This window comes from Cryobacterium sp. M25, from assembly GCF_002929635.1.
GTDB lineage: Bacteria > Actinomycetota > Actinomycetes > Actinomycetales > Microbacteriaceae > Cryobacterium > Cryobacterium sandaracinum.
Map to the genome: position 1 here is coordinate 1 of NZ_PJJU01000052.1, position 57671 is coordinate 57671.

The following is a 57671-nucleotide window of genomic DNA, read 5'->3' on the forward strand; positions in this document are numbered from 1 at the left end:
TGTGGTAACCCAATCGATACCGGAGGTCCTCACTTTTTTAGCTCACGCCACGCTCACAACCTGTGTGGGAACAACATCTAGAGGACTACATCGCGGCCTGAAATTCAAGGGGTGTGCTCAGATGACCGTTTTGGGTACACACCGGGCGCTGCCAACGCCTACCTTGGAAGCATGGCCATTCCCCCTCTTGTCGAGCCGATCGCCCGCCTGAGCGGCGCCGAATCCGTTCGCACCGCCCGCCAACGCCGTCTGCCCCAGCTCAACGAGCTCGGCCAGCGTCGCCTCGCCAACGCCCGGGTGCTCGTGCTCGGCGCCGGCGGGCTGGGGTCCCCCGCGCTCATCTACCTGGCCGCGGCCGGCGTGGGAACGATCGGCATCGTCGACGGCGACGACGTCGAACCCAGCAACCTGCAACGCCAGATCGTGCACGGCCAGGCGGATGTCGGACGCCCCAAGGTGGCCAGCGCCGCCGAATCGATCGCCCAGATCGCGCCGGAGGCCGTGGTCGTGCAGCACGCCGAACGGCTCGACGCCGGCAACGCCGCCGCGATCATCGGCGGTTACGACGTGGTCATCGACGGCACCGACAACTTCCCCACCCGTTTCCTGGTCAACGACACCTGCGCGGCCCTGGGCCTGCCACTGGTCTGGGCATCCGTTCTCCGTTTCGACGCCCAGCTGTCGGTGTTCTGGGCCACCCCACCGGCCGAGAGCGGCCTCACCGGGGTGCACTTGCGTGACCTGTTCCCGACCCCGCCCACAGAGGGTGAGGTGCCCAACTGCGCCGAAGCCGGCGTGCTCGGCGCGCTCTGCGGCCAGGTGGGCTCGCTGATGGCCACCGAGGCGATCAAGCTGATCGCCGGTATCGGCGCTCCGCTGATCGGGCGCGTGCTCGTGATCGACGCGCTCTCGGGCCGTTTCACCGAGGTGCCCCTGATCGGCACCGGCATCGCCGCCGCCGACCCGAACCCGGCAGCGACCCTCGCCGCCGCCCGCGGCTCCGCTCAGGCCGCCGCCGCTGGGGCCTGGCCGACGCTCACCCCGGTGGAGCTCGTGGCCCGGCTCACTGCCCGCGCCGAGGGAACCGACCCGTTCGTGCTGGTCGACGTGCGCGAGCCCGACGAGCACGCCGAGAGCGCCATCCCGGATGCCGTCCTGCTGCCTCTCGGCGACCTGCTCACCGAGGCCGGAATGGCCACCCTGCCGCGGGACGTGCCGCTGGTGCTGCACTGCCATCTGGGGCCGCGGGCCGAACGCGCCGCTATGGCCCTGGACGCGGCCGGCTTCACCGGCCTCACCCTGCTCGCCGGCGGGATCGTCGCTTGGGACGTTGCCGTCGCCGCACGCACCGCTCCCGGCCGCGGCAGCAAGTGGGCCGGCGACGCCGTGTCCAACGAATCGACGACCACAGCGGGGAACTGACCATGACGGGGAACACGCACGAGCACACCCACGAGCACGACGCCGACGCTTGCGCCGTACCGGTCTCGGCCCGCAGCGTCGCCGACCAGCTCTCCTTCGTGCTCGCCGCGGTCGCCCCGCTGCCGCCCGTGCTGGTCTCGCTTGACGAGGCGCTGGGCCTGATGCTGGCCGAGGATGTTCGGAGCGCCACGGACACACCTCCCTTCGACAACTCGGCCATGGACGGCTATGCCGTCCGGCGCGCCGACCTGCTGCAGGCCTCCGCCGAGCACCCGGTGACGCTGCCGGTGGTCGCCGACCTCGCGGCCGGAACCAGCCAGAACCCGCACCTGGAGACCGGGCAGGTGGCCCGGATCATGACGGGGGCGCCGCTCCCGGACGGGGCGGATGCCGTGGTTCCGATCGAAGACACCGATCAGGGCATCGACACGGTCACCGTCGTGCGGGCGCCGCAGCCGGCAGCGCACATCCGTCGCGCCGGCGAAGACGCCCACGCCGGCGACACCGTGCTCACCCGCGGCTCGGTGCTCTGGCCGACCCGGGTTGCCGCGGCCGCCAGCGCCGGAACCTCGTCGCTCCGGGCGCACCCGGCTCCGCGCGTGGCCGTGATCTCCACCGGGAGCGAGCTCGTCACCCCCGGCGAACCCACCCGGCGCGGCCAGATCCCCGACTCCAACTCCTACCTCCTCGCGTCGGCCGTCACCGCGGCCGGCGGGGTGCCGATCCGGCTCGGCGCGGTTCCCGACGACGAGAACACGCTCCGCAGCCTGCTGGCCAGCCTCGCCGGCACGGTCGACGCCATCGTGCTCTCCGGCGGGGTGAGCGTCGGCGCCTACGACATCGTCAAGGCCGTGCTCGCCCCGCTCGGCACCGTACGGTTCGGGCCGGTCAAGATGCAGCCGGGCAAGCCTCAGGGTTTCGGCCGCTGGCCGGCCGACGACAATGCAGTCGAGGGACCGCTCATCTTCGCCCTCCCCGGCAACCCGGTCAGCGCCTTCGTGTCGTTCGAGGTGTTCGTGCGGCCGGCCCTGCGCCGCCTCGGCGGGCACATCGAGCTCTTTCGCCCCACGATCTCGGCGACCGCCGGGGAGAGCTGGGACTCCCCACCCGGCCGTGCCCAGTACATGCCGGTGACCCTCGAGGGCGTGGGAATCCGCAGGGTGGTCCGCCGGTCCGCCGCGGGCGGGTCGGGATCCCACCTCGTCGCCGGGCTTGCTCAGGCCGTCGGGCTGGCCATCGTGCCGGAAAACGTGACGCGGATTGCCGAGGGCGACCGCGTCACTGTCATGCTGTTGACATGAGCATCCGCGACCTGTCCGCACACCCCTTCACGCATCTCGACTCTTCCGGCCAGGCCCGCATGGTCGACGTCACCGAGAAGCAGCCCACCGTGCGCAGCGCCACCGCCGCCGGCTTCGTGGCCTGCGGCCCGACGGTCATCGCGGCCCTTCGCGACGGCAGCACCCCCAAGGGCGATGTGCTCGCCGTGGCCCGCATCGCCGGCATCCAGGGTGCCAAGAAGTGCGCCGACCTGCTCCCCCTCGCGCATGTGATCGGGGTGCACGGCGCCGCCGTCGACCTCGTCATCGAAAACACCGGGGTGCGCGTCACGGCCACCGTGCGCACGGCCGACCGCACCGGCGTCGAGATGGAGGCCCTGACCGCCGTGTCGGTCGCCGCCCTCGCCGTGGTCGATATGGTCAAAGGCCTCGACAAGTCCGTTTGGATCGAGAACGTGCGCCTCATCACGAAGACCGGAGGGAAGTCCGGCGACTGGCACCGCCCGAACGAGTAGCGATGACCCGAGCAGCCATGAGCGTCGATCTGATCGTGCTGGCGGGCGGGCGCGCCCGGCGCCTCGACGGCGCGGTCAAGCCCGCGGTCGAGGTGGCCGGGCGCACGCTGCTCTCCCGGGTGCTGGACGCCCGCGGTCTCGCCCGGAACGTTGTCGTGGTCGGGCCGGAGGAGGCTCGTGCGGCCGTCCCGGCCGACGACACGGCCGAGCTGACCTGGACGCTCGAAGATCCCCCGTTCGGCGGCCCGGTCGCCGGCATCGTGGCGGGACTCGCGGCGCTCGAGCACGCGACCGCGTCCGGGCCTGCGGACTGGGTGCTCCTGCTGGCCTGCGACCTGCCGTGGGCAGCGGATGCCGCCCGCCTACTGGTGCCGGCGGCGTCCGACCCGGGGCTGCCGGCATCCGTTCACGGCCTGCACCTGGTCGACGCGGGCGGCCGCGCGCAGTGGCTCGCGGGGATCTACCGTCTGGCGCCGCTGCGGGCGGCCGCGCACCGGATCGGCGCCGACGCCCACGGCGCCAGCGTGCGCGGACTGCTGGCCCCGCTCGAGCTGCGGGGCGTCCGCGACCAGAACGGCGAGGGGAGCGACGTGGACACATGGCAGGATGTGGAGAGGAGTTCCGCACTGCTGACCAGCACCCCACCGCGGAGCACCCCACCGCGGAGCAATCCGACCGCGGAGCAATCCGACCGCGGAGCAATCCGATGAGGAGTGATACTCAATGAGCGCCTCGACCCCGCTTCCCCCTGAGGCTCTCGACGAGTGGCTGGTGGCCCTCGCCGCCGCACTCGGCCTGGATCCGGCCGACATCCCCGTGGGCACGCTGCTCGACGTGGCCCGCGACGTGGCCCACAACGTGGCCCGGCCCGCCGCCCCGCTGAGCACGTTCCTGGTCGGTCTGGCCGCCGCCCGGAACGGCGGCACACCCGCCGCCATCGAGGCCGCCAGTGCGCTGGCCACCCGGCTCGCCCTCACCTGGCCGCCGGACCAGCCGGAGGCGACACGCTGATGGCGACCATCCGTTTCTTCGCCGCGGCAGCCGAATCCGCCGCCGCCGACGCGGCCGCGGTCGATGCCGCCACCATCGGCGACTTGCGCGCCCAGCTCACCAGCCTCTACGGCGACGAGTTCGAGCGCATCCTCGGCCGGTGCTCCCTGCTCGTGAACGGCACACGGGCGACGGATGACACGGTGCCGCTCTCCGGCAGCGACACCGTCGACGTGCTGCCGCCCTTCGCCGGCGGCTGACGCCCGCCGATTTCGGTTCTGTTCGACCGAATCATTTTTCACGGCGTTCACGCGTTGTCGCATTTCCGCTGCACCGCGAGGGTGGAAGCTACGCGGGCCTGGTGCCCGGCAGCAACCAGCCGAGGAAGTCCATGTCAGTCGAAACGTCTCCGCAGTTCGCCTCGAAACTCAAACCGGATCTGTCCAACTGGGACCCGGAGAATGACGAGACCTGGGATCCGGGGCTCGCCTGGCGCACCCTGTGGATCACCACCTTCAGCCTGACTCTGAGCTTCGCGGCCTGGTACCTCGTCAGCGCGATCGCCCCGCGTCTGAACGACATCGGCTACTCCCTCGCACCCAGCCAGCTGTACTGGCTCGTCGCCCTCCCCGGGCTCGCCGGCGGCCTGCTGCGCCTGGTCTTCATGTTCCTGCCGCCGATGATGGGCACCCGCAACCTCGTCGCCATGTCGTCGGCCCTGCTCGTGATCCCGATGCTCGGCTGGACCCTCGCCGCCCGGGACACGTCCACGCCGTACTGGGTGCTGCTCTCCCTGGCGTTCGCGGCCGGCATCGGTGGCGGAACCTTCTCCGGTTTCATGGCATCGACCAGCTACTTCTTCCCCAAACGCCTCGCCGGAACGGCTCTGGGCCTGCAGGCAGGCCTCGGCAACTTCGGCATCGGCCTGATGCAGCTGATCCTGCCCTGGGTCGTAGGATTCGGTCTGCTCGGCACCGCCGCCCTCACCCCCCAGAGCAGTGCCGAAGGTGACCTCGTCTGGCTGCACAACGGTGGGCTGGTGCTCATCCCCTGGGCTCTGCTTGCCATCGTCCTGGCGGTGATGTACCTGCGCCGGGTGCCGATCACGGCGAACTTCCGCCAGCAGATGGACATCTTCGGGGTCAAGCACACCTGGATCATGACCGCCATCTACCTGATGAGCTTCGGCGCCTACAGTGGCCTCGCCGCCCAGATGGGCCTGATCATCCTCGACGTCTACGGCAACTTCCCGGATGCCCCGAACCCGCTGGCCTTCGCATTCATCGGCCCCGTCCTCGGCGCCCTGGTGCGGGCGGCGAGCGGCCCGTTCTGCGACAGGTGGGGCGGCGCGATCTTCACGTTCATCGGTGGCCTCGGCATGGTGGCGGGAACTGCCCTCACCGCCTTCTTCCTCACGCCGACCAGCGTGGACGAGTTCTGGGGCTTCCTCACCGGCATGTTGATCATCTTCTTCTTCGCCGGGCTGGCCAACGCCGGCACGTTCAAGCAGATGCCGATGATCTTCCCGAAGCGTCAGGCCGGCGGAGCCATCGCCTGGACCTCCGCCATCGCGGCCTTCGGACCGTTCGTCGTGGGCATCTCGCTCACCATGATCAGCCCGACCGCGTTCTTCGCCGGCTGCGCCGTGTTCTGCGTGTTCTGCACCTGGCTCGCCTGGTTCTACTACGCCCGCAAGGGTGCTCCCTTCCCCAGCTGATCGATCTGCCGGATCGGAGTACGATCCCCGCATGGAACAGCTGCACTTCACGATTCGGATCGACGCTCCGGTACACACCGTCTGGAGCACGATGCTGGACGCGTCGACCTACCGGGACTGGACCCGGGCGTTCCACGAGGGTTCCCACTACGTCGGAAGCTGGGCGGAGGGCAGCACGATCCGCTTCCTCGCCCCCGGCGAGGATGCTTCCCACAGCGGGCTGGTGGCCACGGTCGTCGAAAACCGGCCGGACGAGTTCATCTCCCTGGAAATCCGCGGTGCTGTCTCCCGGGGCATCGACGACACCACGAGCGCTCACGCGCGGCGGTTCGCGGGCGCGCACGAGGACTACTCCTTCAGCGAGTCCGACGGGGTGACCACACTCGTGGTAACCGTCGACACCGACGAGGAATTCACGGCCATGTTCGCTGCGGATTGGCCCCGCGCCCTCGCGCGGCTCGGGGAGCTCGCCGAGGAACGGGCCGCCACCGCCGACTAGCTGCCCGGGTCCTGCCAGCCGTGGGCGATGAAGGGTCGGACTGGGAGTTCCGAGCCCCGAACGGGGCGAAGCGAGTGGTCGATGCCCGATCCGCACCAGCGCTGCTGCCCACCCGGCGGGGCCTGTGGCCAACTCAGGAGATCCGTCCGGCCGGGCCGAACATCCACACTGGTTCCGCACTGATCCGTGGCGGCCGGTGCATGCCGGGCAACGGATGTCCTGAGTTGGCCGCACACACACACCCGCACACGCGCGCTCGCGCGACCGGGCCTAACCCACGGAAGAGTCAGGAGAGCCAGAATCTCCGCCGAGTGGGCCCGCGAGGTTGCCGCCGGCGTGGGCGCCGACAGCTCCGTGACCGACTGAGTTCAGGCCGGCTCAGTCGTCGTCTTCGCCCCCGGCGGGTGCCGGTGCTCCCCCGACCTCGGACCAGACGGCCGCCGCACCGCTGTGACCGATGAGCACGGCCTGCACGATGGTTCCCGTGGCGGCGACCAGCGCGGCCACGGCCAGCACGATGGCCACCCACTTCGGGGCGCGGGCGACGGATGTCCGGCCGCCGACCTCCCGGTAGTTCCACCAGAGTAGAACGGCGGCGACCACGACCAGGGCGGCAACCCAGGGCAGCAGCCCGTCGGCCAGCTCGGAGTGGGTCTCGACCAGCGCGGTCTCGGTGACCCGCTCTCTCAGCGCCTCCCCGGATTCGCGCGCCAGCGGCACGAGAACGAGTGCGGCCAATGCGAGGATCAGCGGCAGGAACTTCGCCCACCGGCGAAACCGGGGCCAGAGGGCCGCGACGACGACGAGGGCGGCCGTGGGAACGACGACCGCGGTCGCGTGCACCACGAGGGGGTGCACAGGCAAACCGAAGATGGTGTCGAGCAGCGCATCGAACATGTGTCTCCCTCTGGGGCATACTCAGGCACGAAAGTGGACCCGCACTGGCAATGCTAGGCACCGGAGCGGAACCCCGCCATTCAGCGCAGGCTTCGCTTACCACCCCGAGTGCGGCGGGATCAAGACGCCCTCGATCGCCTGCAGGCGGCCTAGCGTGCGCGCGGGCTAGCCCCTCGGGCAGCCCAGGTGCCGGCGGCCTGCATCATCCGTTGCCCCTGCGACCCGCTCCCCCGACTGCATATGGCGGCTGCGGGTCGCGCACCGGCGTCGACGTCCCTGGGATCTTCGGCTAGCGGCGGCCGCCCACCTTTTCGCGGGTGTCCCTCGGTAGTTCGCTCTTCTCCCAGCCACGGCGGGCCTTCTGGGAGCCCGCACCGCGGTGGCCGTCCCGCGAGCGGTAGACGATGTAGGGACGCACGAAGTAGCCGAGCGGCGCCGAGAATACATGCACCAGTCGGGTGAAGGGCCACAGCAGGAAGAGCATCGTGGCGGAGAGCACGTGCAGTTGGAAGAAGAACGGCACGTCGCTCATCAGCGCCGGGTCCGGCTGAAAGGCGTACAGGCTGCGGATCCACGGCGAGATCGACCCACGGTAGTCGTAGCCGGCGCCGAGCACCTGGTAGAGCACGGTCGCCGTCGTGCCGAAGGCGATGGTGCCGGCGAGGAACAGGTACATGACCTTGTCCATCACGGTCGTGACCAGCTTGACCCGGGCGACCAGGCGGCGACGGATCAGCAGGATGGCGAGGCCGGCGATGGTCAGCACCGCGGCGACGCTGCCCAGCCAGGTGGCCCCGAGGTGGTAGATGTGCTCGGTGACGCCAAAGAACTCGAGCCACGGTTTGGGGATGAAGAGTCCGACAATGTGACCGCCGAAGACCATCAGGATGCCGTAGTGGAACATGGGCGAGCCCCAGCGGAGCCACTTGTTCTCATAGGTCTGGCTCGACCGTGAGGTCCAGCCGAACTGGTCGAACCGGTAGCGCAGAAGGTGACCGACGATGAAGACCCCGGCGGCGGCGTAGGGGAACGCCACCCAAAGCAGAATGTCGAGCGGATTCATACCCGTACTTCCTCGCTGTTCGCGCCGGACGGCGAGAACGGTTTGAGATTGCCCAGGAAGGTCATGCCGACCGTCTCGGTCGGCGGACCCTCGTTCACCAGGTTGAGGTAACGCTGACGCGTCTCCTCGTCGATCTTCGGGAGAGACAGGGAGACCGCCTCCACAATGTGCGCGTAGGGGCTCGGCACGGCCTCGAGTGCCATGCGGAGCACCTCGATCCCGTCGCGGTGCGCGGCGAGCAGTTCCTGGGCGATCGGCGAGTCGCTCCGCGCGGAGAATTCGAGCACCATCGGCAGGTAGTCGGGCAGTTCGTCGGCGGCGACCTCCCAGCCCGCGGCACGGTAGGCCTCGACGAAGCGCACGAGCGCCATGCCGCGGCGACGGGTGTCCCCCGCCGCGTAGTAGCTCAGGTACGGGCAGCACTTGCGCTTGAGGTCGAAAGTGGCCGTGAAGTGGATTTCCAACTCCTGCTGCGTCATCGCATCCGCTTTCGTCAGGAACGCCTCGAAGGCGTGGCGGAGCGGATCCGGCAGCAACGCCACCGACGCGGCGACAGCACCGAAACGGGCCCGTCGCTCCTGGCTGGGGTAATCCAGCAGAATGGATGCCGCCATGTGCGCCATCCGGCCGTCCTCCGCGGACAGAGGCAGCGCCGTGACCTTGCGGGTCGGGAGCTTCGCCAGCCTCACGCGGGACTCCCGGAGGCCTTCGGCGGGAACATGCCCTCCGGCACGCCGCCGCCGGTCCAGTTGAGCAGGTTGACCCGGCCGGGCGTGGTGGGCTTCGTGCGTTCGGAGCCCTTGCCGACCATCTCGTTGTAGTTGTCGACGGTCGCGTTCAGCGGCATCCCGGGGGTCTTGCCATAGGGGCCGGCCGCCGTGGCGACGCTGGGGCCACCCATACCGGGGCCGCCGTCGGTGTCGAGCGAGCAGGCGAGTTCCTCAAGCTCACGCGCCGTCTCGACGTGCGCCTTGGGGATGACGTAGCGATCCTCGTACTTGGCGATGGCCAGCAGGCGGTACATGGCCTCGATCTCGGGACCGGTCATGCCGACCGCTTCCGGGATCGACTCGTCGCGGTCGCGGCCCAGGTTGATGTCGCGCATGTACGACCTCATGGCGGCGAGCTTCCGCAGCGAGGACTCGACGGGAACGACGTCTCCGGCCGAGAACAGTCCGGCGAGGTATTCCACCGGGATGCGGAGCTTGTCGATGGCGGCGAACAGGGTGCGGGCATCCTCACCGTCGTTGTTGGTGGTCGAGATGACGTCGACCACCGGGGACAGCGGGGGGATGTACCAGACCATCGGCATGGTGCGGTACTCCGGATGCAGCGGCAGAGCCACCTTGTACTCGGAGATGAGCTTGTAGATCGGGCTATTCTGGGCCGCGAGGATCCAGTCGTCCTCCATGCCTTCGGCCTTCGCCGCGGCGATGACCTCAGGGTCGAACGGGTCGAGGAAGCAGGCGCGCTGGGCATCCAGCAGGTCGTGCTCGTTCTCGACCGAGGCCTGCGCGAGGACCGCGTCGGCGTCGTAGAGCATCAGGCCGAGGTAGCGCAGCCGGCCGACGCAGGTCTCCGAGCAGATCGTGGGCTTGCCCTGCTCGATCAACGGGTAGCAGAGCGTGCACTTCTCGGCCTTACCCGTCTTGTGGTTGAAGTAGACCTTCTTGTACGGGCAGGCGGAGACGCACATGCGCCAGCCGCGGCATCCGTCTTCGTCGACGAGGACGATACCGTCCTCCTCGCGCTTGTACATGGCGCCCGAGGGGCAGGCCGCGACGCAGGCGGGGTTCAGGCAGTGCTCGCAGATGCGCGGCAGGTAGAACATGAAGGTGTTCTCGAACTCCATCTTCACGTGCTCGCTCATGGTGGCGAGGATGGGGTCGTCTGCCGCCGTCTCCTGCGAGCCGCCGAGGTCGTCGTCCCAGTTGCCGGACCACTTGATGTCCATGTTCTGGCCGGTGAGCAGCGACTTGGGCCGGGCGACGGGGCTTTCCGTGCTCAGCGGAGCCTTGGTCAGCATGTCGTAGTCGTAGGTCCACGGCTCGTAGTAGTCGTCGATCACCGGGAGGTCGGGGTTGTTGAAGATGGTGGCGAGACGCTTGATGCGGCCACCGGAGCGCAGTTTCAGGCGTCCGCGCTTGTTGCGCTGCCAGCCGCCCTTCCACTTGTCCTGGTCTTCGTAGCGGCGCGGGTAGCCGACGCCGGGCTTGGTCTCCACGTTGTTGAACCAGACGTATTCGACGCCGGTGCGGTTGGTCCACACCTGCTTACAGGTGACCGAACAGGTGTGGCACCCGATGCACTTGTCGAGATTCATGATCATCGACATCTGAGCCATTACGCGCATTTAGTACTCAACCTCCTGGCTGCGTCGACGGATCACGGTGACCTCGTCGCGTTGGTTCCCGGTCGGGCCGAGGTAATTGAAAGCGAAGGACAGCTGGGCGTAGCCACCGATCAGGTGACTCGGTTTCAGCAGGATTCGGGTGAGCGAGTTGTTCGTGCCGCCGCGCATGCCACTCGTCTCGGCGATCGGCACATTGATGGTGCGGTCCTTCGCGTGGTACATGTACACGGTGCCCTCGGGCATCCGGTGCGAGACGACCGCACGGGCCACGACGACGCCGTTGCGGTTGTAGGACTCGATCCATTCGTTGTCACGCACGCCGATCTTGTCGGCGTCCTGCGGTGACATCCAGATGGTGGGCCCGCCGCGGGACAGCGACAGCATCATCAGGTTGTCCTGGTACTCGGAGTGAATCGACCACTTGGAGTGCGGGGTGAGGTAGCGCACGGCCACCTCGGCCCGTCCCTTCGAGCCGGTCGCGCCGGTGGACGAGGTCGACCCGACGATGGAATCATCGAACAGGCGGTGCATGTCCAGCGGCGGCCGGAAGATCGGCATGGTCTCCCCCAGCTCGATCATCCAGTCGTGGTCGAGGTAGAAGTGTTGCCTCCCGGTGAGGGTGTGCCAGGGCTTGAGGTGCTCCACGTTGATCGTGAACGCGCTGTAGCGTCGGCCGCCGTGCTCGCTGCCGGACCACTCCGGGGAGGTGAGCACCGGGACCGGGGCACCCTGCACATCCGGGTAGGAGAAGCGACGGCCCTCGTTGTCGCTGGCCAGGTGCGCCAACTTCTGGCCGGTGCGCTCCTCCATCCTGCGGAAGCCTTGCGTACCGAGCCGTCCGTTGGTGGTGCCGGAGAGCGCGAGCACCATTTCGCAGGCCTGGATGGCGGTCTTCAGCTGCGGCCGCCCGGCGGCGGGGCCGCTCTCGACGAGCCCGTTCTTCTTCGCCAGGTAGGCCACCTCGACGTCGGGGTTGAACTTGACGCCCTTGGTCATCATGCCGAGCTTCTCGGTCAGCGGGCCGAGGGCACCGAGCCGGGCGGCGAAGGCCGGGTAGTCGCGTTCGACCACGACCAGTTTGGGCATGGTCACGCCGGGCACCAGCACCTGGTCGTATTCGACGATGCCGTGCGGGGCGCTCATCGCATCCGGGGTGTCGTGCAGCAGCGGAACGGCGACCAGGTCCTTCCGCACCCCGAGGTGCTCCACGGACATCTCAGAGATCTTCTCCGCGAGGATGTGGAAGATGTCGAAGTCGGTCTTCGCCTGCCACGGCGGGGCGATCGCCGGGTTGAACGAGTGGATGAAGGGGTGCATGTCGGTGGTCGACAGGTCGTTCTTCTCGTACCAGGTGGCCGGCGGCAGCACCACGTCGCTGAAGATGGTGGTGCTCGTCATGCGGAAGTCGCTGGTGACCATCAGGTCAAGCTTGCCCTCGGGGGCGGTCTCGTGCCACTTCATGGTCTTCGGACGCTTCTCGGGCGGCGATTCGGGGGCGCGCACGGCGTTCTTGGTGCCCAGCAGGTGCTTCAGGAAGTACTCGTTGCCCTTGCCGGACGAGCCGATCACGTTGGCCCGCCACACGTCGAGGATGCGCGGGAAGTTCTCCGGCGCGTCCGGGTCCTCGATGGCGTACTCGAGGGTGCCGTCGCCGAGGGACTCGACCACGTACTGGGCCGGGTCGACGCCCGCCCCGACCGCGTCGTCGACGAGGTCGAGCGAGTTGCGGTTGAAGGTGGGGTAGCCGGGCATCCAGCCGCGCTTGGTCGACTCGACCAGGCAGTCCGCGGTGGTGCGGCCGGCGAAGGTGCCTGCGCCGAGCGGGCTGGACAGGGTGTCGGCGGCGAGGCCGTCGTAGCGCCACTGGTCGGTGGCGAGGTAGAAGAAGCCCGTGCCGATCATCTGGCGGGGCGGGCGCACCCAGTCCAGGCCGAACGCGTACTGGCCGTAGCCGGTGAGCGGGCGCACCTTCTCCTGGCCGACGTAGTGAGCCCAGCCGCCACCGTTGACGCCCTGGCAGCCGGTCATGGTGGTCAGTGCCAGGAAGGCCCGGTAGATGGTGTCGGAATGGAACCAGTGGTTGGTTCCGGCACCCATCAGGATCATCGAGCGTCCATTGGAGTCTTCGGCGTTCTGCGCGAACTCGCGGCCGATGCGTTCGGCGGCCTGCATCGGCACCGAGGTGATGCCCTCCTGCCAGGCAGGGGTACCGGGTGAGGTGGCGTCGTCGTAGCCGGTGGGCCAGACACCGGGCAGGCCGGGCCGGCCGACGCCGTACTGCGCGAGCAGCAGGTCGAACACGGTGGTGACCAGCTGGCCGGCCACCATCCGCACGGGTACGCCGCGACGGATGATGCCCGCACCGCCCGCGTGCTGCTCTCCGATCTCGTCGGTCTCCGGAGCAACGTCGAACCGGGGCATGTCGATGGCGACGGACGCCTGGTCGTAGTCGGGTGCGTCGGAGATGGACAGGAGCGGGTCGACACCCTCGAGGTCGAGGTTCCATTTGCCGACGTCGGTCTCGGAGAAACGGTGCCCGATCGAACCGTTGGGCACGACGACCTCGCCGTCGTGGCCCAGAAGCACCGGCTTGAACGCGGCGCTGGCGACCGTCGGGGCCAGGCCGGGCAGGGCATCCGCGGTCACGAACTTGCCGGGCACGTACGCGTCGCCGCGCCTGGTGAGGCTGATCAGGTAGGCGGAGTCGCTGTAACGCTTCATGTAGTCGACGAAGCGGGGCGTGCGGCGGTCGACCAGGAATTCCTTGAGCACGACGTGGCCCATGGCCAGCGCGAGCGCGCCGTCGGTGCCGGGGTGCACGGCCAGCCACTCGTCGGCGAACTTGGAGTTGTCGGCGTAGTCGGGCGAGACGGTGATGACCTTCTGGCCCTTGTAGCGGGCCTCGACCATGAAGTGCGCGTCGGGCGTGCGGGTGACCGGCACGTTGGAGCCCCACATGATCAGGTAGGAGGAGTTCCACCAGTCTGCCGATTCCGGCACGTCGGTCTGGTCGCCGAACACCTGCGGGGACGCCACGGGCAGGTCGGCGTACCAGTCGTAGAACGAGAGCATGGTGCCGCCGAGCATGGAGATGAACCGGTTGCCCACCCCCTGCGAGACGATCGACATGGCGGGGATCGGCGAGAAGCCGGCGATGCGGTCGGGGCCGTACTTCTTGATGGTGTGCACGTGGGCGGCGGCGACGATCTCGGACGCCTCGTCCCAGCTGGTGCGCACCAGGCCGCCCTTGCCGCGGGCGCTTTTGTAGGCGCGGGCGCTCTCGGGGTCGCCGGTGACCTCGGCCCAGGCGAGCACCGGGTCGCCGGTGCGGGCCTTCGCCGCACGGAACAGGTCAAGCAGCACGCCGCGCACGTAGGGGTACTTGACCCGGGTCGGCGAGTAGGTGTACCAGCTGAAGGCGGCGCCGCGGGGGCAGCCGCGGGGCTCGTATTCGGGTGAGTCGGGGCCGACGGAGGGATAGTCGGTCTGCTGGGTCTCCCAGGTGATGATGCCGTCCTTGACGTACACCTTCCAGGAGCAGGAGCCGGTGCAGTTCACGCCGTGGGTGGACCGCACCTCTTTGTCGTGGGTCCAGCGGTCGCGGTAGAACGAGTCGGCGTCGCGGCCGCCCGTAAGGAACACGGATCGCAGGTCGGGTGAGGCCTTGCCTCGGCGCAGGAACCGCCCGAGCTTCAGGATCGTGTCGTCGATGGGGGCGTCGATGCCGGGCTTGGCCGGCCGGGTCTTAGCCGGCTTCGAGAAAGCCGAATTCTTGAGTGTTTTCACAACGTACCCCTTGCACTGCCCGGGGTCACCATGGTCGGCAACCACCCTCGGACTCCAGTCTCAGGGGTGGCGAAATTCGCTACAAGCCGGAAACGCCGTGATAAATGATTGCCGGCTTGGGCTGTTCCTCGGCGGTGGGTTCGGCGCCTGTTTCGACACCTGGGTCGGCGTCGGACCGGTGCAGGTCGAGGGTGCAGGTGTTCAGTTCGACCAGCGGGTGCAGCGCGTCGGCGCTCAGGGGTCCCTCGGTCCTTTCGAGCAGGGTTTTCAGCAGCCCGAAGTGCACCCGGCAGACCTCGGGGTGCGCCTTGACCATCTCGCTGTACGGGCATTCGTGCAGGTGCACTCGGTTGCCGTCGGCACCGTCGATCTCGAGCCGCGCGTCGAAGCCGGACTCGTCGAGGTGGTCGTCGAGGGCGTCCAGTTGCCGCTGCAGCGGCGAGTGGATGACGGCCTCGACCCGCAGCATCCGTCGCACCTGGTCACCGTGGCGACCGGCGGCTTCGGCCTTCGCGGCCCGGATGGAGCCGACGACGTGGTCCGGGCCGGCGGCGGCGCTGTACAACATCCGAGGCCGGCCCTTGGAGTCTTTGTTTTCCGGGTGACAGGTGACGAAACCGTCCCCGATCAGGCGCTGCAGGTGCTCCCGGGCCGTGTTGTGGTGCAGACCGGTGGCCTCGGCCAGGTCGCCCACCGTCATCGTTCCGCGCTGCTGCAGGAAGTACAGAAGCTGAATCCTGCTGAAGGACGCGAGCGTGCGGTAGCTCGACGAGGGGGAGGACGGCGTCACCTCCTAATCATCTCCTTATTTTCTGATTTCTCTGACTTTTCCGGGGACTGGACATGCGATTCGGACGAAATCCGACGCCGTGCTCTGCGTTCCGCGCGCTGCCCGGACCGGCGCAGCAGGCGCATCGCATTCACGATCACGATCAGTACGGATGCCTCATGCACGAGCATGCCGCCGAACATGCTCACGCCGCCGAACAGCACACCGGCCAGCAACAGCGCCACCGTGACCAGCGCGAGGGCCACGTTCTGGTGCATGACGCGCACCGTGCGGCGGGCCAGGTCGATGGCGGCGGGGAGCATCAGCAGGTTGTCACCCATCAGCGCGATGTCGGCGGTCTCGACCGCGACGGCCGAACCGGCCGCCGCCATCGCGATGCCGATGTCCGCCGTGGCCAGGGCCGGGGCGTCGTTGACGCCGTCTCCCACCATCGCCACGACGTGGCCGTCCCGCCGGAGCCCGGTGACGACGTCGAGCTTGTCCTCCGGCAGCAGCGACGACCGGATCTCGTCGATTCCGACGTGGGCACCCACGGCCTGCGCCACGAGCGGCCCGTCGCCGGTGAGCATGACGACCCGAACGATCCCCGCCTTGTGCAGCGCGTCCACCATGTCGGCGGCGTCGGGACGCACCTCGTCGGCCACGGCAAGGACACCGGCGACGACGCCGTCGAGCACGACGATCAGCGGCGTGCGCCCGTGGGCGGCGAGTTTCTCGGCCAGCGTCGTGGCGGCATCCGTGCCCGCGATCCGGTGGGCGCGGAGCAGGGCCGGATTGCCGATCAGCACGGTGCGGCCGGCCACCGCGGCGACGATGCCCTGCCCGGGCACCGACGTGATGTGTTCCGGCAGGCCGGTCACCTGGGCGCCCTGCGCGGCTTCGCGTGCGGCCTCCCGCGCGGCGGCCTGCACGATCGCCCCGGCCAGCGGATGCTCGGAGCCGGCCTCCGCCCGTGAAGCCCAGTCGAGCACCTCGGCACGGGTCAGAGCGGGGTTCAGCACCAGGACATCCGTCAGGACCGGACGGCCCCGGGTGAGGGTGCCCGTCTTGTCGACCGCGACGACCGTGATCTTCGCGGCGGTCTCGAGGAACTCGCCGCCCTTGATAAGGATTCCGAGCTGCGCGGCGCGGCCGATCCCGGCAACGATCGCGACCGGGATGGAGATGACCAGGGCGCCGGGACACCCGATCACGAGCAGGGTCAGCGCCAGGAACACGTCGCCGGTCACCACGCCGACGATGATCGCGAGCACCAGGATGCCGGGGGTGTACCAGGCCGAGAACCGGTCCATGAAGACCTGGGTCGGGGCCGTGGCCTCCTGGGCCTCCTCGACCCGGTGCACGATGTGGGCCAGGGTGGTAGCCGCGCCGACCTCGGTGGCCAGCACCTGCAAGAAGCCGCCGGTCGAGACCGTGCCTGCGAAGACGCGGTCGCCGGCGCGCTTCTCGGCCGGGGAGGACTCGCCCGTGATGGAGGCCTCGTCGATCGTGCCCGTGCCCTGCTGCACGGTGCCGTCGACGGGCACCCGCGCGCCGTTCTTGACCAGGACGGTCTCCCCGGTCCGCACGGACCCGGCCAAGACCTCGAGCTGCTCGCCGTTCCGCAGCACGAGGGCGACGTCCGGGGCCAGGGCCACGAGCGCGGTCAGGGCGGAGCGGGTGCGGCTGAGGGTGGCCGTTTCGAGGGCATGCCCGATCGCGAACAGGAAGGTCACGGCGGCGGCCTCCCAGTATTCGCCGAGCACGATGGCGCCGACGGAGGCGACCGTGACAAGCAGGTCGATGCCCACGACCCGGGCGAGCAGCGCGCGCCCGGCGGTCCGCATGATCGGGAACCCGGCCACGACCGCGGCCGCCACCATCGCCGCGTCGGAGACAAGCGGCGGCACCGGCAGAAGGCCGAGCAGCCAGGCGGCGCCGATCAACGCGCCGGAAATGAGGGGAATCAGGTGGCGGCGCACGATGGTCATGTCACTCCCCCTGTCCGCCGGTCAGAACGCGGCCAGGTGGGCGGTGTAGCCGGCCTTGCCGACGGCGGCGATGAGGGCATCCGTGCTGACGACGGCCGGGTCGTGGTCGATCTCGATCCGGGCGGTGGCGAAGAACACGGTCACGGCGCTGACTCCGGCGAGGCGGCCGATCTGCTTCTCGATCTTGGCGACGCAGGACGGGCAGGAAAAGCCGTCGGCCCGCAGGATGGTGTGGACGGTGGCCGGGGTGGATGTCGGGGTGGATGTCGGGGTGGGGATGATTGTCGTCATGACTGCGACGTTACGAACTCGAGACGGCGGCGACCATGACGGCCGTCACTTTGCCGCATTCAGGCCGGAACGGTCGAGCACGGCGGTCCACCGCCGTCCGGAATCGATCAACCCGTCCCGGCGCAGGCCGCTCATGGCGCGGGACACCGACTCGGCGCTCGTGCCGGTCATGGCGGCCAGGTCGGCGCGGGTCAGAGGCAGCTGGATCAGGGTGGTACCGGCGCCGTCCCCCGGCACGCCGAAGGTGTCGGCGAGGCGCAGCAGGGTCGCTGCCACCCGCGTTGTGACGGTAACGGAGGCCTGCTCGGCCTCCCTCGACCGGGCCCGGTGAAGACGGTCGACGACGACGTCCAGCACGCGCAGCGCCACCGGCGGATGCGCGAGCAACATCTGCCGGAAGGCGCCGGATTCGAGGCGCAGGGCGCAGGTGGTCACGAGGGCAACGGCCGTCTCGGGGTACCGGCCCGCGTCCAGCGCGGTCAGGCTGCCCAGCACTGCTCCCGGGCCGAGGAAGTCGAGGCTCGTGGACTGCCCGGTCGAGGTCGATCGGAACACCTTCGCCTGGCCGGCCGCGAGCACGAACACGTGCTCGGACGGCTCGCCGGCGGTGAACAGCGTGTCTCCGGGACCCCAGGAGAGCGACAGCATCCGTTCGGCCAGGTTGGCGAGCTCGCCGGCCGACAGGTCCTGGAAGATCGGGATCTGGCCGAGAATGGTGTTTCGCATGGCGGAGGAGCACGGATGCGGCCGCGCGCAGGTGCTGCGCAGCGGTGTGCGCCGGGCCACGCTCACGGCTTCGTCGCCGGGATCTCGAGGTGGGCGAGGCAGACGCCCGGGCGGGCGAACGGCTCGAGGGTGACGCCGACTCCGGGTGAGTGCAGGCGCTCGAGGGCGCCCTCCATCAGGCCGCGGTGCACCGCGCACACGACGTCGCTGTGGTCCTTGGCCACATCGAGGAACGGGCAGCGGTGCAGCTCGATCACGACGTCGACCGGGGCGGCGGCGGCGCCGCCGAAAGCGACGTCATCGGCAGCACCGGCAGCACCGGCAGCACCGGCATCCCCGGCAGCACCGAGGCGCGGCTCGAAGCCGACCTCGTCGAGGATCTGAACGATACGCCCGACCGATGCTGGGGGGACCGCCCCCGGCTGCGCGTCGGAGAGTCCGGCATCCGTCTCGGCCATCTCCCTGCCCCAGCGCCGCCCGGCCTCCGCGGCCGCGGCCGCGCCCGAGGGAACGTCCCTGCCCAGGCCGCCGGCCAGGAGACCGGCGAGAAGCCGGTAGGACTCGGCGGGGACCTCGGCGGCGGGTGACGTGGCGCGAAAGAAAAGCCGGGGCCGCCCGGGACGCACGCGCGCCTCGACGGTCTCGGCGACCAGGCCCACCTCGACCAACCGGTCGAGATGGGACCGAACCGTGTTCGCGTGCAGCCCCACCGCTTGGGCGATGGCCGGCACATCCAGCGCCGCGTCGGCATCGCGCAGGAGCTCGAGAATGGCGACCCGACTGATGCCGGAAAGCACGCGGTGGGTGCGGGCGTCAAGGGGTTGGATAGGCACCCGATTAGTTTTCCCTATATCTATGGTAAAAACAACTGAGGGCCGAAATTCGGCGCTGAGCAAGGACTTGCCCCATGACCGACACGCACGTGCGCCCCATCCGGGTGCTGCACCACGACACCGCCGAACGGCCCTTCATCGTCATCTGGGAGGTGACGCGCGCCTGTCAACTGGTCTGCACCCACTGCCGGGCCGACGCCATCCGCACGCGCAACCCGTTCGAGCTGAGCACGGACCAGGGTCGCAAATTGTTGGACGACCTCGCCGCCTTCGGCACACCGCGCCCGCTGGTCGTGCTCACCGGCGGGGACCCGTTCGAGCGCCCCGACTTGCCGGAGCTCGTCGCCCACGGCACCAGCCTCGGCCTGAGCATGGCCCTCTCCCCCTCGGTCACCCCGCGCCTCACCCGTGAGGTCCTGGTCGAGCTCCACGACGCCGGGGCCAAGGCGGTCTCACTCTCGCTGGACGGCGCCTCAGCGGCCACCCACGACGCCTTCCGCGGCGTCGACGGCGTCTACGACGACACCATGATCGCCGCCCGAATGGTGCGCGAGGTCGGCTACCGACTGCAGATCAACACGACCGTCACCCGCGACACCGTGCACGAGCTGCCCGGCATCCTGAAGACCGTCCTCGATCTCGGCACCACCCTGTGGAGTGTCTTCTTCCTCGTGCCCACCGGCCGCGGCAAGCTCCTGAACGCCCTGACCGCGGCCGAGGAGGAGGAGGTGCTGCACTGGCTGCACGACGTCTCCGACCTGGTCGCCGTCAAGACCACCGAGGCACCCCACTACCGACGCATCGCGCTTCAGCGGGCCGGCGTGGACGACGGGGTCGACCTCGACACCGCGTTCCCAGTCGGCCCGCTGAGAGCCTCGCTGCGGGAGGCCACGGAGCGGTTGCTCACCGGTGACGAGCCGAGGCGGCGGCGTCCGCGGGCCCCCCTCGACGTCAATTCCGGGCGCGGGTTCGCCTTCGTCGACCATGTCGGTCTCGTTTATCCCAGCGGGTTCCTGCCCGTGTCCGTGGGGTCGGTGCACAAGCAGTCCTTCTCCAAGATCTACCGGGAGGCGCAGCTACTCCAGGAGCTGCGCACCCCGGATCTCTTCGGCGGCCGGTGTGGTCACTGCGAATTTCGCACGGTCTGCGGCGGCTCCCGCTCGCACGCCTACGCGGTGACCGGGGACCCGCTCGCCGAGGACCCCAGCTGCGGATACCAGCCCACTACCGACTGAGCAGCCCACAGCGCTGAGCGGTTTACAGCATCTCACCGCACGCAGAAGCGCCCGGCCGATTACTCGGCCGGGCGCTTCTGCGTGCGGGTGGTGCGCGGCAGGTCAGTCCAGGTGGTGCCCGCCCTTGACCCAGCGCAGGGCGCCGAGGATCCCGATGGCCACGCCGAACATCCCGACGATCATGCCCACGAAGAGCCAGACGAAGAGCGGCTCCAGGGCGCCGACCGTCTGGTCGACTCCGACGATCGTGCCGCCGAGGAACCCGGCGATGGGTGCGAAGATGCCGGCGAAGACTCCGATCAGCATCAGACGGATGCTGAGGGCGCGGTCGCGTGAATCGGTGTCGGCCATTAGGAAGAAACCTCCGTTGTCTGTGCTGCGGCAGCCGCGACGGCGGTCGCAACGGCGGCGGCGAAGGCCGCGGCGGCCCCCGCCGGTTCCGGCAGGGGAACCGTGTCCGCACCGGGGGGTGCGGCGCTCGGCTGGGCCACCTGCTGGGTGACCTTGCCGTTGAGGAACGGACCGAGAATGTCCATCGGAAGCGGGAAGACCACGGTCGATTTCTGGTCGGCGCCCAGCTCGAGCAGGGTCTGCAGGTAGCGCAGCTGAAGCGACGCGGGATTGCGGCTCAGGATTTCCGCCGCCTGGCCCAGCTCCTCCGACGCCTGCAGTTCACCGTGGGCGTTGATGATCTTCGCCCGGCGATCCCGCTCGGCTTCGGCTTCACGGGCCATGGCACGCTGCATCGCCTGCGGAATCTCGACATCCTTGATTTCGACGACCTTCACCTGCACGCCCCAGGGTTCGGTTTGCGCGTTGATGTTGCGGGCGAGGTCTTCGTTCAGGTCGGCCCGGTGGGCGAGCAGGGTGTCGAGGTCGGCGCGGCCCACGACCGAGCGCAGCGTTGTTTGCGACATCTGGGAGGTGGCGATGGCGTGGTTCTCGACCGCCATCACCGAACGGACCGGGTCGGTGACCTGGAATAGGACGACGGCGTTGACCCGGGCCGGAACGTTGTCCTTGGTGATGACGTCCTGCGGCGGGATCGTGAGGGTCACGATCCGGAGGTCGACCCGCACCATCTTGTCCAGTCCGGGGAACACCATCTGCACACCCGGGTCCCGCACCGGGCCCAGCCGGCCGAATCGGAACGCCACGCCCCGCTCGTATTCCTGCAGCACCTTGAAGGAAGCTGCCAGCCAGACGAGCAGCAGCGCCACCACGATCAGGGCCGCGATCTGCCAGGCCATCATGAGTTGCCCCTCCGGTTCCAGCCCACGGCGGGGCCGGAACGACCCGGGTCGGCCTCCGTCTCCAGTTCAGCCCAACGGGCTGAGAATGAGGCGCTCACTGTGTTTCCTTTCATCGTTTCCGGATCGGCGTCGGTTTGCTCCGACGCCCGGGCGCTCGCGTACGGTTCGATTTGAACCGGCCGCGGGCCCGTTTTTCTGATGCTGCCGTAGCCGCTGCGCCGCTGCGCCTCGACCGCCGCCGTGGCGGCGCGGGCCGCGACGCTTTCGTCGAGCCCTACGACCTTGAGATGCTCGGGAAAGCGAGCGGGCGTGCGACGCAGGTGCGACCACAACGGCCAACTGCCGGCGGCGATGACGGCCGAGGCCGACCCAAGGATCAGCAATTCCACGCCCGTGCGGTTCTGGAACATGGACGCAAGCGGCCAGATGAGCCCGAGCACGACGACGGAGCAGGCGATCCCGCGATGGAACCGTTCTGCCTCCGAACTGGGCCAGGGGTCGATGTTTCGCGCGAGCTGCCGGCCCGCATCCGAGGTGGTGCAGGTGTCCTTGACCGGGCAGGGGTTGCAGACCGTGGGGCTGGCCTGGTATCGCGTCACCCGGTTATCCGGATCGAAGGAGATCGGCCAGAGCCATTGGTCCTCCGAACACTTCCAGGCATCATGGTCTTCGTGGTAGTCGAACCCGCCGGACCGCATGGCGGTGGATTTCGTCGCGGTGCGTCTCGCCAGGAGGTCCAGCACGTGTGCCACGGCCAGCAGGAAGCCGCCGTAGACAAGCGCGAACCAGACCTCCGGATTGATGGACGCCATCACACGCCGCCGCCCGGGCGGTCCCCACCGATCTCTCCGGTGCCGGTGGAGCGGTAGTCCGAGGAATATCCGGATGTCGGCTCCGCGCCGCCGGTGACCGTCGCGCCGGTGGGGACCGCCTCGACGAACAAAGCCTCCATCGGCACGTCGTGGGTGGTTGCCTTGATGCGGTAGCGAACCCCGAGCCAGGTGATCCAGACGAACGGCATCACGCCTCCGACGATGAAGACGATGTCACCGGGCATCCGCAGCCATTCGAGAACGGCGTTGCCGGGCTCGTTGATGAAGTTGAGGCTGCGGGCTTCGAAGTAGCCGTCGTTGATGGAGTGCCAGAGCTGAATGACGCCGAGCGGCAGCAGCGTTGCGAACGTCATCCAGGCCAGACCGATGTTGAGGCACCAGAACGAGATCTTGGCGAGCTTGTCCGGCCAGCGCTCGGCCGGGATCAGGTAGCGCAGGGCGAAGAGCGACAGACCGACGCCCATCATTCCGTACACGCCCATCATCGCCGCGTGGGCGTGGTTGGCCGTCAGCGCGGTACCGATCTCGTAGTACGAGACGATCGGCAGGTTGATCAGGAATCCGAAGACGCCGGCACCCAGGAAGTTCCAGAAGCCGACCGCGACAAGGAACATCACGGCCCAGCGGTGCGGGAACGGAGCCGAACTGCGCGACTCCTGCCGGGCACCGAGTTGGAGGAAGCTCCAGGCCTCGATCGTCAGGAAGGTCAACGGGATGACTTCCAGGGCGGAGAAGAAGGCTCCCAGCGCCATGTGCTCGACGGGGGTTCCGGAGAAGTACAGGTGGTGCATGGTGCCGAGGATGCCACCGGCGGAATACAGGATGACGTCGAGCAGGATGATCTGCATCGCGATCTTGCGGTGCACGACCCCGAGCATGACGAAGATGTAGGCCACCATCACGGTCGTGAACAGTTCCAGGAAGTCCTCAACCCAGAGGTGCACCACCCAGAAGCGCCAGAACTCGGCGACGCTCAGGTGAACCTCGGTGCCGGCGAGCATTCCGACGGCGTAGAACGCGGGGATCGCGAGACCGGCGTAGAAGAAGAGCCACGGCAGGTTGAAGCGGTGCTCAGACTTCAGACGCGCCCGGATGCCGCGGTAGATGATCGCGATCCACAGGAAGAGTCCGACGACGAGCATGCCCTGCCACACCCTGGGCAGGTCGATGTACTCCCACTGCATGTCCCAGAACGGCGAGCCCTTCGCGGCCTCGACGCCGAAGATGCTCAAGGCTTCACCCACGAACGATCCGACGATGACCAGGGCGAGGGCGCCGAGCAAGCCGTAGGCCAACCAGTGCTGACGTTTGGGTTCACGCCCGGAGATATACGGGGCGAGGAAGATGCCTGCGGCCAGGAACGAGGTGGCCGTCCACAACAGCGAAAGCTGCACATGCCAGGTTCGGGCGAGGTTGAACGGCAGCAGCTGAGCCAGGTCGACTCCGAAGAAGCTCGACAGGTCGACCCGGTAGTGCTCGATGGCGGCACCCAGGAAGGCCTGGGCCAGGAACATCAAAGCCACCACGAAGAAGAACCAGGCCGTGGCGGTCTGGGCGGGTGTCACCGCCACCTCCCCCGGCTGTCGGAAGGACAGTGCCGGGGTTTCTTCCCCGTGCTGCCAGCCCATCCTCTTGCTCCACCGGCCGTAGAGGCCGAAGAGGGCGCCGAGGGCAACCATCAGGGCCACGAGCGAGAGACCGCTCCACACGATGATGTCGGCGGTCGGAACGTTGTCCACGAGCGGCTCGGCCGGCCAGTTGTTCGTGTACGAGTAGTTGTGACCGGGCCGCTCAGCAGAGGCTGCCCAGGACGTCCAGGCGAAGAAGGCGGTCAGGTCGTGGATGTCCGCCGAGTCCGTGATGGCATTCGGGATCAGGCCGTATTGGGTGGTCGGGGAACCGAAGAAATCGGCGTAGTGCTGCTTGAGCGTGTCGAAGGCCTCGATCTGCAGATCGGTGAATTCGAGGTCGCCGGTGGCCTTGTCGTAGCGGTTGGTCCGCATCATCTCGACGAGGGCACCCTGTGGGTCCTGCACACCGGACGCGGTCAGGGCCTCGAGCACCTCGGTCGAGGAGCGCCGCAGGTAGTCGGCCGTGTAGTCCGGTCCGAGGTAGCCGCCGTGACCCAGGATCGAGCCATACTGCTGCAGGCCGCGCCGCACGAAGGTCTGCTGGCCCGCGGTGATGTCGGCCGTCGTGAAGACAACCTCACCCTGCGAGTCGACGACCTGCTTGGGCTGGGGCATCGAGTCCGTATAGGTCCTCAAGGCCAGGAAGCCCATCACGGCGAACCCGAAGACCATTACCAGGGCTACGCCCTGCAACCATCCTTTGGAAACCATCAACTCCGATCGCAGTTTTCCTGCACCGGCTCTCAATCGGACCACGGTGGGCCCCTTTCCATGTTGCGTGATTCAAGGGCGCGGAAGCAGGTGCTGCCAGCTGTCACGGTTCCTCCCCCGGATAGGTCACGCGGGGTGGTTGAAAGCTACCACAGGATTAAAAGTATGAGTGACATTTCTAATAACTTCACCGGACTCGCAGTCACGATATTCCACAATAAAAACCCTGTCCAACGGTGTAATACCCTCACACAGCAGACTGAGGCGACGGGCCGCCCATTTCTTCCACCCGACCGGCGACACGCCGCACACAATCATTTTTGGGGAAACTCGGACAAAGATCACGGACTGACCAGGACGACGCCGCGGGCGCCTTTCTCGGCATCAGACATGATGTGGCTGACGAAGGGGTAGCTGCCGGCCTCCGGGAAGGTCAACTCGACGAAGCCACCCTGGGCCACGGCCAGGTCGAGCACCTGGGAGCCGCCCGTGCCGGTGCTGCCGCCATCACGCAGCAGGTAGTCGCCCTCCGTGAAAACGGTGTCGAACTGGCCGCCCACGACGTGGAAGGAGCTGCCCACGTTGGGGCCGGCGTCCAGCACCCAGATGCGCACCTTCTCGCCGACCTTCGCCGTCAGCGGGCGGGCACCGTACTGGTTGGCGATGCCGTTGAAGACCACCAGGTCGGGGAACTGCGCCGCCACCTTGTCGGCGTCGGCCTCCCCGCCCTGCGCACCGAGGTAGAGCTCGGACTGCACCAGGACGTATTCCCGGTCGACCGCTGAAAGCCCGGGTGGATCAATGATCACGGCGCCGAACATGCCGTTCGCCATATGCACCGACATGGGCATCGTGCCGCAGTGATAGAGCCAGATCCCCGAGCGGGTCGCGGTGAAACGATAGGTCAGGCTCTCCCCCGGATTGATGCTGCGCATGGGCCGATCGGGCGCGAGGGCACCCGCGTGGAAGTCGATGGAGTGCTCGATCGACCCGTCGTTGACGAAGGTGATGTCGAAGACGTCGCCGACCTTGCCGTGCAGGGTCGGGCCGGGGGCTGTGCCGTTGAACGTCCACAGGGTCTGGGTGACGCCGGGAGACACCTCGGTCTCCACGTCTTCCACCCGCATGGTCAACGCGTGCACGGTCTCCGCCTCCGCCGCCCCCAGCGCCGGGTCGCGGGCGACGAAATCGGCGTCGGGCTCACGCATTAAATCGAGATCGTCTGCCGCGCTGGACGCGCCGCCGGCGGACGCAGAGCCGTGGTCCATCGCTGGGGAGTCGTCGCCGGACTGAGGCTCGGCTCCGACGGCCACGACCGTGAGCACCATGCCCAGGACCTTGTGGCCGGCGATGGAGCACCAGCCCTCGACGTCGGCTCCCACGATGCCGGCGTCGACCTGCCGGCTGGTGCCCGGGGCGACGGAACCGGAGACCACGCCGGTGGCGAGCACGAGGTTGTGCACCATCTCGTCGTCGTTGGTCAGGTTGATCACCAGGGTGTCGCCGACGGGCACCTCGATGGTGTCCGGGCTGAAGCGCGTGTTCTTCATGACGACGTCGACCGTGGTCGTGTGGCCGGTCGACACCCTGTCGACGGATGCCCCGCCGCTGGCGATTCCGGCGGCGGCCGGGTCCATGGCGATCCCCAGGGTCACGGCCAGGAGCAGGACGCCGACGGCCGTGACGGTCGCGCCGGTGCGGCTGGGCTGCGCCGCGGCGACCGGTGGAGCCGGCCGGGCCGGCGGAGCCGTCGCATCCGTCGCCCGGCGCAGCCGGCGGTTCTGCCGCAGCGCCCGCGGCATCAGGACCAGAAAGGAGGCGAGCGTGCCGACGACGAGCAGCGAGACCGTGACCTTCACCAGGCTGGGCACCGGCAGCAGATAGAGGACCAGGCCGACGTTGACGACGATGACCCGGAACAGGGCGCCACGATCGAGCAGGGCGGCCGTGGCCTTCGAGACCGAGGGTCCGCCGCCGAGCACGACCGGCACCAGGTAGCTGAGGGCTCCGAGCAGGATCTGCGCGGCGAAACCGACCGCGAACACGGGCACGAGCTGCCCGAGCCGGTCGGTCGCGGCTACCCAGCTCGGTGCGAACGTCACGATCAGGCCGAACCCGAGCACGCAGGCGAAGAACCAGGTGAGGGCGGCACCGATGCTCCAACCGGCGAAGGTGACGGCCGGGGACTGCCTGGCCAGGCGCACGGCCTCAACCAGCACCAGGCCGAGGCCGACCAGGTAGAGCAGAACACCCGCGGCGGCGACCAGGCGCTGGTCGATCAGCAGGCCGATCCCGAGCACAGCGAGACCGGCCAGGAACAGAGGCAGGGTTCCGCGGGCGGAGGCTCGCGTCGTCTGCACCCGGGCGTGCAGCACAGTCGGCCAGAGCAGGGCCACCGTGCTAATCACGGTCAGGCCGACCCAGCCGAGCAGGTTGAACCCGACATGGGCGATGTACATCCGCTCCGCGGACTCACCATCGATATCGGTTCGGGCCATCAGCACGCCCAGGGTCACACCGATGGCCAGGGCGATTCCGGCCGCAATGTAGTAGCGCACGAGCGGTGCGAACCGTCCCGGCAGCGCTCCCCGCGACTGCCGGAACAGCAGCAGGGCGTGGGCGAGGGCATTCGTGCCGACCAGGATGCCGCCGGCAAGCACGACCGGCCACCAGCCGCCGACGATGCCGGTGATCACGAGCACCGCTCCGAGGGTGTGCGCGCCGAGCCTCGCCCCGAGCGAGACGCGGCGGCCGGGGGCCGGATGCCGGAGCAGGGTGTCGGCGAAGTGCTGGCTCCAGACCAGGATCGCGGTGCTCACGGCGCCCAGGAACAGGAGGTGCACCATGAGCCACGGCGCGACCGGGATGAAGCGGTGGATGAGCACGGCGATGAGAGTGAGAAGGAGCCACGCCGGAGTCAGGAGCCCGGTGATGAGGTGCCACAGTCGACGGTTCATGGTGTGACTTTCAGTTTGGTGTTTGGCTGGCGCCGCGGCACGCCGCGCACCACCGAGATCACGGCCAGCAGCACGAACAGGAGCACGGCCACGATGTTGGCCACGCCGCCCCACTGCACCAGTGCCGGCAGGTCGCGCGCGTCACCGAGAAGGATGCGCACCAGCAGGGAGACGTGCAGCAGCAGCACCGGCAGGTAGAGCACCGGCCGGTACGGCAGCGGCCGGCGCAGCACGGCCGGCAGGATGGTCGGGGCGTGCGCCATGATCATCGACATCACGAACCCGAGGAAGACGGCGTGCAGCACGGCGTCATAGCCGGGACCGGAGAAGCTCGAGCCGACGATGATCCAGCTGACGCCCACCACGAGCAGCCAGCCGTAGCCGGCCAGCAGGCACGCGGCCATGTACCGTGGCAGGCCGGTGCTGCGGATGAGCCGGGTCGCCACGTCGTGCCGGAACAGCCAGGCGACGAGACCGAGCAGCCCGAGCCCGAGAACGGGGTAGCCCACCCGGGGCCAGACGAGAGCGACGACCGTGCCGAGGGTCAGGAACAGGCCGGCGGCCAGCATCCGCATTTCGGCGCGGTGGTCGACGGAGGGCGAGATGCGCGCGAGTTCGAGCCGCTCACCGGCGATCGTGAGCACCAGGTAGAGCGTCATCGCGGGCACCAGGACAGGCACGGGCACGCCGCCGAGCCACAGCACGGTGGCCGTGAGACCGAGCAGGGCACCGAGCGCCTGCACCGCGGCGGACGTCGACGGCTGCCGGAGCCAGATCGCCCGGTAGATGGCCAGCAACACGGCCGACCCGGCCACAAGGGCAAGCTGGCCGACCACCAGGGGAAGCGGCGACACGAGTGACAGGCCGCCGAGGCCCAGCAGCCCCGGCGACAGGTAGGCCCAGTTCCGGCGCACGGCGACGGCCCGCTCGAGCACGACGACGGTTCCCACGAACCCGAAGACCATCAGGGGTCCGTGCACATCCGCCAGGCGCGCGGTCACGACCGGCGCCGGGAAACCCAGCAGGAGCAGCGCACCGTCGAGCCCGGCCAGCAGAGAGAGGCCGCCGAGCAGCAGAAACGCCAGTCGCCCGTTGCCGTGCACGGTGGTGTCGAATCCCGGGAGACTAGGCGGCGCGGGTGAAGCGGATGCGCCAGGCGTCCGGGCCACGCTCCACGTACGACACGGTGAACGCTCCCGGGCGTGCCTGCTCGAGCTGCGCCAGCAGGGGCAGCGGGTCGTGCGGGGCGATCAGGTCCAGCGAGAAGCCGAGCTGGATGGCCTCCAGGGCGCCGAAAATGGCCGCGTGGCGAACCGCGTGCGGGATGGTGCGACCGTCGAGCACGATGGTCTCGGCGTCGTCATGGTTGCAGTTGCAGGTGTGTGCGCTGCTCAGGGTGATGGGTTCGGCGGTCATAGGATGCATCCTCCTCGGTGGAACGACCGAGCCGGCCGCTAATAAACAGGATACACGTCCGGTTAATTATTCCGGAATCAGACCAGGTCGGATCACGTCAGGTCACGTCGGGTCCGGTCAGGTCAGGCCCACCCAGGCGGTGGACCCGTCGACCTCGTACTGCTTCTTCCAGATCGGCACCTCGAGCTTGACGGTCTCCACCAGGCGTTCGCAGGCTTCGAATGCGACGGCGCGGTGGGCGCTGGCCGCGGCCGCGACCAGGGCCAGGTCGCCCACGTCGAGGTGGCCGATGCGGTGGCTGACCGACAGGTTCACCTGCGGGTACTCGCGGGAGTACCGGGCGACGATCTCGGACAGGATGCGGCCGGCATCCGGATGCGCGCTGTAATCGAGGCCGGTCACCTGCCCGGCGGCGTCGGGGTCGTGGTCGCGCACCTGGCCGATGAAGGTCACGACGGCCCCGCAGGATCCGGTCGACACGGCCGCAACGTGCGCGGCCAGGTCGAGCGGCGCCGTGGCCACCTGGTTGACGGCACCCTCGCCAGGGTTCGCGTCGTTCTCATTCACGCCGCTTCGGTCAGTCGTTCCTGCTGAATTCACACATCCAGATTACGCGCGGAAGCGGAACGAAAAACGTACTCCACTGTTCCCGGAGCATCGAGGGCTGAAAAATCTGAGGCCGAGGCCCGCTGAGCAGCCTCGGAGTCTTGTTCGGCCCCTCTCGCGGGTCGCATTCTCGTGGTGGCTGCCAGGGGTCTCGAGCTGATCCGCCGCACACGCTGCGTGGCCTGCCTGTCCACGGGCTCTTGCGACCTCGACCGAGGGTCATCCCCGTTCCGCGGCGCGCGGCGGGCACGGCGAGCGACACCACCGAACGGTTACGGCCCACTCAGCTAACCGACGATCTCTGCCACAGTCGGGCAGGCCGCCTCGGCAGCCAGTTCGGCTCGGGTCTGCGCAACCGTCCAGGGCAGCGCAACCGACGGTTCGTTCCCGCGCCCAGCCGGCGCCTCGGCGATGATGGCGGCCAGCTGACGGGCCAGTGTCAGGGCGAACTGGTCACCCGCGCTCGAGTTGTTCAGCATGACCACCACGGTCATGGTCTGGTCCGGATCCGCCAGGGTCGCCGAGATGAATCCGGGGATCGATCCGGTGCGCCCGCGGAGGGGCCCGACCTGCTCCGCGCCGAGGCCGTAGCGCTGCCACGACGGCGTCGTCACGTCTCCGTTCACGGTGTCCCACTGGGCGTTCGCCGACGACTCGGACAAGAGACCACCCGCGGCGAGAGCGCCTGCCCAGGTCCTCATGTCGGCCAGCGTCGAAACGACACCGCCCGCCACGCCGCTCATCGAATTGGAGAGCAGGGTGTTGTCGGTGATGGCCGTGCACACCGGACCGTCGGCGCCCACCGCGGCAGCGTAGCCGTGCGAGTGTGGTGTGGGCAGGTCCACATCGCCGGCGTGAGGATATGAGGTGTCGTGCAGTCCGAGCGGATGGAAGATGTGCTCATCGTAGAGCGCCGACCACTGCCGGCCCGTGGCCCGCTCGAGCGCCATCCCGAGCAGCACGATTCCAGTGTTTGAGGGACCCCACACGCTGCCCGGAGCACCGGTTCGGGGCGTGGCCAGCCCCTGGGAGACGAGTTCCATCGCCGGCCAGGTGCGCAGGGGGTTGTGCACGAACTCCCCGGCCAGAACGGGACTGTAGGACCCAAGCCCCGAAGTGCCCTGGCAGAGCTGGCCGAGCGTCACGCCCGCCACACCGACGAGGCGGGGCAGGTAGGTGGAGACCGGGTCGTCGAGCGTCACGGTTCCCTCGTCGACCAACCGGAGCAGCACCGTGCAGGTCATGGCCGTGGTGTTGGTGCCGATGCGGAAGTGCATCCCGCTGGTCATCGGGGCGGAACCGCCGATTTCCGTCGTGCCGTGCGCGACGGTCCATTCGCCGGCGGCGGACCAAACCCCGACCAGAGCGCCGGAGGAACCCGATAGCGCCATCGCCTCGCCCACGGCCGCGTCCAGCTGCCCGGCGATGTCAGCCGCGATCGGCGTGCTGTTCTGGTCGACGCTGTTCCGGCCCGCGGTGCAGCCGCTCAGCACGACGGCTGCGGCGACGCCGAGTGCGAGCAGCGCACGACGACGGGTGGTGGGCTTGGTGATGGCATCCCCCAATGCTCTCCACCAGTTTGCCCCATCGGGGCTCGGGCGCCTAACCCGTGCGCGAGACAGGCTCCCTACACCCGCTCGAAGATGGCGGCGAGTCCCTGGCCGCCGCCGATGCGCGCCCATGTGACCAGCCGCACCAGTGGGTCAGCCCGACCTCGGCCGCCCGTTCCGGGGTAGTCACGATGCACGCGGCCGCGGCGTCGTTCTGGCCGCTGGCGTTTCCGGCGTTGACGGTGGCGTCGGCGTCCGTCCCTAGCAGGATCGGGCGGAGACCGGCCAGAGCCGTCAGGCTGCTGTCGGCTCGCGGAGTCTCGTCGGCGGAGACCACGACGGGGCCCGTGCGGCCCGGCACCGTGACCGGCACGATTTCGTCGTCGAACCGGCCATCGGCCACGGCGACGGATGCCCGCGCCTGCGACCGGAGAGCCAGGTCGTCCTGTTCGGTGCGGCCGATGCCGTACTCGCGGCGCAGGTTCTCATCGGTTGCGAGCATGCCGCCGGGTACCGGGTGGCGGCGCCCGCCGGCGATCTCGCGCCGCGGCTGAGCGCGTCCCGGAGCAGGATTCCGGCGCCGCCGCCGACCGTCACGGGCAGGCCGGCGTTCAGTGCGGCGACGCGCGCCACGGAGGCGGCCTCCGCGGTGGGATAGCCCTGGCCGAGGATCACGTCGTCGACCACGGCCCCGTCGATTCCGGTGCGTTCGATCAGCGCCGTGATCACGGCCGCGTCAGGTCGGCCGGCGCGACCGCCCTGAAGACGCCGCCGAACCGGCCGATCGGGGTGCGTAGCGGTTCGCAGATGACGACGTCTCTCACGACGCGGCCACCGTGTTCGGAGCGGAGAGGAGCGTGTGGATGACGGTCGGCTTCCCCGGCACGAGCAGCGGCACCTCGGTGGCGGCCTGCACCTCGGCCACGGTGAGTCCCGGCGCGATCTCGCGCAGCAGAAGACCCTCCGGCGTCACGTCGATCACGGCCAGGTCGGTGATGATGCGGGTCACGACGCGCTTGCCGGTCAGCGGCAGGCCGCACTCGTTCACAACCTTGAAGTCGCCGTTCTTCGCGGTGTGCTCCATCACGACGATCACGGTGTCGGCGCCGTGCACGAGGTCCATCGCACCGCCCATACCCTTGATCATCTTGCCGGGCACGGCCCAGTTGGCGATGTCGCCGGTGGCGGAGACCTGCATCGCGCCAAGCACGGCCACATCGATCATTCCGCCGCGGATCATGCCGAAGCTCTGCGCGGAGTCGAAGTAGCTGGCACCGGGGTTGACCGTGATGGTCTCCTTGCCGGCGTTGATCAGCTTCGGGTCCTCCTCGCCCTCCCACGGGTACGGTCCCACCCCGAGCACCCCGTTCTCGGAATGCAGGATGACGTTCACCCCCTCCGGCAGGAAGTTGGGGATCAGCGTGGGCAGCCCGATCCCGAGGTTGACATAGCTGTCGGGGGTGAGCTCCTGCGCGGCGCGCGCGGCCATTTCATTGCGGGTCAACGGCATGATCAGCTGTCCTTTGCGACGGATGCGACGGATACGACGGATGCGACGGGCCGCGGCCGGGTGGTGGTCTTCTCGATCGGCAGGTCGGCGGCCTCGGCGCCGGAGAGCGCCACGATGCGGTGCACGTAGATACCGGCGAGGTGGATGGCATCCGGATCGAGCTCCCCCGGCTCGACCAGCTCGTCGACCTCGGCGATGGTGATGCGACCGGCCATGCCGGCGACCGGGTTGAAATTGCGGGCCGACTTCTCGAACACGAGGTTGCCGTGCCGGTCGCCCTTCGCCGCGCGAACGAGGGCGAAGTCGGTGACGATGGCCTCCTCGAGCACGTACTCCTTCTCCCCGCCGCGGAGCGACGCGAAGGTGCGGGTCTCCTTTAGCGGCGACGACACCGTCACCGACCCATCCGGCCCGTAGCGCCAGGGCAGCCCGCCCTCGGCGACCATGGTGCCGACGCCGCTGGCGGTGTAGAAGGCGGGGATTCCGCTGCCGCCGGCCCGGAGCCGCTCGGCCAGGGTGCCCTGCGGGGTCAGTTCCACCTCGATGTCACCGCCGAGATAGCGGCGGGCGAAGTCCTTGTTCTCGCCGATGTAGGAGGCGATCACCCGGCTGATCCGCCCTTCCCGCAGCAGTTCGCCGAGCCCCCAGCCGTCGACGCCGCAGTTGTTGGATGCGACCCGGAGGTCGGTGGTGCCCTGGGCCAGGAGCGCCCGGATCAGCAGGATCGGGACGCCGACCAGGCCGAAGCCGCCGACGGCGAGGGAGGCCCCATCCGGGATGTCGGCGACGGCAGCCGCGGCGGAGGAGTACGTCTTGTCCATGGAGTGGTCCTTCAGCTTCAGTTCGTGGTGCCGATGTCGATCGTCTTGAAGGTATCGCGTGCCACCGCCAGAGCGGAATTCGCCGCCGGCACCCCCGCGTAGATCGCGGTGTGCAGGATGGCCTCGATGATCTCCGCGCGGGTCAGCCCATGGGTCAGGGCCGCGCGCACGTGCATGCCCGGTTCATGTTCGTGGCCGCCGGTCACCAGGCAGGCCAGGGTCAGGAAGCTGCGGGTGCGCCGATCGAGGCCGGGCCTGGTCCAGATCTCCCCCCAGGCATAGCGGGTGATGAAGTCCTGGAAATCCGCCGTCTCCGGGGTGGTGCAGGGCCAGTTCGAGTCCGACAGCGCCGCCGAACGACACCCCGGCGTAGTGGAAGGCTCCCCCGCCGACCGAGTCGACCAGGGTGATCACCGCGTCGGCGACCTCAGCGACGGTGAACGGTTGCCGGGCGGCGGGGCTGAGGCCGGTGCCGGTGCCGGTGTGACCGTGCCGCGGACAATGGGCTGGGTCATAGTGAGGTCTCCTTGCTCGCGGTGGATTCGAGGTACCGGGCGAGCACCCGGTCGATTCCGGCGTCCGTCTGCCTGAGGCTGAGGTCGTCATCGAACGCGGACCAGGCCCGCGATCGGAGCTCCTCGGGATGTCCCCCGGCGGTGATCAGGGCGGAGAGCACCACCCGCAGCGGGCGGTTGGTGCGGTAGCACTCCTCCGACGCGCGCTGCACGAGGGCGAACGCGGCGGCCTTGCCGAGGGCCTCCGCGAGCAGGGTGGTCACCCGTTCGCTGAACACCAGGCCGTCGGTGAGGTCGAGGTTGCTGCGCATCCGTTCCGGGTCCACGTCGAGCCGGGCCGCCAGCGAGGCCGCGCCCGCGACGTCAACGCGAATGTGCTCACGATCAAACTCGCCATGGCCATCGCCCGGGCCGGCGCGCCGCGGGGACCGTCACCGACGCCGAATTCGACGCCAACAAGGCGGAGCAGCTCGCCCGCTTCTGAGTCGCTGCGGAGTCGCTTCCGAACGATCTGAGTCCGTGCCGGTAGCGTGGGGTCCATGCTCGAGCTCATGGATGACCGGCCGGACATTCTGCTGCGCCGCGACGGGCGGCTCGCCCAGATCATCCTGAACCGCCCGGCGGCCCTGAACGCCCTGACCCACGCGATGATCCGACGGATGTCCGCGGTGCTGACCGACTGGGCCGTCGACGGTCAGGTCGAGACCGTTCTGCTGACCGGTAGCGGCGGCCGGGGCCTCTGCGCCGGGGGCGACATCGTGGCGATCTACCGCAGTGCGGACGCCGGCGCGGACGATCGAGCGGACGCTGACGCCGAGGCCGCCCGGTTCTTCGCCGACGAGTACCATCTGAACGCGCAGATCCACCGGTTCGCCAAACCGTACCTGGCCGTGATGGACGGCGTCGTTCTCGGCGGCGGGGTCGGCGTCTCCGGCCATGCGAACACCCGGATCGTGACCGAGCGCACGCGGCTGGGGATGCCGGAGACCGCGATCGGCTTCGTACCCGACGTCGGCGGAAGCTGGCTGTTGTCCCATGCCCCCGGTGAGCTCGGCACCCACCTCGCCCTGACCGCCGCCCTGGTCTCCGGGTCCGACGCCATCGCACTGGGCCTGGCCGACCACTTCGTGCCGAGCGACCGGCTCCCTGCCCTGGCCCGCACCCTGGCCGAGACCGACGCGGCCGAGGCGGTGCGCGCCCTGGCCGAGACTCCCCCGCCCTCCGTCCTCCTCGCCCAGCGGCACTGGATCGACGAGTGCTACGCGTCCGATGACGTGGGCGAGATCGTCGCCGCCCTGCGGCGTTCCCCGGTGGAAGCCGCCCGCGACGCCGCCGCCCTCATCCTCATGAGGTCGCCGACCGCACTCGCGGTCACCCTGGCCTCGCTGCGCCGGGCCCGGCGGCTCCCGAGCCTCGACGAGGCGCTCGATCAGGAGTACCGGGTGACGCTCCGTTTCCTGCAGCGGAGCGAGCTGCAGGAGGGCATCCGGGCCCAGGTGATCGACAAGGACCGCAGCCCCCGGTGGTCGCCGGCCGGCCTCGGCGAGGTGACGGAGGCATCCGTCGCCGCGTTCTTCGCGCCGCTCGGCGAGCAGGAGCTGGGGCTCGGAGTGGGGCTCGAGCTGGGGCTCGGAATGGGGCTCGGGCTGGGCGAGGTGCCCTACGTCGACGCCGACCTGATCTTCGTCACCGATCTGCTCACCCCGGGTGAGCGCGCGCGGCTGGCCGCGGCGCGATCGTTCTATCAGGCCGAGGTGCGCCCTCTCGCCGTGGACTACTGGAACCGCGCCGCGTTCCCGTTCGAGCTGCTGCCCCGCCTCGCCGCGCAGAACCTCGCCGCGACCGGTGCTGCCGCGACCAGCCATCTGCTCACCGGGCTGCTGCAGATGGAGCTGACCCGGGCCGACACCTCGATCTCCACGTTCTACGGCGTGCACCACGAGCTGTTCGCCGCCGCCATCGACGAGCTCGGCTCACCCGAGCAGCGGAAACGTCTGCTGCCGGGCCTCCTGGCCCTGGATAAGATCGGGGCCTTCGCCCTGACGGAACCGGAACACGGCTCCGACATCTCCCGCATGATGGAGACCACGGCCACCCGCAGCGGCGACGAGTGGGTGCTCAACGGCACCAAACGCTGGATCGGCAACGGCGCCATGGCCGACTACGTGCTGGTCTGGGCCCGGGACACCGCGGACGGGCAGATCAAGGGATTCATCGTCGAGACGGAGCGGCCCGGGTTCACGGCCACCCCGATCGAGAACAAGATCGCGGTGCGGATCGTGCAGAACGCCGACATCACCCTCACGGAGGTGCGGATCCCGTACACAAACTGGCTGCCGGGCAGCCGGAGCTTTCAGGACACGAACGTGCTGCTCCGGAACTCGCGGATCTGGGTGTCGTGGCAGGCGGTCGGCCAGCAGCTCGCCGCCTTCGACGTGGCCCGCGCCTATGCATTGGAGCGGCGCCAGTTCGGCATGCCCATCGCATCCTTCCAGCTGGTGCAGGAGCAGCTCTCCCGCATGATCGGCAACGCCACCCTGTCGCTGTCGCTGATGGTGCAGATGGCGCGACTGCAGGAGAGCGGGCGGCTCACGATGGACCAGGCGGCCCTCGCGAAGGCGACCTGCACGACCCGGATGCGCGAAACGGTGGCCCTGGGCCGCGGTCTGCTCGGCGGCAACGGCATCAGCACCCGGTACGAGATGGCCAAGATCTTCGCCGACGCCGAGGCGATCTACTCCTACGAGGGCAGCTACGAGATCAACGCGCTGTTGGTCGGCCGGGCCGTGACCGGCATCTCCGCCTTCAGCTGATCACCGCTCGCCCGAACGAATTCGACGGAGATTCTGCCCGAATCGGCCCTGAAAACTCCGAAAAGGCAGTTGTGAACGAGAATCTCCGTCGAATTGGTTCAACACCGAACCTGGCGCGCATCGGCTAGGGTTTCGCGCCGGCCGCCCCGAGCGGCGGGGCAGGCGGGGCCGATTCAACCGGTGCGACCGGCGGCACCGGAACCGGCGTTACCGGAACCGGCGGCGTGGGAGCGTTCCAGGCCTTGATGACGGCCCAGCCCACGGCGGCGATCGGCACCGAGATGACCGCGCCGACGATGCCGCCCAGGATCGTGCCGGCCGTCAGTGCCAGCAGGATCACCAGGCCGTGCAGGCGCAGTGACTTGCCGAGCACCACCGGGGACAGGAAGTTGCCCTCGAGCTGGTTGACTGCGACCACGATCGCGACCACGATGATGGCGGTGGTCAGGTCGTTCGTGACGAGGGCCACCAGTGCGGCCAGGATGCCGGCGGCCGTCGCCCCGACGATGGGGATGAAGGCGCCGACGAAGACGATGACGGCGAGCGGCAGCGCCAGCGGAACCTGCAGGATCCACAGTCCGATCCCGATGAACAGGGCGTCGACGAACGCGACGATCGCCGTGCCGCGCACGTAGTTGCCGAATACCTCGACGCTGCTCACGCCGACGCGTACGGCCCGCTCGTGCCGCTTGCCGGCGAGCGGCTGGATGAGGAAGCTCCAAATGCGGGGGCCGTCCTTCAGGAAATAGAAGAGCACGACGAGGCCGAGCACCACGCCGGCCACGATCTCGGCGGCCACGGAGACCCCGACCAGGGCCCCGGACCCGAACTGGCTGCTGGTGGCGAAGTCGATGACCGACTCGCGCACCGAATCGATCTGAGCGGAATCGATCGGCAGCGTGCCGCTGGTGAGCAGTTCCTGCAGGCTGTCGAGGCCCTCGCTGGCCGAGGTGAAGAGGGTGTCCCACTCGCCACGGATGCCTAACACCACGAGGGTGACGACGCCACCGAAGACCGCGACGCTCAAGATCAGGGTGATCGCCGCGGCAAGGGATTCGTTCGCCCCCCGGGCCAGCAGGAACCGCATGAAGGGGCGCAGCGCCGACGCCACGATCAGGGCGATCAGGAGCGGGGTGAAGACCAGCTTGAGCTGCGTGATCCCGTAGATGGCCACCACCAGCAGGGCGAGGACCAGCAGGGCCTGACCGGAGCGGATGGCGGCACGGCCGAGATAGTCCGTCCAGGACGAAGTGGGCGTGGTCATGGGGATCTCCAAACGAGGCGAACGACGGCTGAGCCACCTAGCCTAGCCAGACTGCCGGTAGCGCGTGTCGGCCGTGTGACGTACACTCCCTACATCGAACATTTGTTCTATCTATCACCCATCGACCTGCCCGCCAGAGGAGTACACACATGTTCGCACACCTCCACGTCGCGAGCGCCTACTCCACGCACTTCGGCGTTACTCTCCCCCAGGCGCTGGTGGAGCAGACGCAGGCGCAGAACGGCTCCTTCCTGGCCCTCACCGACCGGGACGGTCTCTACGGCGCGGTCAAGCACGTGCGCGCCTGCGCGGCCGCGGGCATCCGGCCGGGGCTGGGCGCCGACCTCGCGGTGCACGACGACGACGGGCATCCGTTGGGCCGGATCGTGGTGCTCGCCCATGGTGATATGAACGGTCGTGGCTATGCGGCCCTCTGCCGCGCGGTCAGCGCCGCCCACAACAGCGCCGCGCACAGCGCGTCGGGGCGCCCCAGCATCGCCCGCTCGCACCTCGCCGAGCTGGCCGGACTGCGCTGCCTCACCGTGCTGCTCGGCCCTACCTCCGATGTGGGCCAATCGGTCGAGCGCCGCGACACCGACGCGGCCGGGGCCTGCCTCACCGCGTGGCTGCGCGCCCTGCCGCCGCAGTCGGTGGTGGGTGAAATCGTCTGCCATCTGGCGGCGCCGGGGACTCCCGGCAGCGTGACGCCGGCCACCCGCATGCTCGCCCTCTTCGAGCACGCCGCGCTGCCCGCCGTGCTCACCAACGCCGTGCGCTACGGCACCCCCGACGAGGCCGTCACCGCCGACCTGGCCGACGCGGCCCGCACCCTAACGGCGCTGGCGAACCTGGAGCAGCTGCAGACCAACGGCCAGGCCTGGCTGAAATCCGAAGTCGCCATGAGGCAGGTGGCGCGCATGGTCGTCGACGCCGGGCTGCACGACGACGGCGCCGTCGACCGACTGTTCCGCGACACCGAGCAGCTTGCCGAGCGGTGCAGCCTCGACCCGGACTCCGACATCGGCCTGGGTCACCCGCGCATGCCGGAGGCACGCATCATCGGCGTCAGCGGCGACCCGCTGACCGAGCTGCACGCCCGGGCCCGGGCCGGCATCGACGACCGCTACCCCGTCACGTCGCCGGCGGGCCGGTCGCTGGCGGATGCTGCGCACGCACGTCTCGTGCACGAGCTGAAGACGGTGGAGCACCTCGGTTTCGCCGGCTACTTCCTCACCGTCGCCCGGGTGGCGGACATCATCCGGGAGATGGGCATCCGCATCCAGGCGCGCGGGTCCGGGGTGGGCTCGGTGCTCAACTACGCCCTGCACACCTCCTCCGTCGAGCCCATCTCCAACGGGCTGCTCTGGGAGCGGTTCCTCTCCCCCGAGCGGCAGACCCTGCCCGACATCGACCTCGACGTCGAGTCCGCCAGAAGGCACGACGTCTATCGCACGCTCTTCGACACCTTCGGCAGCGATCGGGTGTCGCTGATGTCCATGACGAACGCCTACCGCGGCCGCGGGGCCGTGCGCGACGCCGGCCTGGCCCTCGGCATGAATCACGAGCAGGTGGCCGCGGTGGCCAAGCAGATGTGGCGCTTCAACGCGCGCGACTTCCGCCGCGCCCTGGCCGAGAAGCCCGAGCTCGAGCCGTTGGCCGCCGAGGTGCGCGCCTCCTCGCAGCTCGACCTGCTGGTCGACCTGACCGCCAAACTCGACCGGCTTCCCCGGCACATCTCCGTGCACCCCTGCGGCGTCATCCTCTCCGACGCCTCCCTGCTCGACCGCACCCCGGTGCAGGCATCCGGCATGGGGCTGCCCATGTCCCAGTTCGACAAGCACGACATGGACCCGATGGGCCTGATCAAGCTGGACATCCTCGGTGTGCGCATGCAGTCGGCCATGGCCCACGCCGTCGAGGAACATCACCGATTGTCGGGCGAGACCATTGACCTCGACCGAATCCCACTGAACGACCCGGACACCTTCGAACTGATCCGCTCCACTCGCACCCTCGGCATCTTCCAGATCGAATCTCCCGGCCAGATGGAGCTGGTCGGCAAGCTGCAGCCCGAGGTGTTCAACGACCTCACCGTGGAGATCTCCCTGTTCCGGCCCGGGCCGATGCAGAACAACATGCCCCTGAAATACCTTCAGGCCCGGCATGGGGAGGTGATGCCCGACTACATCCACCCTCGGTTCGAGCCGTTCCTCCGAGAGACGCAGGGTGTGGTGATCTTCCACGAGCAGGTGATGCGCCTGTTCGACGAACTCACCGGCTGCGGGCTCGGCCGAGCGGATGTCTTCCGCCGCCACCTTGGCAAACCGGAGCAGCTTCCCCGGATCGAGGAGTACGTGCGGATGCGTGCCCTCGAGCGCGGGTTCACCCCCGCCGTGATCGACCGCGCCTGGACGGTGCTCGCCGGGTTCGGCAGTTTCGGTTTCGCCAAGGCGCACGGGGCGGCGTTCGCCCTGCCCACCTACCAGTCCGCCTGGCTCAAGACCCACCACCCCGCGGTGTTCCTGGCCGGACTCCTCACCCACGCCCCCGGTATGTGGCCGAAAGACCTGATCGTGGCCGAGGCTCGGCTGCTCGGCGTGCCGGTACTGGGCCTGGACGTGCAACACAGCGCCCTCGACTACCGGGTGGAGCAGATCGACGGCGAGCAGTCCGACGGCGGCCGGCGCGGCATCCGTCTCGCCCTGCCGGAACTCTCCGGCTGCACGGCCGCCGAACGCGCCCGCATCGTGCGCCACCAGCCGTTCACCTCGCTGCAGGACTTCCGGGACCGGGTGCGCCCGCGGCGCAGCACGTTCGAGGCGCTCGCCCGGGTGGGAGCGCTCGACAGCTTCATCGGGTACGACCGCACCCGTCGGCACGAGCTGCTCGCCCACATCCAGTCTCTCCGCGGCACAGCGGTCACCATCCACGACGACCAGCTCGCCTTCGACGTGCCTCTGCCGGTGCTCGAATACGAGGGGTCCCGGTTCAACGCGGTGACCTCGCTCGAGCTGCGCGGCCGCAGCCAGACCGACCTCGAACTCAGGGATCTGGGCCTGGCGGTGTCCGGGCACCAGATGGCCCGGTTCTACCCGCTGTTCACGGAGCTGGGCGTTACGCCGGCCTCCGAGCTGATCAACCTGCCCGGCGGCACCGAGGTGCTCCTGGCCGGGGTGCGCCGAGCCACAAACACGCCGCCGATGCGAAACGGGCGCCGGGTGGTCTTCGTCAGCCTCGACGACGGCACCGGACCGGTCTCGAACGTCGTGTTCTTCCACGACGCCCAGGAGCGCATCGGCGGCCCGGTGTTCCACACCGGCCAGCTGCTGGTGCGCGGCCGCACCCGTCGGTCCGGCGCGAAGGGCGTCTCCGTCACGGGCGAGAACCTGTGGGATCTCACGGATGTCGCCCGCCGGGTCAAGCTGCGTCACGCGGGCGAGGCGGCCGCCCGGAACGCCGACCGCGCCCACGACCTGGCCGACGAACTGGCCGAGGACCTGGCGGCCATGGCGACCACGAATGTGCACCATCTATGGCCCCGACGCACCGCCTGACCCGCGCCTACACTGTTGTCCATGACCGAGAAACAGCGCTACGACGTGCTTCGTCAGTACGCCGACTTCGAACTGCGTCACTGTCCCCGCACCGTGCTGGTGCAGGTGGAGGTGGCCGGGGACTTCTCCGCGGCCGGCAACCGCGGCTTCGGGCCACTCTTCCAATACATCAGCGGCAACAACCAGACCTCGACACGCCTCGCGATGACCGCGCCCGTGATCCAGGAGACCACGACCCCGCAGAGCCACACCGTCAGCTTCGTCCTCCCCGACGGGATGCCGCCCGCGGAGGTGCCCGTGCCCCGCAACGCGCAGGTCAGCACGAAGGAGGTCCCCGAGCGCACGGTCGCCGCCCGCCGCTTCAGCGGCGGCTGGAGCGAGGAAAGGTTCGCGCAGAACGGCACCCTCCTCGTCGACGCGGTGCGCCGCGAGGGTCTCATGCTCGCAGGCCGACCCTATTTCGCCCGCTTCGACCCACCCTGGAAGCCTGGCTTCCTCAGGCACAACGAAGCGCTCGTCGCCGTCACCGTCACCGGTTCCGGTTCCGTCACCGGTTCCGGTTCCGGTTCCGGTTCCGGAATTTCCTAGTCGTCGGAATTGTCCGTCGAGCTGCCAGGCCTCCCCGGTGACGCTGACGACGGCGGCGACGGTCGCCACCTTCGAGCTGGCCCCGACCATCCAGGTGTCCTTGCCTCCGTCCGTGGTGCCGGTCTTGCCGATCAGAGGCACCCGGGGCGTGGTGGCACCCCATGACTGCTGAGCCGTGTTGTCGGTCATCACCCGACGCGTCGAGTAGACCATGCCCGCGAAGGCACCGGCCATGGTCAGCGGAGCCACCTCATTCGTTCGATCACGGCCGCCGCGGTCTGCACGAGCGGGCTGCCGTCGGCGCGATGCACTCCGAAAGCCTCGGCCGTCTGACGGATGCCGCACAGGTCCAGTTTCTTCGCCATCCCGATGAAGCCCGTATTGATCGAGCCGAGGGTGGACTCGAGCGCGCTGTAGTTTCCGCCGCTCTCCCCGGCGTCGTTTCTCGGGTTCCAGTTCTGAAAAACATAGTTCTGCGGCCCCCGACAACTGTCGTTGAACGTGCCCCAGTTGGCCTTCCGCGCCGAGTCGACGCGCTCGTCCGGCCGGTGGCCCGTCTTCAGCCATTCCGCCAGGGTGAAGGCCTGTAGGTCGACCCCGGCTGGAACCCGCTCGAACCACCCTCGGCATAGTCGGTGTCTAGTTGACCCCGTTGTAGGCGGCGCTGGTGGCCTGCACGCTCGTGATGACGCTGCCCACGTCCCTGCCGGGGTACCCCATCGGCACATTGGCCGCCAGGGTCGCTTCCGCCGCCAACTGGAGGTCGAGGTCCAGGGTGGTGTACACGGCGTAGCCGCCGCGCCGGGAGTTCTGCAGGCGCTTCCCGTCGTCCTCCCCGAACGCCGGGTCGTTCCGGAGCAGGTGCGTCACGTAGTCGCAGAAGTAGGCGCTGCCCCCGGCGGTCTGGCAGCCGGTGCTCGGCTCCTGGATGGCCGGTTGAACCGGTGTGGCCACGGCAGCCTGGAATTCCGCTGCGGTGATCTTCTCGTGCTCGACCATCTCGCGCAGGATGTAGTCCCGGCGTGCCTTGTTGACTGCGTAGCCGTTGGTCTCACTACCGGGATTGTCGAGGCGAAACTTGGCCGGGTTGTTCACGATCGCCACCAGGCTTGCGGCCTGCGGCAGGGTGAGCTCTGCGGCCGTCGTGCCGAAGTAGTAGTTCGCCGCGGCCTCGATGCCGTAGACGGTGCCGCCGAAACCGGTGATGTTGAGGTACTGGCGCAGGATGTCGTTCTGGGGGAATTTCTTCTCCGCCGCGATTGCGAGGCGCATTTCCTTGATCTCGCGGGCGGGGGTGGTGGCGTAGATGTTGCTCTTCTGGGAGAGCGGTTCGATGTCCAGGTAGCCCGGCAGACTCTCGAACACGGTGATCGCATTGGTGGCACCGAGACCAGAGAGCGCGATCACCGGGGTGATGGCCGCGGTGACGAGCAGCCCGGCCACGGCACTCAAAACCACGAGGCCCAGCCCCTCCGATGAGCAGAAATGCGAGTCCGCCACCGAGCCCGCAAATGCCGATTAGTCGAGCCACTCCGGCTTTTCTGCGGTTGGCAGGAGGCATCCTCTGGCTTACTGCGCAGAAAAGGCGTGGCACCGGTAGAGATGCCACGCCTCGTCTGGTTCGAGTGTGATTCGCGTCTAGAAGACCGTCAGGCCCCGCGCCTCGAACTGGGCCCTCACCCGCACCAGCAGTGCCTCATCCGGAGGATGAGAGCCGTGCAGCGGGTATGGAATGTTCAGCCGGTCCCATTTGTCCTCCCCCATCTGGTGGAAGGGCAGAACCTCAACGCGCTGCACGTTCGGCCAGCGCGACACGATCTCGGCGACGGCGTCGACGTTGTCGACGGCGTCGGTCAGACCCGGGACGAGAACGAAACGCGCCCAGACGGGAATGTTCCGCTCGCTCAGGCGGTCACCGAATGCGATCGTCGGAGCGAGGTCTCGGCCGGTCACCTCTTTGTACGTCTCGGGGATGCCGGACTTGACGTCGAGCAGCACGAGGTCGAGGTTGTCCAGCAGCGTGTCCGACGCGCTCTTGCCCAGGAACCCGGAGGTGTCCAGGGTGGTGTGCACGCCGAGCTTGTGGCACTCCTCGAAGAGTCGAGTCACAAAGGCAGGCTGCATGAGCGGTTCGCCACCGGAGATGGTCAACCCTCCGCCGGTCGAGTCGAAGACGCCCTTATAGCGCTTGACCCTGGCGACGAGGTCGTCCAGCGTGGTGAGCAACCCATCCTTCATCTTCCAGGTGTCCGGGTTGTGGCAGTACTGGCAGCGCAGCAGACACCCGGAAAGGAAGAGTGTCATTCGCGTGCCGGGACCGTCAACGGCGGTGACCAGTTCCCACGAGTGGACGCTGGCGACCGATCCGTTGTGAATCGCCTCCATTTCGAGGTGGTGGAGTTCAGCCAGTTCGGCTTGTTCACTACTCACGGATGAACCGTCCACCAGGGCGATCGCCGCGCCGGCGCTGGGCAGACCGAGGTTCACTGCTGGCATTGTCTCGTCCTACTCAGCGTCGCCGCGTTGATATCAGTGATCAGTGCGAGTGGAACGTGCGGCTGATGACATCCATCTGCTGCTCGCGGGTCAGGCGGACGAAGTTCACCGCATAGCCGGACACGCGAATCGTCAGCTGCGGGTAGTTCTCCGGGTGCGCCATGGCGTCTTCGAGAGTGTCGCGGTTGAGCACGTTCACGTTGATGTGGTAACCGGTTGCCGACGTGAACGCGTCGATGAGGCCGACCAGGCTGGTGATCTGCTCTTCCTTGGTGTGGCCGAGACCACTGGGAACCACCGTGTTGGTCAGCGAGATGCCGTCCTGCGCTTCACTGTAGGGGAGCTTGGCGACGCTGAGCGCCGACGCGAGCATCCCGTGGGTGTCGCGGCCGTTCATCGGGTTGGCACCCGGAGCGAACGACTCGCCCTTGCGGCGACCATCCGGCGTGTTGCCGGTGGCCTTGCCGTAGACCACGTTGGACGTGATCGTCAGGATCGACTGGGTGTGGATGGCGTCGCGGTAGGTCGGGTGCTTGCGGATCATTTTCATGAACCGCTCCATCACGTCGACGGCGATGGTGTCGACGCGGTCGTCATCGTTGCCGAACTGGGGGAACTCGCCCTCGATCGTGTAGTCGACGACCAGGCCGGTCTCGTCGCGCACCGGGCGGACCGTGGCGTACTTGATGGCCGACAGGGAGTCGGCGACCACACTCAGGCCGGCGATTCCGCAAGCCATCGTGCGGATGATCTCCTTGTCGTGCAGCGCCATTTCGAGACGCTCGTAGGCATACTTGTCGTGCATGTAGTGAATACAGTTCAAAGCCGTGACGTAGGTCTCGGCGAGCCACTCGAGCGTTTCCAGGTAGGCCGGGAAGACGGTGTCGTAGGAAAGCACCTCGTCGGCGTTCGGCGTGGTGGCCGGGGCAACCTGCTTGCCGGACACCTCGTCTTTTCCACCGTTGATCGAGTACAGCAGCGCCTTGACGGCGTTGACGCGTGCACCGAAGAACTGCATCTGCTTGCCGACGCGCATGGGCGAGACGCAGCAGGCGATCGCGGCGTCGTCACCCATCTCGGCGCGGATGATCTCGTCGGACTCGAACTGGATGGCCGAGGTGTCGATCGACACCTGCGCACAGAAACGCTTGAAGCCCTCGGGCAGAGCGTCGCTCCAGAGAACGGTGAGGTTCGGCTCGGGCGCTGCGCCGATGTTGTAGAGCGTCTGCAGGAAACGGAACGTGGTCTTGGTGACGAGCGGGCGGCCGTCTTCACCGATGCCGGCGAGCGACTCGGTGACCCAGGTCGGATCGCCGGCGAAGATCTCGTCGTATTCGGGGGTGCGCAGGAAGCGCACGATGCGCAGCTTGATGACGAGGTCGTCGATCAGCTCCTGGGCGCCCTCTTCGGTCAAGGTGCCGGCGACGAGTTCGCGCTCGATGTAGGTGTCGAGGAAGGCCGCGTTGCGGCCGAACGACATTGCAGCACCGTTCTGTTCCTTGACGGCGCCGAGGTAGGCGAAGTAGAGCCACTGCACGGCTTCGCGCGCGGTGGTGGCCGGCTTGGAGATGTCGGAGCCGTAGGAGGCCGCCATCTGGATGAGTTCCTTGAGGGCCCGGATCTGCTCCGAGTTTTCCTCACGGGCGCGAATGATGTCCTCGGTCGAGGGCTCCATGTCGAGCTCGGCGCGGTCGTTCTTCTTGCCCGTGATCAGGGCATCGACGCCGTAGAGGGCGACACGGCGGTAGTCGCCGATGATACGGCCGCGGCCGTAGGCGTCGGGCAGTCCGGTGATCAGGTGGCTGTTGCGTGCACGACGGACCCCGGGAGGGTAGACGTCGAAGACGGCGGTGTTGTGGGTCTTGCGGTAATCGGTGAAGACTTTTTCAAGTTCGGGAGACACGGGGTAGCCGTAGGTCTCGAGCGAGGTGGCAACCATGCGCCACCCGCCGAAAGGCATAATGGCACGCTTGAGCGGAGCATCCGTCTGCAGTCCGACGATTACCTCGTTTGCCTGGTCGATGTAGCCCGGAGCGTGGGCCGTAATGGACGACGGCGTGGTGGCGTCGACGTCGTAGACGCCTTTACGGCGTTCCTCGGGGAACATCTCGGACAGCTTGGCCCAGATCCCCGTGGTGCGTGCGGTCGCTCCGACAAGGAAGCTCGAGTCGCCTAGATAGGGGGTGTAATTGCGCTGGATGAAGTCGCGCAGATCGATCGAATCCTGCCAGGGGCCGGAGGCGAAGTCAGTCCGACCGGCATCATCCGTTCCGCTGCGAACACCTTCAGTGATTGTCATGTAGATTGCTCTCCTCGTGGGATCGAGACACCCTCCGCGAAAGTGTCTCTCCCGCAGTCGGGCCGAGAGAGCAGGACCACGAGGCTCCGGCTAATGCAACGATGCACCGTGTGACTTGCCCTCTTTTCCAACACTACTCGCGTCAGACCCACCCGAACGCGAAATTTATAAGGTTGCATCCATTGATGCATTTATAGATAGGTGCATGAGTGACTAGGGTTGAGGCATGAGCTTCCTCCCGATGTCCCGCGGAGCCGCCAGGCCCCCCGCCGCGGCCCCCTCCGCCGTCGACCGGATCTACACGACCGTCGCCGACGCCATCATCTCCGGCACCTTGGCCGCAAGCTCGCTGATCACCGAGGGCGAAATTGCCGAGGCCCTCTCCACCAGCCGCACCCCCGTGCGGGAGGCCTTCCTCAAACTCCAGGCCCACGGGCTCCTGACGCTCTTCCCCAAGAAGGGCGCGGTCGTCACAGCCCTGGGCGACACGGAGACGGCCGAGCTGCTGCAGGTGCGCGTCATGCTGGAGAACACGGCGGTGACCCTGCTCAGCGAGCGGCCGGACGACATCCCGGGCGTCGACGCCGAGCTGCAGGACCTTATTCGGGTCCAGTCCGACGCCGCCCTGGCCGGCGACCTGCTCACGTTCGCCCGCGCCGACCACCGGTTCCATGCCCGCATCGTCGACGAGACGCATAACCGGGTCATCGACGGGATCTACACCCGGCTCGGCCCCAGGCTTGAGCGCCTCGTGCACCGGGCAGCCCTGCGCGACCCGCGCAACCTCGACCGTCTGGTGGCCGAACACCGAATCCTTGCCCACCACCTGCGCGGCGGCGACACCCTCGCCTACGAGGTCGCTCTGCGCCAGCACGTCGAAGACGGTCATCACGCGCAGCTGGCGCCCTGACCGTCCCCCACCTTCCCGCACCAGCTTTTCAGAAAAGACCCATGACTTTCCGCCGTACCGTTCCCGCCTGGCAGCTCGCCGCTCCTGCCCTGTTCGTCATGGCCTGGGGTGGGAACCACTTCACGCCCCTCCTGCACATGTACGAATCGCTCGGCCACTATTCCGTCGTCATGGCCGACCTCTTCCTCGGCTTCTACGTGGTGGGCCTGGTCCCCGGGCTGCTGCTCGCCGGCGCACTCTCAGACCGCTACGGGCGCAAACCCCTGACCCTGGCAGGCGTCGTCCTGGGAATTCTCGCCAGCATCCTGCTGGGTCTGGGATTCTCAAGCGGGATCATGCTCTCCGCCGGGCGCCTGCTGGCGGGGCTGAGCGTCGCCGTGGCGATGGCGGTGGGAACCGCGTGGCTCAAGGAACTGTCCAGCCCGCCGTTCGACAACCAGGCCGGCCGCACGGCAGGGGCACGGCGGCCTTCACTCACCCTCACGGTCGGGTTCGGGCTCGGGGCCGGGGTGGCCGGAGTGCTCGCGCAGTGGGGGCCGATGCCGACCCTCTCCCCCTATGTCGTGCACATCGTGCTCAGCCTGCTTGTGCTCCCCCGCCTGCTGAGGGCCCCGGAGACCGTGCCGCGCTACCGGGCACACCGGCCCTTCTGGCAGGACCTGGCGGTTCCGCTGGCCGGACACCGCCGCTTCGTGCGCGTGATCATTCCGTCAGCTCCCTGGGTCTTCGGCGCCGCCGGCATCGCCTACGCGATCATGCCCACTCTGGTCCAGGACCAACTCGGCAGCCTCAACCTCGCCTACGCGACCCTGCTCACGGTCGTGACCCTCGGCACCGGCGCGCTCGTGCAACCGCAGGTGGCTCGGATCAACCGGGTCACCGATGGGCGTGCACTCATGGTCGGGATGTCCGTGATGCTGCTGGGAGTGGGTCTCAGCGTGGCCACGGCGATCGTGCTGTCCCCGGTGCTCGCGTTCCTCACGGCCGTCGTGCTCGGCGCCGCCTACGGTGTGAGCATCGTGGCCGGGCTCGTGGAGATCCAGAAGATCTCCACGGCGGCCGACCTGGCGGGCATCACCGGGGTCTACTACAGCCTCACCTACATCGGCTTCCTGCTGCCGGTCGCCTTCGCCTGGCTTAATGCCGTGGCCGGTTACCCGGTGCTTCTGAGCATTCTGTTCGTGGTCTGCGCGCTCTGCCTGGCCCTGGTGGCGAACGGGATGCGCCGGCGCGTCACCGAGTAGGCGGCACCTGGATTATCGTCATCCCATGCCCTATTCGCTCCGCCATCTCCTTCCCGCCGACGCCGCACCGGTGCTCGGACTCAACAACGACGCTGTGCCTGCCGTCAACGCCCATGACGAGGCGAGCCTCTCCGCCCTGCTCGCGGCCAGCAGCCACGCCCTCGCGGTCGTGCACGACGACGCGCCGGGAGAGGTGCTCGGCTTCGCCGTGCTGTTCGGGGTCGACGCCGACTACGCGAGCGAGAACTACCGGTGGTTCTCCGCCCGGTCGGAGTCCTTCCTCTACGTGGACCGCATCGTGGTGTCGGACCAGGCCCGCAACCAGGGTCTCGGCGCCCTGCTCTACACCGCGATTTTCGCGGCGGCCCGCGCGGCCGAGGTCGGCCAGGTCTTCTGCGAAGTGAACATCGCACCTCCGAACCCTCGGTCGCTGGCGTTCCACTCCCGGCTCGGCTTCGAGCCGATCGGCGAGCAGTCGACGAAGGGTGGCACCGTCGTGGTGTCCCTGCTGTCGGCTCCCGTCGGCGCGGGCGTACGCTGAGGCCATGACTGTCGACGGTCGCGCAATCCCGCTCCCGGATTACCTCAACCACTGGGTGGCGACGCAGCGATGGTTCGCCGACAAGGGCCGTGTGCCGAGACTGGTCAGCATCGGGCGCTGGGTGCTTCCGAGCGAGGAAGCCGAGGTGGACATCCGCACTGAGCTCGTCTTCGATGCCGCAGCCCCGACCCGCACCCTTTACCAGTTGCCCCTGACCCAGCGGACCACTCCCCTCCCCGCAGTCGGGCAGGGCCTCATCGTCACCCTCGCCGACGGCAGCGCGGTCTACGACGGCACCGCCGACCCGGCCTACGGGCGCGCTCTGCTGGGTTTCATCCTGCGCCAGGCCTCCTCACCTGAGCCCGAAAACCTCGGCGCGCGGGCTCGCGGCGAACTCCACTCGAGCGCAGATCCCGCCGAACGGCCGGCCCGGGTTGTCGCCGGCCGCCTGCTGCGCGGAGAACAGTCGAACACCTCGATCATCCTGGACTGCGTCGACGCCGCCGGGCGCCCGGCTCGTCCCGTCATCTGCAAGGTGTTCCGGATGCTGCATCCCGGCGAGAATCCGGACGTGTCCGTGCAATCGGCCCTGGCGCGGGCCGGCTCACACTTCGTGCCGGAACCGGTGGGCTGCGTGGTCGGCGAGTGGACCGAGCCGGAGCAACCGCGGGTCACCCTCACGGGCCATCTCGTCTTCGCCCAGGAGTTCCTGCCGGGCGCCCCGGATGCCTGGCGGGCCGCCCTGGCCTCTGCCGGGGCCGGGGAGGACTTCAGCGAACAGGCGCGGGCGCTGGGCGTGGCGACGGCAGCCGTGCATGCCGACCTGGCCGCCGTGATGCCCACTCACGACGCCACCCCCGCGGTCATCGCCGCCGAACTCGGCCGGATGCGCGAGCGCTACCGCAGCGCCGCCGCCGAGGTGCCCGCCCTGACCGGCTACGATACGGCCGTCGAGGCGATCTTCGAGCGGGCGGAGAGGGCTTGCTGGCCCCGGCTGCAGCGCATCCACGGCGATTTCCACCTCGGCCAGGCCCTCGCGGTCCCCGGCCGCGGCTGGGTGCTGGTGGATTTCGAGGGCGAACCGCTGCGCCCCCTCGTCGATCGCACCCAGCCGGATGTGCCGTTGAAGGACATCGCCGGGATGCTGCGGTCCTTCTCCTATGTGGCCGGCACGGTGGAGCGGTCCTCGCCCGGCGACCAGACGGCGTCGGCCGAAGCGTGGGCCGCGGCGTGCCAGCACGCGTTCCTCGACGGCTACACGCTGCGATCCGGCCAGAGCCTGGCCGGTCAGGAGCCCCTGCTCGACGCGTTCGAGCTGGACAAGGCCCTCTACGAGGCCGTCTACGAGACCCGCAACCGACCCTCCTGGCTGCCGATCCCGCTCGCGGCCATCCGCGGCCTCGTCCTGGAGGTCTCCGCCGGATTGCCGTGAGCGGCCGGAACGGCCGGTCAGCGCTTGAGCTCGGGGAATTGGTCGTCGCGCCACTCACCGGGGAGCCGGGTGTTCTCGGCGGCCGCGGCATCCTCGCGCATGCGCAGTTCCACCCGGCGGATCTTACCGGAACTGGTCTTGGGCAGCTCGTAGAACTCGACCCGCCGCACCCGCATGTACGGGGGCAGACCGGTGCGGGCGTGGCGCAGCACCGAGAGCGCCGTTTCGCCGTTGGACTCCCAGCCCGCCGCCAGGGCGATGTAGGCCTTGGCGATGTTCAGCCGGGTGTCGTCGGGCGCGGGCACGACGGCCGCCTCGGCCACGGCCGGGTGCTCCAGCAGCACGCTCTCGACCTCGAACGGGGAGACCTTGTAGTCGGAGGACTTGAAGATGTCGTCGGTGCGGCCGATGAACGTGATGTAGCCTTCGGCGTCGCGGCTGGCGACATCACCGGTGTGGAAGTAACCGTCCCGCACGGCCTCCCGCGTGCGTTCGGGATCCCCGTGGTAGCCGGCCATCAGGTTGACCGCGGTGCGGGACAGGTCGAGGCAGATCTCGCCCTCGTCGCTCTCCTCACCGGTGATGGGGTCGAGCAGCGTGATCGCGACGCCCGGCAGGGGCATCCCCATCGAACCGGCCAGAAGTGCGGAACCCGGGGCGTTGCCCACGATCGCCGTGGTCTCGGTCTGGCCGTAGCCATCCCGGATGGTGAGTCCCCAGGAACGCTGGATCTGGTGGATGACCTCCGGGTTGAGCGGCTCGCCGGCCGAGAGGATCTCGCGCAGGCCTATCGGCTTGGCGCCGACGTCGGATTGGATCAGCATGCGCCACACGGTCGGCGGGGCGCAGAAGGTGGTCACTTTCGCGCGGTGCAGCTGGTCGGCGAGGGCGAACGGGTCGAATCGGGCGTAGTTGTAGACGAAGACGGTGGCCTCGGCGATCCACGGAGCGAAGAAGCTGCTCCAGGCGTGCTTGCCCCAGCCGGGCGAGCTGATGGCCAGGTGCACGTCGTCCGGGCAAAGTCCGATCCAGTACATGGTGGTCAGGTGCCCCACGGGATAGGACGTCTGGGTGTGCACCACCATCTTCGGCTTGCTGGTGGTGCCCGAGGTGAAGTAGATCAGGGACGCGTCGTCGGAGGACACGACCACGGTGGGCTTCTCGGCCGCGACGAGCGCGGCATCCGCGTAGTCGGCCCAGCCGGGGGTGGCCGCACCGACGCAGACGCGCGAGAAGTCGCCGGGCACCGCGTCGAACTTGGCGGCGTCGCCGGCGTTGGCGATGACGTGTTGCACACCGCCGCGCAGAACCCGGTCGGTCAGGTCGCCGGTCGCAAGCACCGTGGACGTGGGCAGGATGACCGCGCCCACTTTCATGATGGCGAGCATCAGCTCCCAGAGCTCGACCTGGTTGCCCAGCATCAGCATGACGTGGTCGCCGTGCCCGACGCCCCGGGAGATCAGCCAGGTGGCCACCTGGTCGGAGCGCGCCGACATCTCACTGAAGGTCACCGTCAGTTCGCGGCCATCCTCCTCCACGATCCACAGGGCGGTCTTGTCGTTGCCCGCGGCGATGACGTCGAACCAGTCGACAGCCCAGTTGAAGTTCGCCCCCACATCCGGCCACTCGAACTCGGCCTGGGCGCGCGCATGATCGTCTCGCAGCTGCAGAAGGTGGTCGCGCGCGCCTCGAAAGGCGGTGGTGCTCTGGGGGGTGGTCATCCGACCCATCTTCCTCGGTTCAAATGCCCGAAACGGAATACGACACCCGGCCGCGGGGCCGGCAGGTCCCGCAGGTCCCGCAGCTCGGCGCCGTTCGGGCCGAGCAGCGCGAAGATCTTCCTCGGCGTGATGAAGCGCTTCAGGCAATGGCGCGGATCGCGTCCACCAGGGCGGCGAAGCGGGCGTTGCCGGGCAGGTCGTCGATGAGCACGGACTTTCCGTCGGGGCCGGCCAGCGGGATGCGCCAGTTCGGGTACTCGTTCGAGGTCCCGGGCTGGTTCTGGGTCCGGCGCTCACCGACCGCATCCACCAGAGCCACGCCAAGGAGCGACGAGGGCGTCAGCGCGGTGTACGCGTAGAGCGCCTCAACCGTCTTCTGCACGGTCGGGGCTGGCTCGGTGCCGAGCGGCGGCAGCAGGCCGCGTTCGCGAAGCGCGGCCAGCATGGCGGACTGCTCGGCAAGGTCCGCGGTGCGCTCTTCCTCGACCGATCGCCCGAGCAGACCGAGCGACTCGCGCAGGGCCACGTGGTCGCCGGCGAGATAGCCGGCCGTCGGAGGCAGATCGTGGGTGTTCACACTGGTCAGGCAGGCCTGGCGGTACCGTTCGGGGGCCAGCGGCACGCCGTTGTCTCGTTCGAACCAGAGGATCGAGGTTCCGAAGATGCCGCGTTCGGCGAGGTAGTCGCGCACCCAGGGCTCGAAGACGCCGAGGTCTTCGCCGATCACCACCGCGCCGGCGCGCTGGGCCTCGAGGGCCAGGATGCCGATGAGTGCCTCGTGGTCGTAGTGCACGTAGGTGCCCTCTCCCGGTCCGGCGCCGACCGGGATCCACCACAGGCGGAACAGACCCAGAATGTGATCCACCCGGATGCCGCCGGCGTGGTGCAGGATGCTGCGGAGCATGTCCCGGTAGGCGACGTAGCCCGACTCGGCCAGCCGGCCGGGGTGCCACGGCGGCTGCGACCAGTTCTGGCCCTGCTGGTTGAACATGTCCGGCGGGGCGCCCACGGTCATGCCCGGGGCGAGAACGCCCTGCAGGGTCCAGGCGTCGGACCCGGTGAACTGCACCCCGACCGCGAGGTCGTGCACGATGCCGATGGCCATTCCGGCATCCGTCGCCGCGCGTTGAGCGGTCTCCAACTGCTGGTCGCAGAGCCACTGGAGCCAGCTGTGGAATTCAATGCGGTCCGCGAGCTGCTCCCGGTGCTCGGCGGCGAAGGGACCGCGGGGGCCGCGCGGCTCGATCGACCATTCCGGTGCATCCGCCGGGAAGAGCTCGGCCAGGGCGCACCAGAGCGCGAAGTCGACCAGACCCTGACCCTGCTCGGCGCAGAATTCCTCGAACCGGTGAACACGGGAGGGGCTCGGCCGCACCTCGTGCACGGCTTCCAGCGCGGTCAGTTTGGCGGCGTAGGCGCAGTCGCGGTCGAGGTGGTCCGCCTCCTGGTTGGCCGAGTGCTGCCGGTCAGCGAGGGACTCGACAACGGCTCGTGCCGCCGGGGCGAGGTAGGCGTATTCGGGCACGTCCTCGACCCGGATGTACAGCGGGTGGAAAAAGCGTCGGCTCGACGGCAGGTAGGGGGAGGGCTCGACCGGCGGGGCAGGCTCGGACGCGTGCAGCGGATTGACCAGGACGAAGTCGGCTCCGTACTGGGAGCCGGAGATGGCGGCCAGGTCGGCAAGGTCGGCGAAGTCGCCGATCCCCCAGCTCCGGGAGGAGCGCACCGAGTAGAGCTGGGCCATCAGACCCCAGTCGCGATGCCCGGTCAGGTTGCGGGTGGTCTCGAGCCGGGGCGGGGTCACGACGAGGCCGCAGCGCGCCGTTTGGTCTCCGCTCTCTGCGTGCAGGGTGTGCCAGCCCAGAGGCAGGCCGGCCGGAATCTGGAACATCGCCCGGCTCGTCGGCCGACCGTCGACGGTGCGGGGTTTCTCCCAGAGCCCCGTCTGCAACACCTCGTGCCGGGTGCCGTCCTCGGCGACGATCCAGACGAGGGCCGTCGAACCTGCGCCGGCGTGCACGGGGACCTCGGCCTCGCCGCCCTCGCGGAGCACCACGACGGGAGGCAGGAGCCGGCGCCAGGGCGCGAGGCTCTGCTCGGTCAGGGCCGCATCAACCGCGGCAGGCGTGCCGGCGGGAACGCCGAGGGCACCCAGGACCTCACGCAGGGTGCCGACGTCGACCGCCCGTGAAGCACCGTCCCAGCCGGTGAAAGAGGTGTCAACCCCGAGTGATCGTGCCAGTTCCAGCAGCGCCGCCGCAGAACGGCCGGTTGGTTCGAGTTCCATGGGACCACTCTAGATCCGGGACCGGTCCCGGACCCGCGCCGGACCCCGCCGGCTCTACCTGCCGAAGCGCAGGACGAAGGCCTTCATCAGGTTGGCCGGCTCGGTGACGATGGATGCGTCGATCGCCGCGATGACGTCGTCCAGGGCGTCGGGATCGAAGTAGCCGTACTCGCGGTAGATGCGGATGCGGGTCAGGATGCCGGCGTTGGTCAGTTCCGGATGGAATTGCGTCGCGTAGACGTTGTTGCCGACCCGGAACGCCTGCACGGGACAGTTCTGCCCGGTCGCCAGCAGGACGGCGCCGGGCGGCGGCTCTGAACAGGCCTCTTTGTGCCCGACGAAGGCCTGGAAGGTGGGCGCGAGCGCGGCGAACAGCTGGTCGGCTGCGCCTGCCTCGGTGAGGGAGATCCAGGTCGGCCCGGCCTCCTCGGACCAGGTGCGGTCGAGCCTGCCGCTCAGATGACTGGTGAGCAGTCCGACGCCGTAGCAGGCACCGAGGAAGGGGAAGTCCCGGGCCAGCACCTGGTCGAGGAGGGCGGCCAACTCGGCCTCGACGCGGCGTTGCACGGACGACTTGACCTCGGCGGGATCGCTCGCGTTGAAGGGGCTGCCGCCCACGATGATGCCCGAGTATCCGTTCAGGTCGATCGGCGGCATCGGCGCAGCCTCGAGCCGCACCCGGTGGAGCTGGTCGGGTTCCAGATCGCCGGCCGCGAGGAAGCCGGCGTACTCGTCATCGGCGGCTTCGTCCTCAGAACGGGTGGCGAGCAGCAGGAAGGGCTTCACAGCATCATCGTAGTGGCGGGCCTCGGTAGACGCGGCTCCGGCTTCGACCTGGCTGTGAGCGCGTCGAAGACCTGGTCTCCCCCTGCACCAGGAGCTGCTGCATCTGCGCGGCGTCGAATGCGAACCCCACCACCGACCTATGCGGGTGCGCCGGCGATGTTGACCATCCAGCTCACGCCGAATTTATCGACGCACATGCCGAAGCTGTCGCCCCACGGCGACGGCTCGAGCGGCATGACGACGGTGCCCCCGGCCGCGAGCTTGTCCCAGTAGCCGCGCAGCACCGGTTCGTCGTCGCCGCTGAGCGACACGGAATAGTTGGTGCCCGGACGGTACTCCAGCCGGTTCGGAGTGTCGGAAGCCATCAGCACCAGGCCGTCGTCGGTGGTCAGCATGGCGTGCATGATCTTGTTCTGCTCAGCCTTGTCGTCGCTCGCCTCGAACTCGGCGAACGTGCTCAGCGTCAGCTCGCCGCCGAACACCGTCCGGTAGAACTCCATCGCTTCCCGGGTCGTATCCCGGAACCCCAGGTAGGGATTGAGTTGGGTCGTCATGGTGGAGCCTCTTTCTATCATGGGGCGAATGCTCCGATTATCGGCCCAACCCCGCGCCAGCACGAGGCGTGCGGGGAAGTCTTCTACGCTGGGACCATGGACTCCCCCAGGGCCGCCCTGCTGCGGCCGATTCTCACCCTCACCATCAACCCCGCTCTCGACGTGAGCACGTCAACCGAGCACGTGGTCAGCGAGCACAAGATGCGCTGCGGCCGGTCCCGCCTCGACCCGGGCGGCGGCGGCGTGAACGTGGCTCGGGTAGTGCAACGTCTCGGCGGGCAGGCCCTGGCCGTGTACACCGCGGGCGGCCCCACCGGGGAGGCCTTCCGCCGGCTGATCGAAGCCGAACGCATCCCGACCATCGCGGTGCCGATCCACGGCAGCACCCGCGAGAGCTTCACCGTCGACGAGTCGGGCACCGGCAAGCAGTTCCGTTTCGTGCTGGAAGGCCCCGAGCTCAGTGAAACCGAGTGGCGGGCCTGTCTCGCGGTCGTCGGAGAGTCGATTCCGGTCGGCGGCTATGTGGTCGCCAGCGGCAGCCTGCCGCCGGGAGTCCCGGATGATTTCTACGCCCGGGTCACCCGTCTGGCGCACGGGCGCGACGCCCGCTGCATCGTGGACACGTCCGGTCCCGCGCTCGCGGCCGCGCTCGACGAGGGGGTCTACCTGGTCAAACCGAGCGGGCGTGAGCTGGGAGAGCTCGTCGGCGCAACCCTCGACACCGAACAGAGCAAGATCGACGCGGCCGCCGAGCTCGTCGCCCGCGGGTCCGCGGAAGTCGTCGCGCTGACACTCGGCGGAGCGGGAGCCGTGCTCGCCTCGGCGAGCGGGATCATCCGTCTGGGGGTGCCGCAGGTCACGGTGCAGAGCACCGTCGGGGCCGGCGACAGCTTTCTCGGTGCGTTCGTGCTGCGGATCGCGCAGGGGTTCCCGGTGGACCGGGCGTTCCGGGCCGCCGTCGCCGCCGGCAGCGCCACCGCGATGACACCGGCCACGGAACTCTGCCACCGGG

General features: G+C 68.7%; 51 protein-coding genes (1 of these 51 running past the window's edge). 18 read left to right on the forward strand and 33 right to left on the reverse strand.

Going from position 1 to position 57671, the window contains the following annotated elements:
• Nucleotides 1–171: 171 nt before the first annotated feature.
• From CXY81_RS08765 to CXY81_RS08800, 8 genes are all read left to right on the forward strand, one after another.
• Entirely contained in the window at nt 172–1422 is a 1251-nt protein-coding gene (locus CXY81_RS08765) for a ThiF family adenylyltransferase (RefSeq protein WP_104170177.1), read from the forward strand.
• A 2-nt stretch (nt 1423–1424) separates the two neighbouring features.
• Nucleotides 1425–2723 (forward strand): gephyrin-like molybdotransferase Glp, encoded by a 1299-nt coding sequence (gene glp / locus CXY81_RS08770; RefSeq protein WP_104170176.1) that lies wholly within the window; start codon nt 1425–1427, stop codon nt 2721–2723.
• Nucleotides 2720–3217 carry a cyclic pyranopterin monophosphate synthase MoaC gene (moaC, locus tag CXY81_RS08775; protein ID WP_104170175.1) on the forward strand — a complete coding sequence of 166 codons (498 nt, stop codon included), beginning with the start codon at nt 2720–2722 and terminating at the stop codon, nt 3215–3217. Before glp ends, moaC begins: the two co-directional genes overlap by 4 nt.
• A 2-nt stretch (nt 3218–3219) precedes the next feature.
• Entirely contained in the window at nt 3220–3927 is a 708-nt protein-coding gene (locus tag CXY81_RS08780) for a molybdenum cofactor guanylyltransferase (RefSeq protein ID WP_233194080.1), read from the forward strand.
• 13 nt (nt 3928–3940) lie between these two features.
• Entirely contained in the window at nt 3941–4228 is a 288-nt protein-coding gene (locus tag CXY81_RS08785) for a DUF6457 domain-containing protein (protein ID WP_174720208.1), read from the forward strand.
• Nucleotides 4228–4467, forward strand: a complete 240-nt coding sequence (locus tag CXY81_RS08790) for a MoaD/ThiS family protein (RefSeq protein WP_104170174.1) — start codon at nt 4228–4230, stop codon at nt 4465–4467. The genes CXY81_RS08785 and CXY81_RS08790 overlap by 1 nt, the downstream gene beginning before the upstream one ends.
• 131 nt (nt 4468–4598) lie before the next feature.
• Nucleotides 4599–5924, forward strand: coding sequence for an MFS transporter (locus CXY81_RS08795; RefSeq protein WP_104170173.1), 1326 nt, complete (start codon nt 4599–4601; stop codon nt 5922–5924).
• Nucleotides 5925–5955: 31 nt separating this feature from the next.
• Nucleotides 5956–6423, forward strand: a complete 468-nt coding sequence (locus tag CXY81_RS08800; protein WP_104194626.1) for an SRPBCC domain-containing protein — start codon at nt 5956–5958, stop codon at nt 6421–6423.
• 378 nt (nt 6424–6801) lie between these two features.
• Here the strand turns inward: CXY81_RS08800 and CXY81_RS08805 are convergent, their stop codons facing one another.
• The 10 genes from CXY81_RS08805 to CXY81_RS08850 all read right to left on the reverse strand — a co-directional run bounded on the left by CXY81_RS08805 (nt 6802) and on the right by CXY81_RS08850 (nt 19132).
• Complete coding sequence (locus CXY81_RS08805) at nt 6802–7320, reverse strand: DUF2231 domain-containing protein (protein WP_199180891.1); 519 nt, start codon at nt 7318–7320, stop codon at nt 6802–6804.
• Nucleotides 7321–7609: 289 nt separating this feature from the next.
• Nucleotides 7610–8383, reverse strand: coding sequence for a respiratory nitrate reductase subunit gamma (gene narI, locus CXY81_RS08810; protein ID WP_104194627.1), 774 nt, complete (start codon nt 8381–8383; stop codon nt 7610–7612).
• Complete coding sequence (gene narJ / locus CXY81_RS08815; protein ID WP_233194083.1) at nt 8380–9072, reverse strand: nitrate reductase molybdenum cofactor assembly chaperone; 693 nt, start codon at nt 9070–9072, stop codon at nt 8380–8382. Before narJ ends, narI begins: the two co-directional genes overlap by 4 nt.
• Complete coding sequence (gene narH / locus CXY81_RS08820; protein WP_104101357.1) at nt 9069–10736, reverse strand: nitrate reductase subunit beta; 1668 nt, start codon at nt 10734–10736, stop codon at nt 9069–9071. The genes narJ and narH overlap by 4 nt, the downstream gene beginning before the upstream one ends.
• Nucleotides 10737–14522 (reverse strand): nitrate reductase subunit alpha, encoded by a 3786-nt coding sequence (locus CXY81_RS08825; protein WP_104194685.1) that lies wholly within the window; start codon nt 14520–14522, stop codon nt 10737–10739.
• A 79-nt stretch (nt 14523–14601) separates the two neighbouring features.
• Nucleotides 14602–15312: a metalloregulator ArsR/SmtB family transcription factor gene (locus CXY81_RS08830; protein ID WP_104170169.1), complete on the reverse strand. Its 711-nt coding sequence runs from the start codon at nt 15310–15312 to the stop codon at nt 14602–14604.
• Nucleotides 15309–17282 (reverse strand): cation-translocating P-type ATPase, encoded by a 1974-nt coding sequence (locus CXY81_RS08835; RefSeq protein WP_104194628.1) that lies wholly within the window; start codon nt 17280–17282, stop codon nt 15309–15311. The genes CXY81_RS08830 and CXY81_RS08835 overlap by 4 nt, the downstream gene beginning before the upstream one ends.
• 21 nt (nt 17283–17303) lie before the next feature.
• Nucleotides 17304–17573, reverse strand: a complete 270-nt coding sequence (locus CXY81_RS08840; RefSeq protein WP_104170167.1) for a heavy-metal-associated domain-containing protein — start codon at nt 17571–17573, stop codon at nt 17304–17306.
• 45 nt (nt 17574–17618) lie between these two features.
• A complete protein-coding gene (locus CXY81_RS08845) occupies nt 17619–18299 on the reverse strand; it encodes a Crp/Fnr family transcriptional regulator (RefSeq protein WP_104194686.1) in 681 nt (226 codons plus the stop codon).
• A 62-nt stretch (nt 18300–18361) separates the two neighbouring features.
• Entirely contained in the window at nt 18362–19132 is a 771-nt protein-coding gene (locus tag CXY81_RS08850) for a metalloregulator ArsR/SmtB family transcription factor (protein WP_158252036.1), read from the reverse strand.
• 74 nt (nt 19133–19206) lie between these two features.
• On the opposite strand from CXY81_RS08850, the gene CXY81_RS08855 reads away from it, so the two are divergent.
• The gene (locus CXY81_RS08855) at nt 19207–20367 is read left to right on the forward strand and encodes a TIGR04053 family radical SAM/SPASM domain-containing protein (RefSeq protein WP_104170165.1); all 1161 of its coding nucleotides are present in this window, start codon (nt 19207–19209) and stop codon (nt 20365–20367) included.
• A 102-nt stretch (nt 20368–20469) separates the two neighbouring features.
• Here CXY81_RS08855 and CXY81_RS08860 read toward each other — a convergent pair whose 3' ends face one another.
• From CXY81_RS08860 to CXY81_RS08925, 14 genes are all read right to left on the reverse strand, one after another.
• Nucleotides 20470–20718, reverse strand: coding sequence for a hypothetical protein (locus tag CXY81_RS08860; RefSeq protein ID WP_104170164.1), 249 nt, complete (start codon nt 20716–20718; stop codon nt 20470–20472).
• Nucleotides 20718–21620 carry a slipin family protein gene (locus CXY81_RS08865; RefSeq protein ID WP_104194630.1) on the reverse strand — a complete coding sequence of 301 codons (903 nt, stop codon included), beginning with the start codon at nt 21618–21620 and terminating at the stop codon, nt 20718–20720. Before CXY81_RS08865 ends, CXY81_RS08860 begins: the two co-directional genes overlap by 1 nt.
• Nucleotides 21617–22432 carry a hypothetical protein gene (locus CXY81_RS08870; protein ID WP_174843648.1) on the reverse strand — a complete coding sequence of 272 codons (816 nt, stop codon included), beginning with the start codon at nt 22430–22432 and terminating at the stop codon, nt 21617–21619. The genes CXY81_RS08865 and CXY81_RS08870 overlap by 4 nt, the downstream gene beginning before the upstream one ends.
• Nucleotides 22432–24795, reverse strand: a complete 2364-nt coding sequence (locus CXY81_RS08875) for a nitric-oxide reductase large subunit (protein WP_104170162.1) — start codon at nt 24793–24795, stop codon at nt 22432–22434. Before CXY81_RS08875 ends, CXY81_RS08870 begins: the two co-directional genes overlap by 1 nt.
• Before the next feature lie 341 nt (nt 24796–25136).
• Nucleotides 25137–27752 carry a multicopper oxidase domain-containing protein gene (locus CXY81_RS08880; protein ID WP_104194631.1) on the reverse strand — a complete coding sequence of 872 codons (2616 nt, stop codon included), beginning with the start codon at nt 27750–27752 and terminating at the stop codon, nt 25137–25139.
• On the reverse strand, nt 27749–28855 hold the full coding sequence (locus tag CXY81_RS08885; RefSeq protein ID WP_104170160.1) for a hypothetical protein: 1107 nt from the start codon (nt 28853–28855) through the stop codon (nt 27749–27751). The genes CXY81_RS08880 and CXY81_RS08885 overlap by 4 nt, the downstream gene beginning before the upstream one ends.
• Nucleotides 28856–28877: 22 nt before the next feature.
• On the reverse strand, nt 28878–29168 hold the full coding sequence (locus CXY81_RS08890; protein ID WP_104101381.1) for a DUF2249 domain-containing protein: 291 nt from the start codon (nt 29166–29168) through the stop codon (nt 28878–28880).
• 117 nt (nt 29169–29285) lie between these two features.
• Entirely contained in the window at nt 29286–29735 is a 450-nt protein-coding gene (locus CXY81_RS08895; protein ID WP_104101383.1) for a molybdenum cofactor biosynthesis protein MoaE, read from the reverse strand.
• A gap of 326 nt (nt 29736–30061) precedes the next feature.
• Nucleotides 30062–31339 (reverse strand): serine hydrolase, encoded by a 1278-nt coding sequence (locus CXY81_RS08900; RefSeq protein WP_158252037.1) that lies wholly within the window; start codon nt 31337–31339, stop codon nt 30062–30064.
• A 37-nt stretch (nt 31340–31376) separates the two neighbouring features.
• Nucleotides 31377–31826, reverse strand: a complete 450-nt coding sequence (locus CXY81_RS16995) for a hypothetical protein (protein WP_233194084.1) — start codon at nt 31824–31826, stop codon at nt 31377–31379.
• A gap of 318 nt (nt 31827–32144) precedes the next feature.
• The gene (locus CXY81_RS08910) at nt 32145–32834 is read right to left on the reverse strand and encodes a CoA transferase subunit B (protein ID WP_104194634.1); all 690 of its coding nucleotides are present in this window, start codon (nt 32832–32834) and stop codon (nt 32145–32147) included.
• Between the two features lie 2 nt (nt 32835–32836).
• A complete protein-coding gene (locus CXY81_RS08915; RefSeq protein WP_104194635.1) occupies nt 32837–33655 on the reverse strand; it encodes a CoA transferase subunit A in 819 nt (272 codons plus the stop codon).
• Between the two features lie 17 nt (nt 33656–33672).
• Nucleotides 33673–34002: a carboxymuconolactone decarboxylase family protein gene (locus CXY81_RS08920; protein WP_104194636.1), complete on the reverse strand. Its 330-nt coding sequence runs from the start codon at nt 34000–34002 to the stop codon at nt 33673–33675.
• Nucleotides 34003–34166: 164 nt separating this feature from the next.
• Entirely contained in the window at nt 34167–34481 is a 315-nt protein-coding gene (locus CXY81_RS08925; RefSeq protein ID WP_104170155.1) for a hypothetical protein, read from the reverse strand.
• A 228-nt stretch (nt 34482–34709) separates the two neighbouring features.
• On the opposite strand from CXY81_RS08925, the gene CXY81_RS17500 reads away from it, so the two are divergent.
• The gene (locus tag CXY81_RS17500; protein ID WP_369828367.1) at nt 34710–36983 is read left to right on the forward strand and encodes a 3-hydroxyisobutyryl-CoA hydrolase; all 2274 of its coding nucleotides are present in this window, start codon (nt 34710–34712) and stop codon (nt 36981–36983) included.
• 124 nt (nt 36984–37107) lie between these two features.
• Here CXY81_RS17500 and CXY81_RS08935 read toward each other — a convergent pair whose 3' ends face one another.
• The gene (locus CXY81_RS08935; protein WP_104194637.1) at nt 37108–38247 is read right to left on the reverse strand and encodes an AI-2E family transporter; all 1140 of its coding nucleotides are present in this window, start codon (nt 38245–38247) and stop codon (nt 37108–37110) included.
• Between the two features lie 149 nt (nt 38248–38396).
• Between CXY81_RS08935 and CXY81_RS08940 the strand changes: the two genes are divergently transcribed.
• Genes CXY81_RS08940 through CXY81_RS17235 form a run of 3 tightly spaced genes read left to right on the forward strand, consistent with a single transcriptional unit; the run spans nt 38397 to nt 42561 of the window.
• Nucleotides 38397–41801: a DNA polymerase III subunit alpha gene (locus tag CXY81_RS08940; RefSeq protein ID WP_104194638.1), complete on the forward strand. Its 3405-nt coding sequence runs from the start codon at nt 38397–38399 to the stop codon at nt 41799–41801.
• A 21-nt stretch (nt 41802–41822) separates the two neighbouring features.
• The gene (locus tag CXY81_RS08945; protein WP_104194639.1) at nt 41823–42389 is read left to right on the forward strand and encodes a heme-binding protein; all 567 of its coding nucleotides are present in this window, start codon (nt 41823–41825) and stop codon (nt 42387–42389) included.
• 37 nt (nt 42390–42426) lie between these two features.
• Nucleotides 42427–42561, forward strand: coding sequence for a hypothetical protein (locus CXY81_RS17235; RefSeq protein WP_255408688.1), 135 nt, complete (start codon nt 42427–42429; stop codon nt 42559–42561).
• A 64-nt stretch (nt 42562–42625) separates the two neighbouring features.
• Here the strand turns inward: CXY81_RS17235 and CXY81_RS17240 are convergent, their stop codons facing one another.
• The 4 genes from CXY81_RS17240 to pflB form a co-directional block, all read right to left on the reverse strand.
• Complete coding sequence (locus CXY81_RS17240) at nt 42626–42754, reverse strand: hypothetical protein (RefSeq protein WP_255408574.1); 129 nt, start codon at nt 42752–42754, stop codon at nt 42626–42628.
• A 274-nt stretch (nt 42755–43028) separates the two neighbouring features.
• Nucleotides 43029–43847 carry a transglycosylase domain-containing protein gene (locus tag CXY81_RS08950; protein ID WP_146067661.1) on the reverse strand — a complete coding sequence of 273 codons (819 nt, stop codon included), beginning with the start codon at nt 43845–43847 and terminating at the stop codon, nt 43029–43031.
• Between the two features lie 180 nt (nt 43848–44027).
• Nucleotides 44028–44885 carry a pyruvate formate-lyase-activating protein gene (gene pflA / locus CXY81_RS08955; RefSeq protein WP_104101408.1) on the reverse strand — a complete coding sequence of 286 codons (858 nt, stop codon included), beginning with the start codon at nt 44883–44885 and terminating at the stop codon, nt 44028–44030.
• Between the two features lie 40 nt (nt 44886–44925).
• The gene (gene pflB, locus CXY81_RS08960) at nt 44926–47184 is read right to left on the reverse strand and encodes a formate C-acetyltransferase (RefSeq protein ID WP_104101410.1); all 2259 of its coding nucleotides are present in this window, start codon (nt 47182–47184) and stop codon (nt 44926–44928) included.
• Nucleotides 47185–47410: 226 nt separating this feature from the next.
• On the opposite strand from pflB, the gene CXY81_RS08965 reads away from it, so the two are divergent.
• The 4 genes from CXY81_RS08965 to CXY81_RS08980 are packed head-to-tail and all read left to right on the forward strand — an operon-like array spanning nt 47411 to nt 51311.
• Nucleotides 47411–48094 carry a GntR family transcriptional regulator gene (locus CXY81_RS08965; RefSeq protein WP_104170148.1) on the forward strand — a complete coding sequence of 228 codons (684 nt, stop codon included), beginning with the start codon at nt 47411–47413 and terminating at the stop codon, nt 48092–48094.
• A 41-nt stretch (nt 48095–48135) separates the two neighbouring features.
• Nucleotides 48136–49338 (forward strand): MFS transporter, encoded by a 1203-nt coding sequence (locus CXY81_RS08970; protein ID WP_104194641.1) that lies wholly within the window; start codon nt 48136–48138, stop codon nt 49336–49338.
• 25 nt (nt 49339–49363) lie between these two features.
• The gene (locus tag CXY81_RS08975; protein WP_104194642.1) at nt 49364–49879 is read left to right on the forward strand and encodes a GNAT family N-acetyltransferase; all 516 of its coding nucleotides are present in this window, start codon (nt 49364–49366) and stop codon (nt 49877–49879) included.
• 4 nt (nt 49880–49883) lie between these two features.
• Nucleotides 49884–51311 (forward strand): phosphotransferase, encoded by a 1428-nt coding sequence (locus tag CXY81_RS08980; RefSeq protein ID WP_104194643.1) that lies wholly within the window; start codon nt 49884–49886, stop codon nt 51309–51311.
• A 17-nt stretch (nt 51312–51328) separates the two neighbouring features.
• Here CXY81_RS08980 and CXY81_RS08985 read toward each other — a convergent pair whose 3' ends face one another.
• From CXY81_RS08985 to CXY81_RS09000, 4 genes are all read right to left on the reverse strand, one after another.
• The gene (locus CXY81_RS08985; RefSeq protein ID WP_104194644.1) at nt 51329–53032 is read right to left on the reverse strand and encodes an AMP-binding protein; all 1704 of its coding nucleotides are present in this window, start codon (nt 53030–53032) and stop codon (nt 51329–51331) included.
• Between the two features lie 139 nt (nt 53033–53171).
• On the reverse strand, nt 53172–55319 hold the full coding sequence (gene malQ / locus CXY81_RS08990) for a 4-alpha-glucanotransferase (protein ID WP_104194645.1): 2148 nt from the start codon (nt 55317–55319) through the stop codon (nt 53172–53174).
• Nucleotides 55320–55373: 54 nt separating this feature from the next.
• Complete coding sequence (locus CXY81_RS08995) at nt 55374–56105, reverse strand: glutamine amidotransferase (protein ID WP_104194646.1); 732 nt, start codon at nt 56103–56105, stop codon at nt 55374–55376.
• A 137-nt stretch (nt 56106–56242) separates the two neighbouring features.
• Entirely contained in the window at nt 56243–56659 is a 417-nt protein-coding gene (locus tag CXY81_RS09000) for a VOC family protein (protein ID WP_104194647.1), read from the reverse strand.
• Between the two features lie 96 nt (nt 56660–56755).
• Between CXY81_RS09000 and CXY81_RS09005 the strand changes: the two genes are divergently transcribed.
• Nucleotides 56756–57671: the 5' portion of a 1-phosphofructokinase family hexose kinase gene (locus CXY81_RS09005; protein ID WP_199183038.1), read on the forward strand. Its footprint extends 44 nt past the window's final position; 916 of the gene's 960 nt are visible here — the first part of the coding sequence; its start codon is at nt 56756–56758; the stop codon falls past the right edge of the window.

Coding starts and splice junctions, on each gene's coding strand:
- CXY81_RS08875 (WP_104170162.1), bottom strand. CDS start 24,795: ATGGTTTCCAAAGGATGGTTGCAGGGCGTAGCCCTGGTAATGGTCTTC.
- glp (WP_104170176.1), top strand. CDS start 1,425: ATGACGGGGAACACGCACGAGCACACCCACGAGCACGACGCCGACGCT.
- CXY81_RS08910 (WP_104194634.1), bottom strand. CDS start 32,834: ATGCCGTTGACCCGCAATGAAATGGCCGCGCGCGCCGCGCAGGAGCTC.
- CXY81_RS08845 (WP_104194686.1), bottom strand. CDS start 18,299: ATGCGAAACACCATTCTCGGCCAGATCCCGATCTTCCAGGACCTGTCG.
- CXY81_RS08870 (WP_174843648.1), bottom strand. CDS start 22,432: ATGGCGTCCATCAATCCGGAGGTCTGGTTCGCGCTTGTCTACGGCGGC.
- CXY81_RS08805 (WP_199180891.1), bottom strand. CDS start 7,320: ATGTTCGATGCGCTGCTCGACACCATCTTCGGTTTGCCTGTGCACCCC.
- narI (WP_104194627.1), bottom strand. CDS start 8,383: ATGAATCCGCTCGACATTCTGCTTTGGGTGGCGTTCCCCTACGCCGCC.
- CXY81_RS08880 (WP_104194631.1), bottom strand. CDS start 27,752: ATGAACCGTCGACTGTGGCACCTCATCACCGGGCTCCTGACTCCGGCG.
- CXY81_RS08890 (WP_104101381.1), bottom strand. CDS start 29,168: ATGACCGCCGAACCCATCACCCTGAGCAGCGCACACACCTGCAACTGC.
- pflA (WP_104101408.1), bottom strand. CDS start 44,885: ATGCCAGCAGTGAACCTCGGTCTGCCCAGCGCCGGCGCGGCGATCGCC.
- CXY81_RS08785 (WP_174720208.1), top strand. CDS start 3,941: ATGAGCGCCTCGACCCCGCTTCCCCCTGAGGCTCTCGACGAGTGGCTG.
- CXY81_RS08940 (WP_104194638.1), top strand. CDS start 38,397: ATGTTCGCACACCTCCACGTCGCGAGCGCCTACTCCACGCACTTCGGC.
- CXY81_RS09000 (WP_104194647.1), bottom strand. CDS start 56,659: ATGACGACCCAACTCAATCCCTACCTGGGGTTCCGGGATACGACCCGG.
- CXY81_RS08935 (WP_104194637.1), bottom strand. CDS start 38,247: ATGACCACGCCCACTTCGTCCTGGACGGACTATCTCGGCCGTGCCGCC.
- CXY81_RS17500 (WP_369828367.1), top strand. CDS start 34,710: ATGCTCGAGCTCATGGATGACCGGCCGGACATTCTGCTGCGCCGCGAC.
- moaC (WP_104170175.1), top strand. CDS start 2,720: ATGAGCATCCGCGACCTGTCCGCACACCCCTTCACGCATCTCGACTCT.
- CXY81_RS08925 (WP_104170155.1), bottom strand. CDS start 34,481: ATGCGCAGCAACCTCGACCTCACCGACGGCCTGGTGTTCAGCGAACGG.
- CXY81_RS08985 (WP_104194644.1), bottom strand. CDS start 53,032: ATGACCACCCCCCAGAGCACCACCGCCTTTCGAGGCGCGCGCGACCAC.
- CXY81_RS08855 (WP_104170165.1), top strand. CDS start 19,207: ATGACCGACACGCACGTGCGCCCCATCCGGGTGCTGCACCACGACACC.
- CXY81_RS08835 (WP_104194628.1), bottom strand. CDS start 17,282: ATGACCATCGTGCGCCGCCACCTGATTCCCCTCATTTCCGGCGCGTTG.
- CXY81_RS08765 (WP_104170177.1), top strand. CDS start 172: ATGGCCATTCCCCCTCTTGTCGAGCCGATCGCCCGCCTGAGCGGCGCC.
- CXY81_RS08915 (WP_104194635.1), bottom strand. CDS start 33,655: ATGGACAAGACGTACTCCTCCGCCGCGGCTGCCGTCGCCGACATCCCG.
- CXY81_RS08945 (WP_104194639.1), top strand. CDS start 41,823: ATGACCGAGAAACAGCGCTACGACGTGCTTCGTCAGTACGCCGACTTC.
- CXY81_RS08965 (WP_104170148.1), top strand. CDS start 47,411: ATGAGCTTCCTCCCGATGTCCCGCGGAGCCGCCAGGCCCCCCGCCGCG.
- narH (WP_104101357.1), bottom strand. CDS start 10,736: ATGCGCGTAATGGCTCAGATGTCGATGATCATGAATCTCGACAAGTGC.
- CXY81_RS08980 (WP_104194643.1), top strand. CDS start 49,884: ATGACTGTCGACGGTCGCGCAATCCCGCTCCCGGATTACCTCAACCAC.
- CXY81_RS17240 (WP_255408574.1), bottom strand. CDS start 42,754: ATGGCGAAGAAACTGGACCTGTGCGGCATCCGTCAGACGGCCGAGGCT.
- CXY81_RS08840 (WP_104170167.1), bottom strand. CDS start 17,573: ATGACGACAATCATCCCCACCCCGACATCCACCCCGACATCCACCCCG.
- CXY81_RS08975 (WP_104194642.1), top strand. CDS start 49,364: ATGCCCTATTCGCTCCGCCATCTCCTTCCCGCCGACGCCGCACCGGTG.
- CXY81_RS08860 (WP_104170164.1), bottom strand. CDS start 20,718: ATGGCCGACACCGATTCACGCGACCGCGCCCTCAGCATCCGTCTGATG.
- malQ (WP_104194645.1), bottom strand. CDS start 55,319: ATGGAACTCGAACCAACCGGCCGTTCTGCGGCGGCGCTGCTGGAACTG.
- CXY81_RS08970 (WP_104194641.1), top strand. CDS start 48,136: ATGACTTTCCGCCGTACCGTTCCCGCCTGGCAGCTCGCCGCTCCTGCC.
- CXY81_RS08780 (WP_233194080.1), top strand. CDS start 3,220: ATGACCCGAGCAGCCATGAGCGTCGATCTGATCGTGCTGGCGGGCGGG.
- CXY81_RS08795 (WP_104170173.1), top strand. CDS start 4,599: ATGTCAGTCGAAACGTCTCCGCAGTTCGCCTCGAAACTCAAACCGGAT.
- CXY81_RS08790 (WP_104170174.1), top strand. CDS start 4,228: ATGGCGACCATCCGTTTCTTCGCCGCGGCAGCCGAATCCGCCGCCGCC.
- CXY81_RS16995 (WP_233194084.1), bottom strand. CDS start 31,826: ATGCTCGCAACCGATGAGAACCTGCGCCGCGAGTACGGCATCGGCCGC.
- CXY81_RS08865 (WP_104194630.1), bottom strand. CDS start 21,620: ATGATGGCCTGGCAGATCGCGGCCCTGATCGTGGTGGCGCTGCTGCTC.
- pflB (WP_104101410.1), bottom strand. CDS start 47,184: ATGACAATCACTGAAGGTGTTCGCAGCGGAACGGATGATGCCGGTCGG.
- CXY81_RS08800 (WP_104194626.1), top strand. CDS start 5,956: ATGGAACAGCTGCACTTCACGATTCGGATCGACGCTCCGGTACACACC.